Origin of the sequence: Amphibacillus sp. MSJ-3, assembly GCF_018919165.1 — a bacterium.
Classification (GTDB): domain Bacteria; phylum Bacillota; class Bacilli; order Bacillales; family Amphibacillaceae; genus Amphibacillus.
In genome coordinates, this window is sequence record NZ_JAHLQM010000007.1 from 1 (window position 1) to 57,671 (window position 57,671).

The window sequence follows — 57,671 nt, forward strand, 5'->3', positions numbered from 1 at the left end:
TTAATAACGTCACACTACCTAAACGGCGAGCAAGCGAAGCGCGGTAGCTAATGGTGTACAATATTAGAGTGTCTAACTTACTGTTATGAAAACAACATCGAGAAAATATTGACACATACTTTTATTTTGCTTGACTTGACCTTTTAAGTTGAATAAGCTACGATTAATATAAGCAAATAAGATGTATAGGGTCTTGTTTTAGCCTTAATCGAAGCGGTATAGGAGCAAAGATCCTACCCTTCATTAGGGCTATTTTTAGTTTAGTCACAAAAGCTTTACTTCAATCATTTATTAAATGAGGTTTTACCTTATGTCATCTTACTTGTAATATTTTTTTCACAAAATGATATGAATTTAGGAGGATTTTGTACATGCAAAACGGTATTGTCAAATGGTTTAACGCAGAAAAAGGATACGGGTTCATCCAATTAGAAGAAGGCGATGATGTATTCGTACATTATTCTGCCATTCAAGAAGAAGGGTTTAAAACACTCGAGGAAGGCCAGGAAGTAACTTTTGAAATTGTCGAAGGAGAGCGCGGTCCTCAAGCTGCAAATGTTGAGAAAAAATAATGATCAAAACGGTGGCCCTTGCCACCGTTTTTAAGGTTGTGGTTATGATGTTAGAAATATATGTAGACGGTGCTTCTGCTGGAAATCCCGGACCAAGTGGGATTGGGTTTTTAATTAAAAATAAACAAATCTATCTAGAAAACTATGTTTATATTGGACAAAGCACAAACCATGAAGCCGAGTTTAAAGCCCTAATTTACGCACTTAACTTCTGTTTGGATCATTTTCCTAACGAGATTTTGTCCATTCGATCAGATTCTAAACTTCTTGTTGATGCCATTGAAAAAGGCTATGTAAAAAAGGAACCCTTTCAAACACTGCTTAGAGAAGTTCAAGTTAAAATGGACTTCTTTCCTTATTGTTTTATTAAGTGGATTTCTGATCAACAAAATAAGCAAGCCGATCGTTTAGCACGACAGGCCATTCAAACTAAAGATACTAAACTTAACGAATGCCCTTCTGAATAAATAACTCTTTAGCTTCTTTAATGTTTTCAACTTGATATTCTTTAAGTAACTCAAGTAAGCCAATATAAAAAGATCCATCAAATTGAAATTGTAAACGTAAGGTTGTTTCTAAGGCAATCTGAGCCATTTGATCATTTGCATTGGTATATTTTTTCCCAAAATATATAAAGCGCACCTGCTCATCAGATAGTTTAAAACCTTTCGACCATAAACGTTCAAGATAGTCGGCTAGTGCGAGATCTCCCAACCCAATCCCCTCTTCTCTATACCATTAGGTATTTTCTCTAGTATACATTACTCTCAAAGAAATGGGAAGCCTTTTAACGAATGTCTGTTCCCTTCCTTGAGATTATATTTAAAATTGTATTCCTACTTCTATTTTTAAGGTAACATTTAATTACCATAGATACTGACGTAACAGCACTTTTGTATATTCCTGAACTTTAAAAAATAAGAAAATCCGAGCAAAAGATAAAAGCAACCTGTCGTAATATCATTACAGCAGGCTGCTTTCCCATCCAAATTTCAAATGCTTCAGCTTCATAACTTCCTTGATCAACATCATATATTGTAAGTCCTATTTCCTATGCTTCTGATAAACCATTCCCGCAATATAGTACTAAAGCTGATAAATATCTTGGTATTTTGAAGTTAAATAATTAATGAGGTAGTTTGGATTTAAACCTTCTCCTGTTACCTGCTCAATCATTTCTAATGGTTGTTTCATTTTGCCATGACGATGAATTTGTTCTGTTAACCAAGCTTTAATTGGCTCGAAATCACCAGAGCAAATCATACTATCTAGGTTTATTTGATTCTGGATCCTAGCGTGTAATTGAGCAGCATACATATATCCTAGCGCATAAGTAGGAAAATAACCAAAGTCCCCGGCTGCCCAATGGATATCTTGTAAAACACCTTCACGGTCATTTGTTGGTTTAATGCCTAAATAATCTTCCATCTTTTGATTCCAAGCCTCGGGTAAGTCCTTCACTTGTAAGTCACCATCAATCAAAGCCTTTTCTAACTCATAGCGAATAATGATATGCAATGAATAGGTCAATTCATCGGCCTCGATTCTAATTAAACTTGGCTTTACTTCATTAATCGCACGATAAAACGATTCGAAATCAATATTTTGAAAAGGTGCTGGCGCATATTCTTTAAATAATTCGAAATGACTTTGCCAAAATGAACGACTACGCCCAATAAAGTTTTCCCAGAATAAGGACTGGGATTCATGAATTCCCATTGATGCACCTGTTGCAAGAACAGTTTGATAAAGATCCGGATCAATATTTTGTTCATAAAGAGCATGTCCGCCTTCATGAATTGTACCAAAAATGGCTGTTCTAAAATCTTCTTCATCAAATCGGGTTGTGACCCGTACATCGTTAGGGTTAATCCCGATAGCAAATGGATGAATGGTCTCGTCTAATCTACCTGCGTCAAAATCATAGCCCATTTTATTTAAAATAGCTAAAGAAAACTTTTCCTGAGCTTGTTTAGGAAAGTGGTGTAATAATAAAGTTTGATCAATATTAACTTTAGACCGGTTTACTTTTTCTACCAATTTAATTAGCTCTGATTTTAACTGTCCAAATACTTGATCAAGCAATTCAGTTGTTAAACCTGGCTCATAGTCATTTAATAGGCCTTCATATTTATTTTCTTGATAACCGCGGTAAACGGCAAACTTTTTATTTAATTCAACAAGTTTTTCTAGATAAGGCTGAAGGATTGAAAAATCATTTTTCTCTCGGGCTTCTTGCCAAGCAGTTTCTGATTGGGAACTCAGGCTAATAAACTCCACTAATTCTTCTGTTGGGATATGTCGGTATTTTTGATATTCTCTTTCGCATTCTTCAAGCGCTTTTTCAATAATCGGTGATGTCTTCTCCGTTTTTAATTGGTCGATTAGTTGCTTCATTTGGTCAGAGGTTTTCAACTGATGGACATGTTTAGCTAAGTAGCCAAGTGCTTCAGATCTTTGATTGGCGCCTTTTTTAGGGATCTTAGTTCTAAGATCCCAATTAATTAATGCGATTGTTTCAGAGTAAGCAGTTATTTCTTTCATTAAATCAATAAATTTGTCCTCGCTAGTCATCTTTTCATTCAGTCCTTTTTAATAAATTTACCAAAATATTGATAATAGTCTACTTTTATAAAACCATTAAATAGTTTTCTTTTCTTCGTCGCTTTAGCACCATATATTTTTTCGAAATCTTCATTTGAAGTTAAAATATAACTGCTCCAGCTTGGGTTCTTTTGCATGGCTTGCCCCAAAGCCCGATAAATATGAGCAACCTCTTCCTTATTATTTAACCGTTCACCATATGGTGGATTAGTAATTAGGTAGCCGTTATTCTTTTTCGGATGGAAATCTTGTGCATTCATCTGTTTCCAATTGATTAAATCAGCTAATCCAGCTTCAACAGCATTCTTTTTAGCAATTTCAATCACCTTAGGATCAAGGTCTGAGCCCGTAATATCTAATGTTTGATCATAGTTAGCTAATTGTTCTGCTTCTTCAAAGGCAGCTTCCCATAGTTGATCTTTAATCAATGGCCAATCTTCACTTATAAATTCACGATTAAAGCCCGGCGCGATATTTTGGCCAATTAAAGCAGCTTCAATTAAAATGGTTCCTGACCCACAAAATAAGTCCACTAAAGGATAGTCAGGTTTCCAATTTGTCAATTGAACAAGTGCAGCTGCCAAAGTTTCCTTTAAAGGTGCCTCTCCTTGCCCGACTCGATAGCCTCGTTTATGTAAACCCACTCCCGATGTATCAAGAGTTAATGTCGCAATATCTTTTAAAAGTGCAACCTCAATGCGATAGGTAGGACCTGTTTCTGGCATATGGAGGGCTACTCCGTGCTTCTGCTTTAGCTTTTCTGCAACAGCCTTTTTAACAATCTTTTGACAATTAGGAACACTAAACAATGTCGATTTAACGGATTTTCCAATCACAGGAAATTGGCCATCTTCAGGAATATAAGCTTCCCAATCCAGGGCTTTTGTTCTTTCAAAAAGGTCATCAAATGTTTTTGCCTCAAATTCACCGACAATAATTTTCACACGATCTGCTGTTCTCAACCATAAATTACAGCGTGGAATTGCAGCTAAATCGGCCTCAAATATTACCTTTCCATTTTCAACGCTAACTTCTTCATAGCCTAAGGCTCGTACCTCTTTGGCAACAATAGCTTCCAATCCCATTGCTGCAGTTGCTAATAATTTAACTGTTTTCTTCATCCGATCCCTACTCTCATTTAGACAATTTATCAATATGATTTATTTACCCATTTAATAAAAATAAAAAAACCCCCAGTGACTAGAATTGCCATTGGAAGGTTTACCTAAACATCATCAGACCAATGAATGTTTTATAAGCCATGTTCTGTGCTAACGTACTCATACGGTGGTCAGCCTCGTACAGTTAGTCGTAATCATCTATCTACTATTCCAATTGTGAATAGTCCTTGTTTCGGTTCATTTCCCTATTCCAAGATGCCCCTACCATTATTTGGGTTGCTCACTCGCGGGGTTTACCTCGTTCCACCTAAATTGTTTCCAATTTAGCTACGTCACTGTGGCACTTTTATAGAATGCAGGCATATCTAAGAAATAGACTTAGCCTTTATTCCCGCCGTAAGTTGAAGATCAACTTCCTTGATTTATGAATTCATCAAGCACGAACACTACAAGCATCTCAGCCTGTGTGAGCATGGACTTTCCTCTATAAACATCAAGTGCTTATAGCGATTACTAAAACATTCATTATTAATGATCTTTCTAAAAGCTATAACCATTATAGCACATCATCAATGATTAGACATCAACCAAATAATACTAGTTCCCCTCTACTTTACTGGATCTAGGACGCCACTTCTTGAAGGAGGGAAACATTGAGCAAAACAACTAAGCAATAAGTATTTAAACTAAGTGAAGCTTCACTTTATTCGCTCGTATATTTCTTCCCAAAAACCGCCTTTTCAAGGTTAGATACTCGTTTTAAAATATCATAATTTACTTGATGATTTGATGGTGCCATTCTTGTTCTCGTATGTTCTGTTCTTGATTTTAATGCTTGATTTTCTTTTATTAACTGATCGATTTGTTGATTAAAAAATTCATAATCTTGAATAATTATATCTAGGAATTCATCTACTTCTTCTTGATTGTAACCTCTCATGGCCGTTTTAAAGTTTTTATCTAAAATATCTTTTGCATTTAATTTATTTTCAGCGATCATTATTCTCACCTCATATTTAACAACACTTTCTATATATTTTTTCAAACTTTCATCAAATTGTCAATTAAATTTAGTATGTCAAATCATTTTCCTGACTTTCATTAAGGATCTCATTTAAATCAAGGCTTGTTATATATTCGATCGGATAATCATGAATATCACTATATTTCCGTGCTTCCTCTAAAAAATATTGTACACTTCCTGGATAATCACTTTCAACAAGAACTAAGCAACGATCACTTTTATCGATCAACCATTTATTTCTAGCTTCAAATTGATAAGGACCTATATAATCAGCATTATACAATGGTGCATAATAATCAGCAAGATGAATCAGTCTTTGATATAGTTCTCGATCATGTTCTGACCACTTTTTGTCCTGGTTGTTAAAGGGTGGAATAATCGCATACTTAATATCATATTCTTGTTTAAGCTCGTCCACTATCTCGCATGTCCACAGTTCAACACCTAATTGACCTGAAGTAAGAATCCATTCACCACCATTTTCAATAAAATTTACAATTCTTTGTCGTAATGCATACTTTATATAATCAATTCTTTGGTCATTAGCTGATCTTACATTTAATTCATACGATTTATATCCCGTTACTGCCATGATTTTAGCCATTATTGCAAACCTTTCGTTAATGATAATAGTTGTTATGGGAATATTATAGTATATTATAGTATCATTTGGGCAAAAAAAGAGCTGGTTTAATTACCCAGCTCCTTTTTTTGCTTATCTTGGCCAATTAAAGCCGGCATTTCCGTAATTGGGTGGCCAAGTTTGCCCTCCGAATACATTCGTCTGATTAACCGTTTGTCCCCACGATGTCGACTGTGGGTAAAAATGTGTATTTTGGACAGTATGATGATCCGTTACTGTCGTGTGCGTAGGGTGAACATAATTTACTTGACTATAACTACACGTATTTACGCATTTCTGTTGTGTAGGGCAAACTATCGTTTTAACTGGTTGTTGACAATTTGGTCTCCGCATTATAATCCCCTTTCTATACTTGATTCATAATAGCTTATGAACAAGTGACTGGGAGGTAGCGGGCTTTTAGCCATAAAATCGCTATTTTAATAATTAAAATCCTTTTTAATTAATTCACAAACATAATTTATCGCTTGCTGTAACTCCATATATCGTTTTGGCTTGACATCGATATAATAACTATGAAGTAAAACAAGCTCAAAGTTCTCGCGTGTTGACTTAATTTGCTGTGGGTGTATAAGAAGTTCCCTTTGCTTTATAGCCGCTAGACTTTCTTTTTCCCATCTTTCAATTAAATTAAACAATGGTTCCGTTTCAGTTTTTACAATTTCAAAAAAACTAGGATCTCTTTGGTCAACCGGTTGTTGATTATTTATAAAGTTTTCTTTTAAACGAAGACTGGCTTTTTGTAATTCATTCGTTAGTTCCATTAACATATACCTCTCACCTTTCAGTATTACTTTATCACCATTAGCCAACTTCGTAAACAACTGAGCTCTTCACTATCTTCTTTGAATAATGGATTTAAACGCTTATTAAATAAAGAGTTGCTTTAAAGAAAGCTCACAAATTTTGATTTCTCAATTTTTTTAAACTATAAAAATATTGCAACAAACGGACTTTACATTTTTGAAAAAAGTTCTTTCGTTCTGCTTTATGCTTGAGTACAGATAAATGGTGATCATACTTTAGGCAGGATTGAAGACATTCCTTATGGCTCGAATGGATGAATGACTGGGTTTGTACAGTAAGCATATTCTCTATTTTAACTAATTGTGTATTTAAATTATGCAATTCTTCGATAAATAGGCCAACATTTTTAGAATTAGACATAAAATCAACCCCTCTTCATTTGATACATACTTTATTATGGATGAAGCTCAAATACTCCTGCACCATTGACAAAACTAGTGTTGATCCAACAAAACTAGTTAAGATTCAATTACAGAAAACAAATTATATCTAGCCTATTTTCTTATACAAATGAAAAAAGTTGTTCATAATAGGGTATATACAAAGAGTAGGAATTTGTTTTTAATAGTAGTCTATCATTTTAGTTCTCAAAATAGTCGTTTATCTGATATGATAAGATTAAGCAGGAGGAGAATTAAAATGAATTACCCGAATGGAAAAAAGCATGTACTTAAACAAGTAAAAACAAAAGCTGAACGTCAACAAACTTTTAGTAATCGTGGGATGACATTAGAAGAGGATATTAATCAAACCAATCGTTATTACTTAACGCATCAAATTTGTGTGATTCATAAAAAACCAACACCTGTTCAAATTGTCAAAGTTGATTATCCAAAGCGAAGTGCTGCTGTAATTAAGGAAGCTTATTTTAAACAGGCCTCTACCACGGACTATAATGGTGTTTATTTAGGCCGTTATCTAGACTTTGAAGCGAAGGAAACCAAAAACAAAACGGCTTTTCCCTTAAATAATTTTCACGACCATCAGATTGAACACATGAAAACAGTAGAAAAACATGGTGGCATCGTTTTTGTTATTATCCGCTTTTGGGCCCATGATAAGACTTTTTTAATTCCTGCAGTGAAACTTTTTCCACTTTGGGATCGTCAATATAAAAATGCAGGTAGAAAGTCAATCCCTTATCAATTCTTTCTTGATGAAGGAGCTGAAATACCAACAAACTATCCTGCGATCATTGATTATATTAAAGTCATTGATCAATTGTTTTTTTAGAATGGAGGAAGATGTGTATGGTGGATCAAAGCCAATCACGAGTTGCTAGACGACAAGCAGCTAAAAAAGCCAAAAAAAATAAAACTTCAATATGGAAAAAGATAGGTTTACTTATCTTAGGTTTATTCATTGCAGTTGCTATATTTGGGATTGCTTTATTTAGCTATTACATTTTTACAGCACCTAAACTTGATCACTCGTTACTAACTGAACCTGCCTCAACAAAAGTTTATGATATAAATGAAGATTTGTTCGGTGATCTCGGCCAAGAAAGACGAACTAAAATTAGCTATGAAGACTTACCAGACAGTTTAATCAATGCTGTTTTGGCAACTGAAGATGTAAGGTTTTTCAAGCATTCGGGAATTGATATTAGACGGATTACTAAAGCAGTAATTTCTAATCTAACGAATGGATTTGGTTCTGAAGGTGGTAGTACAATTACGCAACAAGTTGTTAAACGTTCATTATTAACCCCCGAAAAGACGATGAAAAGAAAAGTTCAGGAACAATGGTTGGCTCTACAATTAGAGAGGGCCTATGAAAAAGAAGAAATATTAGAAATGTATTTAAATAATATATATTATGGCGGAAAAGCTTTTAATGGTGCTTATGGTATAGCGACTGCTGCTGAAATGTATTTTGGGATCACGGATCTAGAAGAATTAACTTTATCCCAAACAGCCTTACTTGCTGGTTTACCTCAGCGCCCTTCTGCCTATGATCCAACGGTGAATCCTGATTTAGCACAAGAGAGAATGAATACCGTATTAAGTTTAATGGTTAGACACGGAAATATCACGCAAGAAGAAGCTGACGAAGCTGCTGAGGTTAATGTAGAGGATATGTTAAACATTCCTGAAATAACGCAAACACCTTATCAAGCTTTTATCGACCAAGTAAGAATTGAAGTTGAAGAGAAATTAGGTGCTGATATTTATAATGACGGTTTAGAAATATATACAACACTAGATCCTGATGCTCAGGAGCATGTTGAATATGTTCTATCTGATGAAAGTCCAATCGCCTTTCCAGATGATGAGCTTCAATCCGGACTTGTTGTCCTCGATACAAAAACAGGTGCCATTCAAGCAATTGGTGGAGGAAGAAACCGCGAGACTGGTGGCTTTAATATGGCAATTCAAGCTAAACGCCAACCCGGATCAGCTATTAAGCCGATTCTAAGTTTTGGCCCTGCAATCGAATATTTAAATTGGTCTACCTATCAACAAATTGATAATAGTGGTCCATTCGAAATTGCCGGTAGTAGTGAAGTTAAAAATTGGAATAGTGAATATGGTGGCCATGTGAGTGCTCGATACGCACTACAACAATCTTTAAATGTTCCTACTTTGCATACCTTGGAGGAAGTAGGAATTGCCCAAGCAACAGAATTTGCTGAAGGAATCGGTGTCCCTATCCCTGAAGATGGATTGAATATTCGTGATGGTATTGGTGGTTCAAAACTAAGTATGTCTGCATTAGATATGGCAGGGGCATATTCAGCCTTTGGGAATGATGGGATATATAATGAACCTTATGCAGTCACAAAAGTTGTGTTTGGTGATGGACGAGAAGAAAACTTGAAATCAGATCCAGTTGCCGCCATGTCAGATGCAACTGCCTATATGGTTACTGATATGCTTCGTTCCGTTGTTCAAAATGGAACTGGGGCAGCAGCAAATATCCCTGGTCTTCCAATGGTAGGTAAAACTGGGACAACCGATAATAATGTTGATATTTGGTTTACTGGATATACAACAAATTATACAGTCGCTGTTTGGTCGGGATATGAAGATTCAACCCGATCAGTACCATCAACTCATACAACGGTATCGAGACAACTCTTTAAAAATGTAATGACTGAAATATCCGAAGGTGTTGAAACAGCTGATTTTGAAATGCCTGACTCGGTAGTTCGTGTAGAAATCGAGCGTGGAACTAACCCGCCACAACTACCAAGTGAGTATACACCTGATTCACAAATTTCTGTTGAATTATTTAAACGTGGCTATGAACCGAAAGAACGATCAGAACAGTTTGATAAACTTGATCCTGTAACAGGTCTAGTAGCTGAGTACGATGAAGAAGCTAATCAAATTGAAATCAAGTGGGATCATTCAAATGAGGAAGATGTCAATTTTATTGTTAAATATGGTAAGGAAGGTTCAACAAGCAACGAATCGCAGACGTCAGATCATTCGTTTACGATTAGTCAGGTTGAGCAAGGTGTCACTTATACAATTGAGGTGATCGCCGTTAATTCTAATAGTCCCGATTTAACAAGTGAAGCAAAACGAATTGAAATTAGAATCCCCGAGGTTGTTGAGGAAGAACCAGAGGAAGAAGAGGAAGAAGAGCCGGATGAACCGGATGAATCAGAAGAACCAGATTCTGATGAAGATAATGAGGATGAAACACCAATCGATGATGAGAATAATGATAATAATGAAGAAAATAGCGATGAAGATATAGAAGATGATGCTGTAGAAGACGAAGACACAGGAAATCCAGACACCGAAGATAATGAATAATAATAAATAAAATGACCCCTTCATATGATTGGGGTCATTTTATTTATCGATTGATTGTTTGCGTCGTTCAAGAATAGCTAGTTTAGCAAAGAGTTTCGCTAGTTCATTATATAGAGCATTAAGTTGGATAAATGCATGATATTGGGTCAAATTAGTTTTTACATAATTCATTCGTTCAAAACAATTGATCGGTTTATTTATTAAAAGATCAATCTCTTCAAGTGGAATTTCCTCATCCCATTTTTTACCGTTCAAGTGATATAATCGTTTAAGAAATAAATCACTTTGCTCGATCATAATTGGTTTCGTCTCATTATAAAGCTTTTGTTGAAAAAGTTTAGTTAATCTATCCGCATGTTCTTTCCAATCATCGATCCAATGATCGTCTTCTAAGCTCATTTTATCCCCCGCTCTCTTTGTTTCATGATTTTCTTCCCTTCACGGCAAAGTTCTAATAAATCACAGTGCTCACAATTAGGCGTTCTAGCTTTACAATGATAGCGTCCGAAAAAGATCAATCGGTGATGAGTGACGCTCCATTCTTCAACAGGGACTTTCTTCATAAGTGTTTGTTCGACTTCCAAAGGAGTGTCCTTCCATCTGCAAATCCCCAATCGCTTTGTAACCCGTTCAACATGAGTGTCAACGGCAAGAGCGGGGACACCAAACGCAACAGACAAGACAACATTAGCTGTTTTTCGCCCTACCCCAGCTAATGACTCAAGTTCTTCTCTTGTTTGCGGAACCTCTCCATCAAAACGCTCAACTAAAGTTTTCGATAATTTTTGAATGTTCTTTGCTTTATTCCGAAATAATCCGATTGACTTGATATCATCTTGTAACTCTTCCAAAGGTACAGCTAGATAATCCTCTGGTCTTTTATACTTCTTAAATAATTCCCTCGTAACCTTATTAACATGTTGGTCGGTTGCTTGTGCAGATAATAAAACCGCAATTAAAAGTTCGAATGAATTATCATGAATTAATTCAGCTTTAGCATCTGGAAACATTTCGGCCATCACATCTAAACAATAGCGAATTTGTTTTTTATTTAACATCTCTTCTCTCCTTGCAAACAGCTATATTGCTTATTCATTATCTTCTAGCCAGTTATAGTATACAGACGGATCTTGTTTTACCTTTGATTGGTCTGGGGTGGATTTTTGAACATGAAATGCTTTAGCTTGTTGCCTTGCTTGTTCAACTGAATGGATCCCTTTTCGATTCCACTCACGCAATATTCGATCGATGTAGCGGAAATTTAATTTGCTCATCAGCACAGATTCCCGTAAAGCTGCCTTAATTAAAGCAGGCTCAATATTTTCCTCATCAAGCCACACATTAATCATTTCAATTTCAATCGGGGATAGCGCTCGACCGAATTCCTGTTCAAATAAAATAAAAACATTCATCATATTTTCATCTAAATTATCAGTTGTTCTTTTAATGGGTTTATCTTGATATAATTTAGCCCAGAGTGGTTCAAGAGAATAACGTTCATTAACGATCCCATTTTCTGTTTGTAATTCAACAATCGTTAATAAATCTTTTTGAATTAATTGTCTCAACAGTTGACTACATTTTTGTTCATCAATTGACATTAATTCTGCTATTTTTAAGGGTGTGGGGAAAAAAATCCCTTCTTGAATAAAGCGATGAATATGCAAAATGATGACTAGTTCCTGTTCATCAATAGCCAATTGTCGATAACTATTTAATAATTTCTTAGAGATCATCATTTGATCAGAAACCACAGTTTGATATAATTCCTTCATAATTGTCACCCCTACTCTCTATCATATCATATTTTACTATCAAAAAAAGATTAGCTAGATGCCCAATCACCTTTCTATTAGTAAAATAAGTAAAAAAGGGCTGAGACAAACCAGTCCCTAATAATGAAAAATGATTCTGATTACATGGAAATTGTAATTAGAACCACCTTTCCCTGTTTTATATATTTCAAGACGCAGTTTAGCCTTCAAAAAAAACAAAAGAACAGCTCAACATCAATTTTTTCCTTGACCATAGGTTTCATCGGTCTTTTCTACTGTAAGCCTTCTTCTCACCTATTCTTTTTGTGTTTCTCTTATGAAACACTATCAAGAGCGTCAACCAAGTGATTGGAAGGTCGGATGGCGCCTCCTATGGGAAAAGTGCGAGGTTGTGACGAAGCAGGATATCAAAAAGGAATCCAGTTTTTAATGGATTCCTTTTTAATTTTAGCTGTGTTATGTCCCAGCTTCTTTTCAATAAATAATTTATGGATAGAGTCGATTGAGTAATCGTGGAAATGGGATTGTCTCTCGAACATGATCAACACCACAGAACCATGCGACTGTACGTTCTAAACCTAATCCAAATCCTGAATGCGGTACACTTCCATATTTACGCAATTCTAAATACCAATTGTAAGCATCACCAGTTAATCGATGCTCATCATAGCGTTGTTCCATCAATTCTAAATCATCAATTCTTTGTGAACCACCAATGATTTCACCATAGCCCTCCGGAGCGATTAAATCTGCACATAAGACAACGTCTGGTCGTTCTGGATCTGGCTTCATATAAAAGGCTTTAATACTTGCAGGATAGTGGGTAATAAATACTGGTTTATCAAAATGCTCAGCTATCGCCGTTTCATGGGGAGCACCAAAATCATCGCCCCAGTCAATATCATCAAAACCTTTTTCTTTTAGTAATTGAATTGCTTCATCATAAGTAATTCTAGGAAACGGTGCTTTAATATTATTTAGTTTATCTAAGTCACGGTTCAGTGTATTTAATTCAAGTTGGCAGTTTTTTAATACTGATTCAGCTAGATAAGTTATATAATTCTCTTGGATACTTAAACTTTCCTCGTGATCAACAAAAGCCATTTCTGGTTCCATCATCCAAAACTCAATTAAATGTCGACGTGTTTTGGATTTTTCAGCACGGAACGTTGGTCCAAATGAGAATACTCTACCAAAGGCCATCGCCGCAGCTTCCAAATAAAGTTGACCACTCTGGGATAGATAAGCCTCCTCATCAAAATACTCAGTATGAAATAGCTCTGTTGTTTCTTCTGCTGATGTTGCGGTTAAAATCGGTGGATCAATTTTAACAAAGTTATTATCATTAAAAAATTGATATGTTGCTCGAATAATTTCATTACGAATTCTCATTATCGCATGTTGGCGTTTTGAACGTAACCACAAATGACGATGATCCATTAAAAATTCAGTTCCATGTTCCTTTGGTGTAATTGGATAATCAACAGATTCGTGAATGACTTCTATATGTTTAACTTGCATTTCAAAACCAAATGGAGAACGAGTATCCTCTACAATCGTTCCCGTTACATATACTGACGTTTCCTGAGTTAATCCTTTAGCTAATTTAAAGGTTTCCTCATTGACTTCAGCTTTCACAACAACACCTTGAATGAAGCCTGTTCCATCTCGAAGTTGTAGAAAAGCAATTTTCCCACTGGATCGTTTATTTGCTAGCCATGCGCCGATAGTCACTTCTTGATTTAAATAATTTCTTACTTTATTAATTGTTGTCTTCACTAGTTAGTCCTCCAAAACTTCTCTTATATTTGCTGATGTCTTATAATAAAACGTTCAATACGATGGATGGCTTCTTTTAATTGATCTGATCCGATCGTATAAGCTAGTCTAACGTTTTTTGGAGCGCCAAAACCTGTCCCAGGAATTAAGGCAACCTTTTCTTCTTCTAGAATTGCTGTTACCCAATCTTCAACTGAGTCAAATCCTGTGCGTTCCATAGCTTCTGTAACATTTGGGAATAGGTAAAAAGCACCTTGTGGCTTGACACATGTGACACCAGGTAATTGAATAAGCGCTTGATAAGCTGTATCTAATCTCTCCTTGAATGCAACTTTCATCTTTTCAATTTCATGATCATTAGCTTGGTAAGCTGCTAATGCCGCATACTGAGAAGTAGTCGTTGGATTAGAGGTTGCATGAGAAGCTAAGTTTGTCATTGCCTTTATAATTGTTTTTCTTCCACAAGCATAACCAATTCTCCACCCAGTCATTGCATGAGATTTTGATACACCATTAATAACAACTGTTTGCCTTTTTAATGCTTCTGATAATTGGGCTATGGAGACATGTGCTTGATCTGTATAGGCTAATTTTTCATAAATTTCATCTGAGATAATAATTATATTATGTTTTAAGCAAACTTCTCCTATTGCCTGCAATTCTTCTTCGCTATACATCATCCCCGTTGGATTATTAGGAGAATTTATAATAATTGCTTTTGTTTTATCTGTAATGACCTCTTCAACTTGTTTAGCTGAAATTTTAAAGTTATTTTCTTCTTTACCTTCAATAAAAATGGGTTCACCTTCAGCGAGTTTAATTTGTTCAGGGTAGCTTACCCAATAAGGTGTTGGAACAATCACTTGATCCCCCTTATTTAAAATAACTTGGAATAATGTATATAATGCATGTTTTGCACCAGTTGTCACGATAATTTGATCTGCTTGGTAGGTGAGTTGATGATCACGGTACATCTTGTCCACGATTGCTTCTCTTAACTCAAGTATTCCACCAGAAGGTGTATATCTTGTTAGGCCTGTATTCATTGCTTCTTCCGCTGCTTGAATTATATACTTAGGCGTATTAAAATCAGGCTCTCCTGCTCCTAAACCAATGACGTCATGACCCGAATCTTTCATTGCTTTAGCTTTTGCTGTGATTGCTAGGGTTGAAGACGGTGTTAAATTTTGCACTCGATTTGATAATTGCATACCATCACCTTTTCTTATTTTGATTTATTTGCAAACGAAATTCCACTGTCATATTCTCCATTGTCTAAACGATAATAATCATAACTAAGACGTTTACTTTGATCAAGGTAAACAACTTCCATTAGTGGTATTTCATTACGTATCCCATATTGTATTTGATATATTTCTTGATAAGAAGTTTGTTGAGTCCACTTTTCTATAATCTGATCTTCCGAGACCAAGTCGTCTTTTGAAAAAACAATTAAATCTGCATCTTGATCTGTCTGATTAACAAAGATTACAACATCAGTTCGATCTTTCATTTGCCCTTCCACAACATGAAAATAATTTGTTCCATGATAACGTGAAATTTGATCAATCGTGGATAGCTCTAGCTCTTGATTTACTCGTTCTTCTGTTTTCGTAAAATCAGCTTTTTTACCATTCGAAATATTTATATATAAGTAAACAGAATAAATAACCAAGCTTATGATGATAAGGATGATGAGAGTTAGGGAAATTTTTACTCGATTTAAGCTCACTGACTGTGATGGATTAATTCTCATCATTCTCCACTTAAACCTATACCGTAAAATAGGTAATCTTTTATTATTAAATTATATTGCTTTAAGTGATTGTTCAGATAATTTATGGATAATTCACATTTCCGTCTACTTTGACTTTCCACCTTTTTCTTACTATCCCTAAAATGAATGCTTTTGAAAGTCATAGTTTTACAGGAATGGACTTCTTTGCGCTCTTTATCCTTCTTATTGAACACGCACTTTAAATAACCAGATAAGTTAATTAAACCTCGCTTAGTTCTCATCATACTCCCCAACCTTCTTTATTAATATTGAATGGTATAAAAATCATAATTCTTATCAGCCTGTATCCATTATAGCAGTATTTTGCAAAAAAACAGTATTTGGTTTTTAAAAAAATTAGACATCTAAATCATATTCTGAACCTTTAAAGCGAATGATGACTGGGCCAACATCTGACAATCGATAAACATCAATCCAATTTTCATCTAAATAAGTGATGAACAGAGGGTCTGGACTAACCCCCTCCAATGGAAAGATAATGGCAGCATGTGGGTTAATTTTATGCCAAAATCGATGACTCGGTTGAAACTCTACCCCAAAATGAGCAACTTTGACAATTTCGACTCGGTAATTTTCAATAAACGATAAATGATCATCGGTTAGATTGGTTCGTCCTATAAATAATATCGCATGATCGACATAAGTCAATAAACTAGTTGTAGAGGTTTGGTGATCGTCTATTGCAAGAACATGGAATTTTAATGAATCAGATAAAGAAATCGCCATCCCTTCATATAAAGGGGAAGATACGGCTTTTTTTAACTGATCTGTATGCTTAATATCATAAACTTGTTTAACATTATACATTTCCATTAGCCACGTTTTATTGTCTCTGTATGCAGGATCCTGATCAGTTATAATGAGTATTTCAATTTCTTTGACACCTAATTTAGCTAATTTATTTTCTAAATAATCCCTACTCTTTTCTGAACCGGAATTAATTAATGAATATTGATTGTGTTCATTTCGTACTAATGTAGCCTCACCATCTGGTAATTCTAAAAAATAAACAATTACATCTGCTTTATTTGAAAAAGATATGAGTAACGGGCTAATGATTAATAATAGATAAAAAGGTAAGTTGTTTTTCACATCTTTCACCACCTGGTTTTTATCTATTTATTATGATGCAAAATCAAGCTTTACATACTAAAGCCAGTTGCTCGCAATTTCTAATAATTCGTTTGTTCTACGATGAAAAATAGGGACATTAGGAATCGAATTTATAAATGCTTGTCCATAGTCTTTGGTCATCAGGCGATCATCACAAACAAATATAATCCCTCGATCAGATTGCGAACGAATCAATCGACCGAATCCCTGTTTAAATCGAAGCACTGCATTCGGCAATGACAAGGATAAAAACGGGTTTTGCCCCTCTTGTAGTAGTAATTCATGCTTCTGTTTGATAACAGGATGATTAGGTGAGTCAAATGGTAGGCGTACCATGACAATACAGGATAAATCGCTCCCGGGTATATCTAATCCTTCCCAGAATGCATTTGTCCCTAATAAAATCGACCGATTAAGGCTTTGAAAGTTCTTCTTTAATCGTTCATGACTACCACTTGAAATTCCTTGGGCAATAAGTATATAGTCATCATCAAATAAGTCGCGCAACAAATAATAGGCCTTACGCAATAGTTCGTAGGAGTTAAATAAAATTAACATTCGTCCATTAATTGCATTAGCCAAAGTAAATATAGCTTCACATGTCGCCTCAATAAAAGGATCTAGATCATTGTATTCCGCAATTGGAAAATCATTTGGAATTAACAATTTTACTTTATCCTGATAAAGATAAGGTGATGATACTTTACGTTCAATCATTTCTTTATTTTCCATTCCAATCTGACGCTTGAAAAATTCAAAGTGTCCTGAAACGGATAATGATGCACCCGTCAATACTATACTATTCATCTTATCAAATAAAGACTGTCGTAAAAACTGTGCGGTATCAATGGGGTGTTGATATAAATAAACAGCATTTTGTGATCCAGCTCGTTCGATTTCAATCCAATTAACGCTCTTATTAATTGCATCACGATTAAAATAATCCCGTAAAGTAATTTTTATATTTGTTAGTTCTTGAATAAAATGGACTTTTTTTGTTTGTTGGTAATTTTCTAATGTCACTTGATTAAGTGATTGAATTAAATCATGAATTGTAAATTGTAATCTTTCAGCCATTTCAATTACGACGATCCAATCAGAATGATCTTCATAATCAATCATATATTGATATCTACCCTGATCATTTTTATTGGTCACCTTCTTACGATCCTTATTAACTAGATGATAGAGATATTGATAAAATAATTCATTTTCTTCTATCGACAAAGTCACTAATTGATTTAATTTCGATTTGTAATCATGATTTTCTAATTGTAATTGATCAAGAAATTGTCGGATTGCTTTGAGCTTTTTATGACTCGATAAATAATCTAATTGTAAACCAAACCGATCAGCAACAACATGTTCTAAGTGATGTGCCTCATCGATAATGATTTTAACATTCTTATTAATAAAATCGTCTTCTCTGAACATTGAATCGGTTAATAATGAATGGTTGATAATTAATAACTCAGCCTGTTCAGCTTGCTGTTTAGCTGTTTGATAATAGATATCTGCCTGATCCTCCTGTTTGGATATAGAAGAAAGGGCATTATAAGCTGAAATGCGTTTGAAAAGCCGATAGCCACCTGAAGGCAATTGCACTTCGTCAATATCACCAGTATTTGTTTCAGTTAACCAAACCATAAGGATAGCCTTGGTTAAAACTTCATCATAATTATGACTAGGATCATATAGAGCTTGACTAAACAATGCCAAGTTTAAATAATGCTGTTGCCCCTTTAAAACCGCGACTTGGCAATCAAAGGGTAAAGCATGTTTTAATTGATTCCACTCCTGATTATATAGTTGCTTCTGTAATTGATTTAAATATGTACTAATAATGACTTTTTCATGATGATGAACAGCATGATAGCATGCAGCAATAAGATAAGCTAATGTTTTGCCAGCCCCAGTCCCCGCTTCAATGATTGCATGTTGATCACTTTGAAAGGCATGATAAATATACTCAGCCATTTCTCTTTGACCTGGCCGATCTTCAAATTTAGAAAATATATTTTTGAATGGGGTCTCCTCAGAAAATAATAGGTCTAACAATTCACCAAATGAATCCCTTGTTTCTATATGAGTTAATTGTTCTTGTTCGATAGGTTTATAGGCAAGGTTATATGCGTAATTAAAGGATTTATTCAACTCATATTTCATTTCAGTTTTATCACATTGATTAACTAAAATTGTATTTAAATCACTTTTCAGATTAGGTTCTAGAAAGATTAACTGTCTGATCGTCGTTAATGGTAATTTATTCAGCTTATTGAGCAAATGATCTAATATCTTCGCTGTTACATACGCATCTGATAATGCCCGATGGGGATCATCATGTTTTAGATCGAGCCATTCGGATAACTGTGCGAGTTTAAAACTAGGTGCTTGTGGTAATAAAATTCTACTTAATTCAACCGTATCAATAACAGGTTGTGTGATTGGTGATAATCCTGCCTGTTTTAATTCATAATTAAGAAAGCCTAGATCAAACGGAACATTGTGTGCTACAAAATAAACTTGATCAAAATAAGCATAAACCTCATGGGCAACCTCGGCAAATGTAGGTTGGTCAGCTACCATTTCATTTGTAATACCAGTTAAGTAACTTATAAATCTAGAGATATGTTGTTCTGGATTTATTAATTGATTATACTGTTGGACAATCTGACCGTCTTGATAAATAACAATTGCAATTTCAATAATCCGGTCACCTTTATTTACTAAGTTCCCTGTTGTTTCTAAATCAACGACAGCAAATTTATTCATTCTATATCAGCTCCATCTTTTATCCCACCTTAACAAGCCGTCAGATCTCACTATGATAGGTCATAAATGGCATATCAAGTAGCATAAAAGTATCTTCACCCTTCGATGAAGGACATTTTCATAGCGAATCATATCATCAATAGTCATATTAATTGTTGATTGATAAGCAGGGGCAATCCTTCCTATAGAATCACCAATTAAAAATCATATCGATCTCAGCTTTTTTACTGTTTTTTTCAGATGGACAATCCTAAGCTATGATCATCGTAATTTTTTATCATTTTAGAAAAACAAATCTAGTCTTCAAGCCTTTCGACCTCCGAAAACCAATCGATTTTAGCTGAATAAAGTTTTTGTTTTTCCTGTTTTTGATTCTCAACAATTAATGTGCCATCATAATCAATGCCACGGAAAATACCCTCGTTAACATTGCCATTAACTGTGTAACGAATTGTTTCACCCAAGCGATAAGCATATGCTAACCATTTCCTTCTGATTGGTTCAAAACCATTTGCTAAGTAATCATGGTAACTTGCTTCAAAGTTTGTTAATATCTCTTGAATAATCTCTTGCTTTTGATAAGTTTCCCCTGTTTCGATTTTTAACGACGTGGCAATAGTCTTGATCTCATGGTTAAGATCCTCTACTGATTGATTAACATTTAAACCAATCCCAACTACAACATGATGAATTTCATCATGTTCTGCTTGCATTTCAGTTAAAATACCAGCAATCTTTTTGTCACCAATTAAAAGGTCATTTGGCCATTTAATTGATGGCTTAATTCCTGTTACATTTTCAATTGCTTGCGCAACAGCTGTAGCCGTTAATAGGGTAAGTTGTGGTGCTCTAGTTGGTATAATCTTTGGACGAATAACAAAACTAAACCAAATCCCATCAGTATGATCAGAATGCCATTTATGCCGAGATCTTCCCCTACCTGCCGTTTGTCTTTCGGCCACAATAACAAGACCTTCTTTTGCTCCTAATTGAGCTTTTTCCATAGCAAGACCTTGGGTAGAATCAAGTATAGGATAATGTTCTAATTCCTTCCCAAGCCATTTAGTATTTAAACCCCAATATAATGTATTCTCACTCACTTTATTGGGTTGAGTGAGTAAACGATAGCCCTTATTTGGGACGGCCTCGAATTTATAGCCATCTTCCTCTAATTGTTTGATCTGTTTCCAAACAGCCGTTCTAGATAGTTGTAATTGCTCTGAAAGCCATTGTCCTGATACAAAAGATTCAGTATGACTAGATAGCAATGAAATTAGTTTTTCTCGGGTGGATGACACGATAATAGCCACTCCTTTATCCGATCTTTGTCATTAATTAGTTTATTTTCAATAATGCCGCGTTCAATATCTTGCAAATATTTCTTTAGCCATTCTCCCTTTGGACGATTTGGATATAAAGCAACTAGGTCATAACCATTTAGTTGAATTTCCTGACGATTTTTTATGGGCAATTGATGATCAATTTCGATTATCTGCTTTTTACTAATCGAGTGACCTAAAAAGTGCTCGACAAGTTGAATGAAACTGTTTATTAGCGTTTCTGGTAGTCGATAGACTAACCAAGGCGTTAAACCATCTCGCTCATATTGGTCAACTAGCTCCACTAACAATTCACCTTTTTTTAATTCTTTATTCGCTAAACGGTAAGTTTTACACCATTGTTTAATCGTTATTGTCCGATCAACACTTAGATATAAATAAGAAAAAACATCAACCAATTGATTAAATGGTTTCTCAATGACTAATAATTGATTTGTCAAGTTAATATTGTCTTTGAAAATTGGTAAATATTTAAATAAATCGCTTTGGTATCCATACCAAATTGCCTTTTGTACCGCTTGTCCACTAAATAGTTTATCTAATTCAATTGTCACGCGTTCAATTGACAGTTTTTCAATCAGGGCTATAGTTGCTTTCATATCATGCCAAGTTAGGCGATCAAGTTCAAAATTCAGTTGACTAACAAATCGAATTGCACGAAGGATTCTTAATGGATCTTCATGAAAGCGTTGAACTGGCTTACCAACAGCCCGAATTAATTTGTTGTTTAAATCCTCTTGTCCAGCAAATGGATCGATAAATAAGCCTTCGCTGGTCAAAGCAATTGCGTTCATTGTAAAATCTCGCCTTGATAAGTCAAGATAAATAGACTGCACGAATTCAACTTGATCAGGATGGCGGAAATCAGAATATCCTTTCTCTGATCGAAATGTTGTCACTTCATATGACTGATTTAAATAACGAACAATCACTGTTCCATGTTCAATCCCCACTGGAATAACTTGTTCGAAAATGGTTTGAATCTCTTTCGGTGTCGCCGAAGTTGCAATATCAATATCATTGATCGGCTGATTCAACAAATAATCACGGACAGCACCACCAACAAAGTATGCTTGAAAACCAGCACGCTGAATCTTCTGAATAACTTCCTTTGCTAATTCAAAATCATCTTTGTTCATTTTTTACTCTTGTTCATCTTGAAGCAGTTCGCGCCAATTCAAGAAACCTGCTTCTAGTGCTCGAATCATAACTTCAGCTCCAGCTAAATTCGTTACTAAAGGGATTTGATAAACATCGCATAAGCGCATTAAGGCACTAATATCAGGCTCATGTGGTTGAGCTGTTAAGGGATCTCTAAAAAAGATGACCAAATCCATTTTATTATCTGCAATTCTAGCCCCAATTTGTTGATCGCCACCAAGTGGACCCGATTGAAAGCGATGAACGGATAATCCGGTGGCCTCAACTATTTTTTTCCCTGTTGTTCCAGTTGCAAATAATTCATGTCGACTTAAAATGTGTTGATATGATATAGCAAATTGAATAATCGCTTCCTTCTTCTTATCATGAGCAATGAGCGCAATTCTCATTAATTGTCATCTCCTTTTTCTTTAATTATATTACTTTTAGTCTATCATTAAATGTTCCAATCCATAAACCAATTCTGTCAATTGCATAACATGATCAATGGCAAATTTAATTCCAGACATAAATGATTCGCGATGAAATGAATCATGTTTTATTGTTAAGTTTTCACCAGGACCAGCAAAAATCACTTCCTGATGCGCGACTAATCCAGGTAAGCGTACGCTATGGATTCTCATTCCATCAAAATCAGCACCTCTAGCACCAGTCATTATTTCTTCTTCTTCTGGATGCCCTTGTTTTTTAGAAGAACGATTCTCTTGAATTAATTCCGCCGTTTTTATGGCTGTTCCTGAAGGGGCATCGACCTTTTGATCATGATGTTTTTCGATAATTTCAACATCTGGGAAAAATTTCGCTGCCCATTTTGAGAATTGCATCATCAATACAGCACCCATGGCAAAGTTAGGGGCAATAATCCCACCTATTTGTTTTTCAATTGCTAACTCAGATAGATCTTTAATTTGTTCCGCTGTAAAACCAGTTGTACCGACAACTGGGCGAACACCGTTTAGAAGGGCCGCCTTTGTATGTTTATAACCTGCCTTAGGGCTAGTTAAATCAATTAAAACGTCTGGTGATACTTCTTTAAAGCAAAGATTAATATCATTATAAAAAACGGCATCTGACTTTATTAAGCCTTCAACGTCACTTACCTTTTTGCCTGTATTTCTTTTATCTACACAGCCAACTAATATCAAATCTGGTTGTTTGTCAATCATACGCAATGCTTCACTTCCCATTTTACCACTAGCACCCGCTACGACAACTTTTATTTGATTCACTATCTTTCACGCTCCGTTTCTATTTTTGTCCAACGATTCTTATCCCGTGTTTCAATTTTTGTCATTGATTGGTCAAAGGCTTGTGCTAAATCAATATTAAGCGAATTTGCAAAGGTCAGCATGACAAAAAACAAGTCACCTAATTCATTCTCAATCGTGTTTTCTTCCTCACTGTCCTTTTTTGGTTTTTCACCATAATAATGATTTACCTCTCGGGCGAGTTCACCAACTTCTTCAGAAAATCTCGCAATCATAGATAAAGGGCTAAAATAACCTTCCTCAAATTGTGAAATATATTTATCAACACGTGCTTGCATCATACGAACATCGTTATGTTTTACCTTTGACATCTTCCAACCTCACTTCTCATTTTTATCCCTTCAACCTAACTGATTTTTTAATACATTTCTATTATAGCCATCATTTTTATTATTGTACAAAAAAAGACATGATCTGACAACGGTCAGACCATGTCTTTCTTTTGATAAAAAGCTGCCTATCTCCCTAATCCCTTTAGCTATCCTTCTTTAAAATCATCATTATCATTTATAATTTTGTTTACTTTTGGTGCTGATTGATGAGACCGACTAGATTGATACAATTTAAACATTGCATAACTTAAACAGACAATGATGAAAGCAAAAATAATTAATGCTGCATTTAATAATTCAATTCCTTGAAAGGCATCATCTATTGCGGTTTGTTTACTCGAAACGAAGGCAAGAAAATGATTCACTAATCCAAGCATTTGAATAGCCTCCCATGTTTTTGTTATAGCCTATTCAAATAAACCCGAATCAGTGTTTCATCAATAAATAGTCATCCTCCTTTTCTTAATAGATAAATAATAAGCCAATAAAATGGAAATAATACTTAACCAAAAAGTAAAATAACCTATTTGATTTATATATAAGTCTAACGAATAGTAACGCGGCATCATCATAAAAACATAATCTATAAAATCATTATGTAATGTCCAAATAGCAGTAAGAACCAAATGTTTTAACTTAAATTTATAGATTGGGGCGTACAGTAAGCCTTCTATCGCCATCGCTCCATGTGAAGCAATCAGCATATATCCTTGTAGCGATAAATCTCCTTCTATGATGAGTACAAGTATATTCATGATAACTGCCCAAACTCCATATTTAAATAAGGTAACCATTGCTAGTGCCTCAATATAAGGTACATGTCGACCAAATAGATAAAAACCTAAAAAAAGTGTAAAAAATAAACTTGCTGTTGGACTATCAGGTACGAAAGGAAGAAAGATAGTTGGTGTGGAGGCAAGTTGATCTCCATACCAAATATAGCCATAAATAGTTCCCAATAAATTAATAATGAATAGACAAATTAAAAAATTTCGATCCTTTAAGATTGAATATAGCCAAGACATAATTACAAATCCTTTCAAAGAAAATATTAAAAATAAACTTCTCATAAATGATGTTAATTAATTTTTCATCTTTCTCTGAGTATTAGATGGACAGATTGGGGTTTATTTACTGTTGATCCAGCTTTTTAGTTGATGGTTCCTCTATCGGATTGAAGGAAGGTTATCAGTCAATCAACTTGCTATAAAGCAATGCCTAATCTAAAAATAACCTATGAGAAATGACCATTTAATTTATAACAATTATACCAAGCTTTATATATATGTAAACTCTCCCGGATTCATCTAATGCCTGATCAAATTAACTCTGTCAATACAGTTTTTAATCATTATCTATTCTCATCTTCTCCACAAAAAACTGTCTAGAATTTCCCAACTCTAGACAGTTTCAACTTCCATTTACCGTTCGTGAGAAGCTTTTTGCGATACGATAACATTTGGGGACTGTATCTGAGGCATAATTAATCGGCGCAAAAGCCAAGAAATAACTTACTGGAGCATTTTTGTGGTTATCCGTCTCAACGAAATGTTTGTATCCCTTAAACTCTGTAAATTTAGTTTTAGTGGGTTGATCATTAACCCAGCATAATAATCCACCTATTGATCATCTATAAATAATCGATCCGCATCATAGTCATCATTGAGCTTTTTTAATCTATTTGCATAATGTATAAAACGCTTACGATCTTGATGATCAAGTGCATAGTCAACTTTATCCATCAATTGTTTCTTTTCAGCTTCAAATAAGGTAAAATTTAAAAATTCCTTAGCCAATTGTTTTTCTCTCTTTGTAATAAAAAAATCATCAGGTAAAAAAGGATTATCCTCTAATACGGCACTATACTCTGCGCTTTGATGTGAGTTCTTAAATGACAATTGAATATATATTGGCTCATGGCGATTTAAACGGATATCATGAAATGACTTTTCTGCATCTGTCGTCACAATATGATCTTTATAAAATCGGAAAGCTACTTCAGAAGAACATTGTGTTGAAATAATCATCCCTCGCGGGCAAAAACGCGCCTCCCTAATAAAGTGGACATTATTCAATAAACTGTCATGATTGATTAAATAATTTAATATCCAGACACTTTCTCGTTTTTTCAACTGATAATGTGCTAAAAACCAATTGATAAATACTTTTTTATCTTGAATCGATATTGACGTACTCAACATCTCCCCTCCTATTCATTAGGAAAGTTACCACATCTGTTAATCAAATATATTTCATAATCACCTAACAACATATCAAGTAAACCTTCACTGGCCCGAGATCCATTTGGTGTTAGATGAGTGAATCGGGCTTTTCTGACTGCTAACCCCTGCTTATAATCCTCTACAGCTAGATGAGGAATGCTGTGCTGGTGTTATATTTCAGGAAAGCCATGACATTTTATTTCTAGCTAGCCCCTATCTACCACACTTCAATCACTTGACTAACTAAAGTTAAACCGTGTAACGGATTAATATTATGACTAAACACTCATCCTTTTAATTAGATATAGATATTATGAAATGAATTCAATCATTAAGACGTGCTAAATAATTTTCTATCTCTTCATCACTTGGCTCAATCGCTAAGTATCGATTGAAAATTTGAATCGCTTCTTTTTTTCTACCCTCCTCAACTAAAAAGTAACCATACGATTTAAGAAAATCACTATCAGCTTTAAAATCCAGATATGCTTCTTGGTAAAATTGTAAGGCTAAACTATAGTCTTCTTGTTCCTCATAAGCTTTAGCAAGCTCCCATTTATAATATCCATCTTCTTCGCCTTGTTCTATAATATGAGTGAGAAGTTCAATTATTGCTTCAAAATCACCATCAGAGCGATAATTTTCAATCAAGTATAAAATGCCGTCTTTAAATCCTGGATCTATAACAACTGATTCGCGTGCGTACCGATAGCTTTCCTTTATTTGACCCATTCGTCTTGCCAACGAAGCGGTTGTTAATAATAATTCTTTATTCAATGGATCTAATGTTAAACCTGTTTTTGCCGTTTCATAGCCTTGTTCAATTAAACCTTCTTCTTCATAGGCTTCAGCTAAATAATTATACACAGAAGCAAATTCTCGATCCTGTTTTATTAATTCTTCCCACACTTTGATCGCAATATCTAGTCGATTTGCTCGATAAGCTATAAAGCCATAGCGAAATAAAATATCCGGCTCATCGCTAGCTGTATTTTTATAATATTCAAGTGCGTCTTCAAACTTTCCTATCGCTGCTAAAGATTCAGCTAAACGAAGCGAAAGGTCAACATCCGCCACCTGATCAACTTGATGATACACCTTCTCATAATGAAAAAGAGCATCGTTATAATTTCCAAGTGAAAAGGCTAATTCGCCTTGGGCAAAATCAATCAAATAATCATCTGGGGCTAATTGTTTAGCTTCAATTAACTTTTGTTCCGCAACTTCAAATAACCCTTGAGATTGATACAAATCAGCTGTAATTATTAATGCAGCAAGATAAGCTTCACTTGATGAGTCAATCGATTGTAATTGTACCAACGCGAGCTCATCTTCTTCTAAATCTATATATATTTCGGCTAAGGCCAGTTGAATATCTGCTTCTTCTGGATATTGCTCCAGTAAGGATTCAAGGATCGATCTAGCATCATTCAACAATCCTAATTGGATAAACAGATCAGCAATCATCACTAATTCATCATCATTAGCTTTCCTGATATATTTACGTAATATACTTACTGCTTCTTTTAATTTATCTTGTTCGATTAACTGGACAGCTTGATCAATTGTATTCATACTTATAACAACCTTTCAAAAGAAAACTTAGAATAGCTTAATCATAACGAAATATAGGACTGATTTCAATTTATTGAAAGGAGAAATAAAGTGAACCTTCACTCAGTGAGGGTTCACTTTATTAATAGCTAGCAATTTTATTTCGATTGCAATGCGTTCAAATCGTCAAAAAAAGTAGGGTATGAAATATTAATGACATCTGGATTTGTTAATATCACATCTTCTTGACAGATCAAGGAGGCAATTGCAATCATCATCCCAAGACGATGATCACCATCAGAATCCACTTGTCCACCAATTAAGGTTGTTTCACCTTCAATGATCATACCGTCAGGCGTTGCTTTAACTTTGGCTCCTAGCGTATTTAAGATATTAACAACACTTGAAATTCGATCCGTCTCTTTGTATCGAAGTTCTTCCGCATCACGAATCCTCGTGATTCCTTTTGCTTGTGTTGCTAATAAGGCGAGAATTGGTAATTCATCAATCATACGTGGAATAACGTCACCTGCTACATCAACACCAACTAGTTCAGAATAAGTGATTTTTAAATCACCAATACTCTCTCCACCAACCTGCTTTGTTTCAGTAATGACAATATCTGCATTCATATGCTTTAAAACATCTAAGATACCTATTCGGGTAGGATTTAACCCAACATCTTTGATCGTTAATTCACTTCCAGGAATAAGTAGGGCTGCTACAATAAAGAAAGCAGCTGAAGAAATATCACCAGGCACTTCAATATCTGTTCCAGTTAAAGTTTGTTTACCTTGTACAGTTACTTTATTTCCTTCAATCTTGATCTTCCCACCAAAAGCAGTCAGCATATTTTCAGTATGGTCACGAGTTTTGATCGTTTCAATAACGGTGGTTTCACCATTTGCTAATAAACCAGCTAGTAACACACCTGATTTCACTTGAGCACTTTTTACTGGTGGATAAAATGTAATACCATCTAAAGATTGACCACGAACCGCAATCGGTAAATAACTGCCGTTACTACGCCCATCAATTTGTGCACCCATCTTTAATAAGGGATCCCGAATACGATCCATCGGGCGGGCCGTTAGTGATTGATCTCCAAATAAGGTAGTGTGAAAAGGTAGTCCAGATAAGAGTCCTAGTAATAATCTTGCAGTTGTACCAGAGTTACCTAAGTCAATTGGTATTAGTGGTTCTTTTAAACAATCAAGTCCTTCACTTTCAATTATAACTTCTTCACCTTTTTGCTTAATCTCTACTCCCATTGCCTGAAAAGCCTTTATAGTTACTAAACAATCTTCACCATTTAAAAAGTGAGTAATTGTTGTCTTTCCTTTAGCAAGTGAACCAAAAATAATCGCTCGATGTGAAATTGATTTATCGCCAGGCACCGTTATCGTTCCTGTTAAAGGTGATTTTATAGGACTTAAATGAATCTTTTTCATACAATATCTCTCCCTCTATTAGTCAAGCGAACATTCGTAACCATTTTTTATGAGAATTCTATGACTTGCTAATTGATCGTCCTTGGTCATCAAACTTAATCTTAGGACACCAGTAATTCCATCGCGTATTTCTAGAATTTCTATATTCTTTATACTGATTTCTTGACTAGATAGGAGCTCAACTACATTCAAAATAGCACCTGCTTGATCAAAAATATCAACGAAAATATCATAAAATGCAGGGATAGCCCCTCTATTTGTTCGATCTAATCCATCACGGTACTCGCGCGCTTGTTCTAAATAATGATACATCGTTATTTTATCATTGCTTTCTAATAAGGCTTTTAAATCTTGCATTTCATTAATCCAGTCATGAAGTAATTGAGCTAAAATTGTTTTATTTTGGAAAAATATATCTTGCCACATCGCTGGATCACTAGATGCGATTCGAGTAATATCGCGAAACCCCCCAGCTGCAAGAGTTGGAATTTTATCGTGTTTCAATTGCCAGCTCTTTGCCTGTTGGACTAAGGAGGAAGCAATTAAATGAGGGAAATGTGAGATAACACTTGTCATTTCATCATGTTCAAGTGGATTTAAAGTCATAAATTTAGACTTTGTACTAGACAATATACTTTTTAACTCTGCCACCGACTCATCACTAGTTCTTTTTGTTGGTGTTAAAATATATATTGCATTCTCGAATAAATGACCTTTTGCAGCTTCAATTCCCTGTTTATGCGATCCAGCCATTGGATGTCCACCGATAAAGGTAACATGATCTGACTGAATTGACTCTGCTACCTCCATGATATTAGATTTTACAGATGATACATCAGTTATAATAATTGGCTTGTCAAAGGAAACGGTTTTAATTCGTTCCAATAAAGCGATTGTTTTAGATACTGGAGCGGCTAATATACAAAAATCTACGGTTTTTATAATGGCTTCAAAATTTGTGCTAATTTGATGAACAATTTTTTTCTCGAGGGCATAAGACAATGATTTTTGATCGATATCGTAACCAATGACATGATGATCAGAATGTTCAGTTATATTTAATGCTAGGGACCCACCAATTAACCCTAGTCCCGCAATTAATATTTTCTTACTCACTAATGCCATCCTCCGTATATTTATCTAAAAACAACTTAATTTTATCTTGTAATTCTACCATGTCTTCTGAATTTCCGATCGTTATTCTTACACCATTTGGATGTCCTAAGGCTTCGCCCGATCTAACAATAAAACCATTCTTAATTAAATAATCAAATAGAAGATCCCCGGACACCGGTAATTTGACAAAAACAAAGTTAGCTTCAGAATCATAGTATTCTAACCCTACCTGATCTAAAAAGAGCGTAAAGGTCTGTTTATTCTTAATAGTCTCCTCAACAGTTCGCTTAACAAAGTCACTATCTTTATAAGCGGCTATCGCTGCTTGTTGAGCTAATCTTGTTGTATTAAAAGGTCCCCTAGCTATATTTAATGCTTCAATAATCGACAAACTAGCTATACCAAAGCCTACCCTTAATCCAGCTAAACCGTATACTTTAGAAAAAGTTCTTAAAATAATTAAATTAGGGTATTTATCTAATAGATTAAGTGTATTTGGTTTATCCGAAGCTACTGCATAATCATGATAAGCTTCATCTAAGACAACGAGAACATCTTTTGGACATTGTGTTAAAAAGTTCTGTAAAGATTGATCATTAATCAAACATCCTGTTGGATTATTGGGTGAACAAAGCCAAATTATTTTAGTCGATTGATCAACTTCTGATAACATTTTTTGCAAATCATGATAACCATTGATTAAAGGGACTTCCTTAACGCTCGCACCTTGAATTAAAGCATTGTGTTTGTACTGTGGAAATGTCGGTCTAGCAATAATTGTATTTGTGCCTGGCTCTAAAAAAGTCCGACAAATAATATCAATTAGTTCATCTGCACCACATCCAAAAACAAGTTGATCACGTTCAACCCCTAAATCTTCACTAAGTATATCTCTTAGTTCAGTAGCATAACCATCTGGATAGATCTCAAAATGATTGGCTTCTTGTTCTATAACTTGATCAACCTTATTTGAATAACCAAATGGGTTTTCATTCGATGCTAATTTTACGATTTTCTCAAGCCCGTATTCCCGCTTAACGTCCTCTGTTTGCTTGCCTGGTTTATATGGCGACATCTCTTTAAATATACCTTTCGCTTGCACTGACAACCCCTCCAATTATTCAAATAAATCTGGTCTTAATGTTCTAGCTTCATGATGATAGATATGCTTGATTTGCTCTTGTTTAAGCTCTGTTTCTACAGTCATCATGATCCGTACGCAACGTGGTAAACCGTTAGGAACATCAATTTCTTGCATACACATAACAGGTACATATTTCCATCCTGGTAATTCTCTAATTGGTTTAGCAGGAAAAGTCGCATTTAAATCTGTTGTCACTGTAACGAGTACAGATGTAACATCTGATGCGGAAATTTTATTTTGTTCGATCATTTCTAAAACTAACTGACGTGTATTGTCAATGATTTCTATAGCGTCATTTTGACTTACTGTTGTCGCTCCTCTTATTCCTCTAATCAATGATGATTCAACTCCTGTAAAAAATCTTCTAACCAAACCGTAATTTTATGATCATCAAATTGTTTGATCATTGGTTTGCCTAAATCTTTTAATAAAACCATTGTAATCTTTTGATCCTTCACCTTTTTATCGCGTTTCATACGTTCCACTAATTTTGCCACTGATAATTGTGGAAGTCGAGTTGGATATTGGTTATTTATTAGCCATTGATAAAGCGCGTCATAAGGTAATTGGGACTTATAATACTTTTCACTAACTTGGAGGGCAAATAACATCCCGATTGCGATTGCTTCTCCATGTGTGATTTTCCCATAACCAAGCTCAGCCTCTAAAGCATGACCTAATGTATGGCCAAAATTTAAATACTGACGAATATTTGTTTCACGCTCATCTTGTTCGACAATATTTGCTTTTACTTCAATGCCTCTTAATAAGTCCTGCTTTAAATAATTATCATCCAAAGGTTTATTCAAATCAACTTGTTGTAATTTCTCCCAAAAAGGAGGTTCATTAATCATACTATGTTTAACAATCTCAGCATAACCAGACCTCACTTCAGTAAATGGAATGGTGTGCAGTGTCTCAACATCATAAATTACAGCTACTGGTGGAAAAAAACACCCGATCAAATTTTTCCCTTCTGGATGATTAATAGCTACTTTCCCTCCAACACTGCTATCATGTGCTAATATCGTTGTTGGCATTTGGATAAAATCAATTCCTCGCATAAAAGTTGCTGCAACAAAACCTGCTAAATCACCAATCATTCCACCACCTAAGGCAATAATTAGCCCATCTCGATCTAAACCAGATCGAATTGCCTCTGTCATAATATCAAAGTAGAACCGCATACTTTTTGAACCTTCACCTGCTGGAACAACTGTATAAGTCACATGATAATCCTTTTCAATAGATTGAATAACATCATCCAAGTAGAGGGGTTCTACATTACTATCCGTAATAATAAATATTCGACTATATCTTTTCGTTAAAAAATCCAGAACATGATGTCTTAATCCTTTACCAATTGTGACATCATATTGTTTTGTACTTGTATGAACAGTTATTTTTTTCATTAGAAGCACCTTACTTCCTCACGATATTGATCAATGGCTTCCTTAAGTTTTGGAAATTGGTCATACGGAAATTGTTCTAAGATTGCTTTTGCTATTTCAAAAGCAACAACATGTTCCATTACAACTGCTGCTGCGGGAACAGCACATGAATCTGATCGTTCAATACTCGCATTAAAAGGTTCCTTAGTATCGATATCAATACTTTGTAAAGGCTTATAAAGAGTGGGAATAGGCTTCATAACGCCTTTAACGATAATTGGCATGCCTGAAGTCATACCACCCTCAAAACCACCTAAATTATTCGTTTTTCGTGTATAACCACTTTCTTCAGACCAAGTGATCTCATCATGAACCTGGCTACCATTCCTTCTCGCTGCCTCAAAGCCAATCCCAAATTCAACTCCTTTGAAAGCATTAATACTTTGAACCGCAAAGGCAATCCGTGCATCTAGCTTTCGATCATAGTGAACATATGAACCGATTCCAGCAGGCATCCCCTCGACACATACTTCACAAATACCTCCGATAGAATCTCCTTCCTTCTTTGCTTTATCAATAGCATCCATCATCTTTTGTCCTGCCTCTGAATCAAGACAACGGACAGGGGATTCTTCAGAGATTGCAATTTTTTCTTCAATCGTTAAATCTGTTGAATATTCAGCTTTAATACCAGCTATTTCATTAACATAACCAACGATATTTATTCCTAAATTATTCAATAATACTTTAGCTACAGCACCCGCAGCAACTCGAGCAGCTGTTTCGCGTGCTGACGATCGTTCTAGAATATTTCTCATATCACGGTGCCCATATTTAATCGCACCATTCAAATCTGCATGTCCAGGTCTTGGGCGGGTGACGACACGTCGTAAACTTGCATCTGGCTCAATCGGATCTTCACCCATGATGTCCTGCCAATGTTTAAAATCATCATTTTTAATAACTAGGGCAATTGGTGAACCCAGCGTATAACCGTGACGAACTCCACCAACAATATCAACTAAATCTTTCTCAATTTGCATCCGTTTTCCTCGACCGTGCCCTTTTTGCCTTCTTAAAAGCGATTGATTAATTTGATCACTTGTTAAAGGCAATAATGCTGGTACACCTTCGATAATCGTTGTTAATTGCTTTCCATGTGATTCACCAGCCGTTAAATAGCGCATCAACCTTCCCCCTCAATTATTCTTATATTTTTATTAATATAACACACCTTAGCACTTCTGTGTGCAATAAATTAATAGACAATTCCTTTTATTCAAACATTTTCAGTTTAAAAATAATTTATATGTAATTTACTTCCCTTAGATACAGTGAAACTTTAATCAGTGGGGGTATCCCAATTGATTATTAGCACCACAAGGGTATGACCTAAAGGCCCTTGAACCAATCGGGACCTTACTGTCAGTTGATCTCCCAACTTACAATCTTTACTTCCCTTCAAATGCTTGAAGCGGGAGTCTTACTGAAAATTATAATTATAAAAAAGAAACGTTCATAAATCATTCCGATTATGCTCGTCTCTTATATTTCATGACTTATACTTTTGATAGAAAAAAGTATCTAATAATCTGAGTTGATAAGCTTCGGGTGTGAAAATTTGTTCTGTACTCCCGACAAAAAATACTCCTTCATTAACTAAAGATTGACTAAATTTCTGATATATTTCTGTTTTTGCCTGATCAGTAAAATAGATAAGGACATTTCGACAGACGATTAAATCAAAACCCTTTGGATAGGGATCAGATAATAAATTATGCTTTTTAAATGTAATTACCTGCTTTAGCTTCTCATCTATTGTGTACAATGAATTGTCATAAGAAAAAAAGCGGTCTTTTAATGCCTTTGGTACTTCCTTTAATGCACGTTCTGTATAAATTCCTTGTTTTGCACGTTCTAATATTTTTTCATCAATATCGGTTGCTAAAATGGATACTTTGGACATATCCATCTTCTGACTTAAAATCATTGCGATCGTATATGGTTCATCACCAGTAGAGCATGCTGCACTCCATATTCTGATCTGTGATTTATTTTTGATTAATTCGGGAAGGATCTTTTCCTCCAATACCTGCCACCTCTTAATATTACGGAAAAACTCCGAAACATTGATGGTCATTTTATCAAGGAACTCATCCATCATATCCTGATCTTTATCAAGAGCTTGATAATATGTAGAAAAATCTTTAAAACCTCTTTTATCACGTAAGGATGTCAAGCGACGTTTCATTTGTACTTCTTTATATAAACTTAAGTCAATTTTTGTTTTTCTTTTAATCAATGTTATGAATTCTTGGTAATCTGACATGAATTTTTTCTCCTTCACTAGCTAACTAGTGCCTTAAGATAGAATGATATATATATTACATTTCAGTGAGTAAAACCTACAATTAGCTAACTGGGTATAAAAAATGAATGATCTAGCTTGCCTTAAACTTCCGGTCATTTAAGGCAATTGGAGAAAATCATGAATTAATTGAAGTTTGATGTTATCTAGTAAATATAACCTACTCAATAATTCCTTTTTCCTAAATAGCCAATTATCTGTAATAATATTTGTTTTTCTACTTGACTTGGTAATTGATTAACTTTTTTCAAGGCTTGGTTTAAATACCATTGACTGATTCGATAGGATTCATCAATCGCTTTTGTCTGTTTAATCTCTTCTATCGTGGGTTTTAAATCAACAGGGTAACCCATATAAAGTAGTTGAAAATGTTCTTTAATCTCATCATAAAGCTTTTTATCTTTAATCGCTAGAAGCGATGGTAACGTTAGATAGCCTTCTGCTAAATCCTGACCGTTTAATTTGCCAAGCTTTTGATTGTAATCAGTAAAGTCTAAGATATCGTCAATAATTTGATAAGACATCCCCAAATAATATCCAAACCAATACAAAGATTGTTGAATTGAGGTTGGTGCATTTGTCATTAGTGCACCTAATTGACAAGAAACAGCAATTAATCTAGCAGTTTTATTACGATTAACTTTTAAATATTTAGTCACCGAACAATTAATTTGATAGCGACTTTTCAGCTGGTCTATTTCACCCATGGATAGTTTATTTATTGTATCAGCAAAAATTTGATGCACATAAACGTTCTCAATTTCCGCCATCATCTCAAGTGCTTGAGCGAATAGATAGTCTCCAATAAAAGTAGCATACTGATTATTATAAGCCTCATGAATAGTTGTTATGCCACGCCTTAAAGGCGCATGGTCAATGATATCATCATGAATTAAACTAGACATATGAATTAACTCTATAGCGGCAGCTAATCGATAGGGTTTCGATTGACCTTCTTGACCAAAACAACTTGAGATAAGACATAATAAAGATCTTGTCCTCTTACCACCGGCTTTTGTTAGTTGAGTACTCAAAGTTTTAATTGGTTCTTCAGCTTGTGAAAAGGTCGCTAGTAAAATCTGATTAATTTGTTGCAAGTCCTCTTCTAGATATGCGTATTGTTTAGGTATATACATAGGATCAACCTCATACCGGTAATTACAATTATATAATAAACCCTGACTTTCCTTGTATAATCGAAGCGGAAGTCTTAAAGTCAGTTAGTCTGTGATGAAAGGGATTAATCAACTTTGTAATTTGGCTTTATTTGTGAAATGCTCTTTTAAGCAGATGTCAATAAATGTAGCTAAGTTTTGTAAATATAGTGGAATTTGTTTATTTATTTGAGTAAGTAATAATTGACTTTCCATTTGTAATATATCTAAATTAGAAATTTCGCGATCATTTACCTGCTTTAAATTCATATGTAACGATTTCCGTTCTGCCTCTAATAAATAATAATAGCCAACTTCTTTAATAAAAGCCTCCAACATATGTAGATCAAAGTAGCGGATGAGATGAAAAAGAAGCTTAAGCTCAATCTCAACCTTCTTTTTTAAATAAAGTTTATCATTAGGACGTTGTTGATGTATCACTTGAACTTTCAACTGGTTGATTTCTTTAATTGCTAGGGCTAATGAATGAATTAAACAAGGCTCATCATACTTAGCGACTAGAACATAGTACTGACTACTTAAATAATCGCCATTTAAGATCTGCCAAGCATTGGATATACAATGTTGATTTGCTATTTGCTGATGAATATCAACAGACATTTGTAATAAGGCAATGGCAGTAATTATATCTACTTGTTTATCTACTGGCCAATTTGATTGATTAATTAGTTTAATTACAATATCCACTCTAAAATCACTGGTTAGTTGCTGGTTATTTACTTCGATTCGATTAAGTAGATTTGTTAATTTATTTTGTACTAGTTGTTTAATCTCCATTACACTTTACCCCTTACCATATACCTATGATGCAATTGATATAAATAGATTTTCGTCCTAGTAAGCTATAAAGAGTCTATACTACCATGGCGAGATTGAACAGTTGCTTTTCCCTTTATTTTAATTGCGGAAGTATGATCAGTAAATTGAACGACTAATATTTCACCTTGATCTAATTTTTCAGAATGATGAAACTTAGTTGATTCACCTCTTGTCAAGCCGATAACCTGGACACCATCTTCTTCAGCTTTAATAATCAAAAAGTCCGATTCCATTTTAATCACCTATTTAAATTTATTTTAATCACTATAGATAAAGTGAAACTTCAATCAGTGGGAGACCTACAAGACCTAAGTCATACAGATCCTACCACAGAACCTAGTCAGTTTAAGCTGACTCCCCCCCACCCCAACTGATTTTTAGTACCACAAGGGGATGACCTAAAGTCCCTTGAACCAATCGGGCCGCTACTGTCAGTTGATCTCCACTTACAACTCTTACTTTCCTTCGGATTCTTCAAGTGGGAGACTTACTAACAGTTGCACTTCGATAAAGAAAATCATTGCGAAGTAAATATTTAGACTCATGTAATATAGACGTAAGTATGTACTATAACATCGTCACTCTCATCTACTTTAAACCCCTTAGACAAGCCTTACAACTTATTAAGGTTAAAGAAACACACCAGGCTATCATTGACCAGTGATCCCTAACTTTTCATTCGATGGATCCCCTTGTATGATTGAAGTGCGTGGCTTACAGTTAGTTCATTTGAAATAAAATAAAGAGGGTGCAATTAATGCACCCTCATCACGCCCTATGTAAAATATTATTTTACAATATCTTTAAGGGCTTTACCTGGTTTGAAAGCAGGAACTTTGCTAGCTGGGATTTCGATCTCAGCACCAGTTTGTGGGTTACGGCCTTTACGGGCAGCACGGTCACGCACTTCAAAGTTACCGAATCCAATTAATTGTACTTTTTCACCGTCTTTAAGTGAATCCATGATAGATTCTAAAACTGCATCAACAGCTTTAGTTGCGTCTTTTTTAGAAAGTTCACTTTTTTCAGCAACAGCATTAACTAGATCTGTCTTGTTCATGATATTCACCTCCTCCCGCATTTAAATTCTTGAAGCATAAGAACTTAAATGGTCTTAATCCATTTGTTCACAATATCGCTTGATTCTATACTTCGTATCACCAATTAATTAGGTGACAAAGCCTATAATAAACGAGTTTTTCTACAAATTCAACAAAAAATACAAGATTAATTAATTTTGTTTAAAATATCTAAGGAAAAAATTAATATTTTTCGGATAAATAATATTGGTAAAGACTGATAGATCAAGCTTTAAACAGTTAAATCGTAACATAGCTTCACTCACAATGCAACTTTTGTCACAAAATAAAAAACGACTTGATTTTCAAGTCGTTATAATATGATGGCGATCATTCCACCAGAACCTTCATTTACTATCTTTTCTAATGTTTCTTGTAACTTATGGCGGACATTTTCTGGCATTAATGTGATTTTCCCTTGTATCCCTTCTCGAACAATTGAGCTTAATGAACGACCAAATATATCTGATTGCCAAATAGACAGTGGATCATCTTCAAAATCTTGCATTAAGTATCTAACCAATTCTTCACTTTGCTTTTCAGTTCCGATAATCGGAGAAAACTCAGATTCCACATCAACCTTCACCATATGGATAGATGGAGCAATTGCCTTTAATCTAACACCGTAGCGAGAGCCTTGACGAATAATTTCCGGTTCATCTAAAGTCATGTCATTGACTGTAGGTGCAGCAACTCCATATCCTGTTTGTTTAACCATTGCTAGTGCATCAGAAATTTGATCATACTCTCTTTTTGCTTTTGCAAAGTCTTGCATTAACTCAAGCAAATGGTCTTTCCCTGTGATTTCCTCGCCAACAATTTCTTTTAATACTTGATCATATAAATGATTTGGAGCGTCCAAATCTATTTCAGCAATTCCTTCCCCCATATCAACTCCGTTAATTTTAGCTGAATCAATATAATCGTATTCAGTAAAATAGTTTACAACGCGATCGACATCTCGTAATCGCTTAATATCTTTCACTGTTTCTTGAATAGCCTCTTGATAGCTTGTTCTTAGCCAGTGATCTTCATTTAACACCATAACCCAGCTCGGTAAATTGACGTTAACCTCAAGTACTGGAAATTCATATAAAGCTTCCCTTAAAGCATTATAGGCATCTTCTTGATTCATTCCTTCTGCACTCATTGAAATAACTGGAATATCATACTGCTCATTTAATGATTGTCTCAGTAGCTCTGTTTCCTGGTGATAAGGCTTTGTTGAATTTAATATCATGATAAAAGGTTTTCCAACTTCTTTTAATTCATCAACAATCCGTTCTTCAGCTTCAAGATAGTCTTCACGAGGAATATCCCCTATTGTTCCATCACTAGTTACAACTACACCAATCGTTGAATGTTCTTGGATTACTTTTCTAGTTCCGATTTCAGCTGCTTCATCAAATGGAATAGGCTCTTCATACCATGGGGTATTGATCATTCTAGGTCCATTTTCATCTTCAAATCCCTGTGCACTTTCAATCGTATAACCAACACAATCAACTAATCTGACATTAACAGCTAATCCTTCATCGACTTCTAATTGAACAGCTTGATTCGGAACAAATTTAGGCTCAGTTGTCATAATTGTTCTTCCAGCTGAACTTTGTGGCAATTCATCTTGCGTTCTGCTTCGTTCTTCCTCATCCTCCATATTTGGTATAACCACATTCTCCATAAATTTTTTTATGAAGGTTGACTTTCCTGTGCGAACCGCCCCAACAACTCCAAGATAAATATCGCCATTTGTACGTTTCGAAATATCTTTAAATAGATCTACTTTTTCCACATAATCCCCTCCCGGTCTCCTTCAACATCGCAAAGTGCGATCTACTGACACTATGAGTCTATGATGTTGTCCCAATGGATTATGACAGCAGATTTAATAATATTTCTAAGATTACTTGTTTTAATCGATCAATAGAGATATATGCTTGATTTCTATTTTAATGAAAACATAAATAAAACCGAGATAGAAGGGGCTTTCTAACTCGGTTTGACTAAGATTAACACCCAGGAGCAACTTTAATGTGAGTACTGTGCATAATATTTTATGCAGTGGATGGTTTGATGTATAAACAAACACCCAGTCGATACTATTTTTTAAATTGTTGCCCTAAAGTATTGATATCCTTTGGAATTTTATTTTGGGTAATGGTTTGAACAAGTTTATCCTCTTTTTCTTTTGAAATTGGCTTATTGGCCAATTGACTTAACTGTTTAACAAGATCTCTTACTGTCTTTTCGTCGGTAAAATCAGCATTTTGAACGGAATTAGCCACGCTAAAGATTTCATCAGGCTTTATATTTGTTTTACTTTTAATTTGATTAAAAATATTTTTCTGGTTATCACTCACCTAGTTTCCTCCTTGCTTAACATTTTCATGATACTATATGCAAGGAGCAATTAACCTGTTCATCTTTAATCTCGACTATAATATTGTTTCAGTAGTCCATGTACTTCATCAATTTCATTTCGCTTAGTCCGTGTCATCAATTGTTCAACAATTTCACGAGGATCTGCATCTTCAAATAAGATTTTGTAAATACCAAATGTAATTGGCATTTCAATTCCTTTACTCTTTCCAAGCTGATAGGCTGCTTTTGCAGTCCTAACGCCTTCTACAACCATATTCATATCCTCTAAAATATATTCTAAAGTTTGCCCTTTGGCTAGTCTATAACCAGCATTCCAATTACGGCTGTGACGGCTTGTTGATGTAACGATTAAATCACCAATTCCAGTTAAACCCATGAATGTAAGTGGATCTGCTCCCATAACCGTTCCTAATCTAGCTATCTCAGCTAATCCTCTTGTTACAAGTGCAGCTTTTGCATTATCTCCAAAACCAAGCCCATCAGATATACCTGCCCCCAAGGCAATAATATTTTTTAAGGCGCCACCCAATTCAACACCTATGACATCATTATTTGAATAAACACGAAAACGATCATTCATAAATAAACTTTGGGCATGTAATGCAGATCGATTAGATCTGGATGCAGCCGTTACTGTTGTTGGATGGCCAACACTGACTTCTTCTGCATGACTCGGACCTGATAAAATCACAATTTCATCAAATAGATCTTCCGGAAGTTCTTCCTCCATAATCTCAGATACCCGTTTAAAAGATTCAGGTTCAATTCCTTTCGTACCATGAATAATAGTTACCTTGTGTTTAAGAACAACTTTAACTTGTTGACATACTGAGCGAATAGCTTGGGTCGGTAAAACAAAAACAACAGCCGAAACATCATCTAGTGCCTGTTTAAGGTTACTATAAGCTTTTAATTGTTTTGGAAGCACAACATCTTTAAGATAAGCTTGATTACGATGTGTTTGATTAATTTCCTTTGCTTGTTGTTCTTTATGTGTCCATAATCGGACATCATGACCATTTTCGCTTAAAACAATTGCTAGGGCTGTTCCCCAACTTCCAGCACCTAGTACTGCAATCTTCTCCATCATGTCATCTCCTAACTACGTGTTCTAGCAAATATTTTAATAGGGGTACCTTCAAAGCCAAATGCTTCACGAATCCTATTCTCTAAAAAGCGTTTATATGAGAAATGCATAAGATCTGGGTCATTAACAAATACAACGAATGTTGGTGGTTTAATTGCTACCTGAGTTGTATACAAGATCTTTAATCTTTTTCCGTTGACCGTTGGAGTCGGGTTGAACGCCACCGCATCCATAATTACATCATTAAGAACACTTGTTTCAACTCGTTTCGAATGATTTTCACTTACTAGACGTACTTTCGGCATTAAAGTATGAATTCGTTTGCTTGTTAATGCGGATAGAAAAATAATAGGGGCGTAATCCAAAAATTGAAAATGAGCTCGTACTTGATCTTCAAATTTCTTCATTGCTTGCTGATCTGAATCAACTGTATCCCACTTATTAACAACAATTACGACTGCCTTACCAGATTGATGTGCATAACCCGCAATTTTCTTATCTTGTTCAATAATACCCGTTTCGGCATCTATTAAGGTTAAGACAACATCAGAGCGCTCAATCGCTTTTAGAGCACGTAAAATACTATAACGTTCAGTAGCTTCATAAATTTTCCCTCGTTTTCTCATTCCGGCCGTATCAATAATCACAAACTCTTGACCATCAAAGGTGAAGGGTGAGTCTATTGCATCACGAGTAGTTCCTGCAATATTACTTACGATTACACGATCCTGTTGTAATATCGCATTGACAAGCGAAGATTTTCCAACATTAGGACGACCAATTACACTAAAATATAGTGAATCGTCCGCTTCTTGTTCTACTTCAAGATCGGGAAACAATTGAATAACTCGGTCAAGCATATCACCAAGTCCTAATCCATGGGTTCCTGATATTGGGAAGGGTTCTCCAAATCCAAGACTATAAAATTCATATATTTTTTCTCGCATTTCGGGATTGTCAATTTTATTAACAGCCAATACTATAGGTTTATTTGATTTATAGAGAATTTTAGCAACTTCTTCATCAGCAGCTGTAATTCCATCTCTACCATTTACAATAAAAATAATTACATCAGCTTCGTTTATCGCAATGTCCGCTTGTTCTCTCATCTGAACAAGTAATGGCTCATCACCTAATTCAATTCCACCCGTATCAATCAAATTAAATTCAGTTGTTAACCATTCAACTTTTGAATAGATTCGATCTCTTGTTACTCCCGGTGTATCATCTACAATCGATATTCTTTCTCCAACTAGTCGATTAAAAATAGTTGACTTCCCAACATTTGGCCTTCCAACTATCGCTACTACAGATTTCCGCATGAAAGGGTCATCCTTTCTATAATTTAATAAATATCATTATTTCCTACCATCTTCATTGGAATGTGATCAGATTCTCTTTCTCAATCAAAGACTGCATATAAAAGTAAATCTTCACTTCATTACATATTAACAAGAATTAAGTCTTTATTTGATCATTGATAGAATCAAGACCATTCTGTTACACAAGATAAATACTTCTCACTAACTCATATAGTTTAGCAAAACTATGCATTTTAAACAATCTTTTCTGCTAACTTTAAATCGTCTTATAACTAAATCTTAAATGATGAAAAAAGATCAGTAGCCATACCGCGATATAAAGTGAACTAAATAATGTGTTATCCCCAATAACCAGATGCCAATTAAGAATTCGAACATTATAAGCAAATAGCCATTCTCCTGTTAAACATGAAGTAACAAGTATGACCACTCGTTCTGTGTTTGATTTAACAAATATCAGAAGAAAAAGTACAAAGACAATTAAAATAAGAATAAAATCATTAACAAATAACCAAATTGGGCTTGTGATTAATAAATAGCGAAAACCAGTATACATTAAAATTAAACATAACAATAAATAATAATTAAAATAATGCATTGGTTTTAATAGAGTGATTAGCCAAAAAGCAATTAGACAGTAGAGATAGGGTATGGTAAAAGTGAATTCTGCTAAATTAATCTGGATATTAATCAAAATAATATTAAATAATAATCCAATGACAATTAATCTTTTAGTTCTAGTGGGATATGTGCTAAAAAAAGTGAAGATAACAACACCAAGCCAACTTAACCAATAATAGACCATTCTGAACCCTCCGTTTTCTAATTCAGTATGGCTATTATGCATAATTACTAAACAAAAAACATGTAGTTAAATATTCAACTACATGTTTTGATTTTTTATTCTTTTAATTTATCCAATTGATCACCGATTACATCACCGAAAGAAAAGCCTGACTCATCATCATCTCTTTCATATGTTTTTAATTCTTGTTGGTTTTTTTCGAGTTCTATCTCTTTAATACTTAAAGAAATACGCTTTTCTTTTTCATTAACATCAAGTATTTTTACTTCTACTTTCTGATCAACTTCTAAAACTTCTTGAGGGCTACCAATATGTTCAGTCGAAATTTGTGATATATGGACTAATCCTTCTACTCTTGGGAGTACCTCAACAAAGGCACCAAAATGAACTAATCGTTTCACTACACCTTCAACTACATCACCCGGTGTTAGTTTATCTTCAATATTTTCCCACGGACCAGGTAAAGTAGCTTTAACAGATAATGAAATACGCTCAGACTCGGGATCGACCGAAAGTACTTTAACTTTTATCGGCTCATCTTCCTTAACTACATCACTTGCATGATCAACATGTTCATGTGCCAACTCAGAAATATGAACGAGACCATCAATGCCTCCTAAGTCAACAAAGACTCCAAAATCAGTGATTCGGGCAACTTTCCCTTCAACAACTTGTCCCTCTGTTAAGCTTGATAATAATTGTTCCTTTTGAATGGCTTCTTCTGCTTCAACAACAGCTCGATGTGATAAAATAACACGATTTTTTGTTCGATCAAGTTCAATAACTTTTAACTGTAGACTCTTATTTAAATAGCTAGAAAAATCATCAACAAAGTGAACTTCTACTAATGAAGCTGGAACAAATCCTCTCACACCAACATCAACAACTAATCCACCTTTGACAATTTCTTTAACAGTTGCCTCGAACACTTCACCGGTTTCTAGTTTTTCTTCTAGTTCAATCCATGCCTGTTCAGTGTCAACTGCCTGTTTTGATAAAATCACTTCATCATCAGAAATTTTTTTTATTTTTAAAGTTAATTCATCATCCATACTTACAACTTCATTAGCCGTTTCGATATGAAGATTAGATAATTCATTGATCGGAACAATCCCATCCGTTTTCCAACCAATATCGACTAAGATTTGCTTATCTTCAATTTTAACGACTTTTCCAGTTACAAGTTCCCCTACAGTTAGTTCTTTCAATTCTGATACTTCTTTATTCATTTCATCCATTAAAAAGTGCCTCCTTCAATTTACAACAAGAAATATAACTATCTTTTTCTAACTTCTAACATTTAAGTGAATTTGTCAAGTCATATTGTTTATATTTAAGAATTGTTTTTTAACAAAACTTTTATTTCCCCCATAATTTTATCAGTGGCTTCTTTAGCAGATGCTTTTTCTTCACGCAATGAAGTCATTTCGACTGGAGAACCAAAAACAATTTTTAATTTATGTCCGATTTTATACGGACCAATTATAACACATGGGACAACAATAGCATCCGAGCGAAGGGCGAAAAAGCCAATTCCCGACAAACCTTCCCCCAGTTCACCGGTTTTACTTCTTGTTCCTTCTGGAAATAGGCCCAAAACTTTACCTTCTTTCAGAAGATTCAAAGCATGTCTTAATGCCTGACGATCCTTCATTCCACGCTTGATCGGGAATGCGTTTAAGCTAGTTAACAATTTGCCAAGCCATTTCTTTTCAAACAGTTCTTCTTTGGCTAAAAAATGAATTTCTCTAGTTGCTGAGCAACCAACAATTGGTGGATCAAAATTTGAAATATGATTAGAACAAATAATAACAGGGCCACTATCCGGGATATTTTCTTGACCAATAACCTCCATTCGATAAAAAGGCTTTAATAAATACCAGACAACTTTTCGCGCAAATCGGTAAAAAGACATCTATTTCAACCCTTTCTTCTTGATAATATTAAGTATTCGCTCAACTACTTGATCAATACTTAGGGATGTCGTGTCTAATTCTACTGCATCATCCGCTTTTATCAATGGAGATACTTCCCTTTCAGTGTCTAACTTATCTCTAGTAGCAATCTCCTTTTTCAATTGTTCAAGATTCGTTTGATAACCTTTTCTGATATTCTCCTTATAACGACGTTCCGCTCTTTCATCAACTGATGCAATAAGGAAAATTTTCACTTCAGCATCCGGAATCACATGACTTCCGATGTCCCTTCCGTCCATTACAACATTACCTTCTTTAGCAAACTTCCGCTGACGGTCAACCATCACTTGACGAACTAATTGATGTTTAGCAACAGCAGATACCTGTTTGGTCACAGCTTCATTTCTAATCTCCTCAGTTACATCATGACCGTCGAGGATAACTCTTTGTTGTTGATCAGATTGAATAAGTTTAATCTCAGTCTGAAGTAATAATTGATGTAAAGCTTTTTCATCATCGATATCTAGTTCCTGCTTAATTGCCTTTAATGTTATCGCTCGATACATCGCTCCAGTATCTATGTAAATATATTTTAATTTGTTTGCTATTTTTTTTGCAACAGTACTTTTACCAGCTGCAGCTGGTCCATCGATTGCAATAGCAATCCCCTTGTCTTTCATTATCCTGTCTTCCTCTCATTCTGATTCTGTTTTAAGTCAAGCTTGTTCCTTTAATCATGATTATCATTCTTTAAGTTCTGTTCTAATGAAAAGTATCCCCTTAGAAATCATAAAAAAAGGACATTAATTATATTATGACAAAAAACATAGTGACTTAGCAAGATTATATATCAAAAGAATAAGAAAAAGCATCACATTTATTGTATGGATGCTTTTCCCTTGTTCAAATCTGATTAACTAATCAAGCGATTATTTTAACCCCATTTATTTTCAACATCATGCATTAATTCTACAAAAACCTCACTACCTGTATTTGCATCTATAAAAATACGATAGGTATCTTGGTCAAGCGTACCAAAGAAGGCATAAGCAAGTACCTCGTTACCCGCTTGATCTTCAATGATCGCCAAATGTTGATCTTCAATATTTAATGATGAACTTACATTTTTCTTTGCTTCATCAAGTGATAATTTGGGTTCTTCAATCTCTCGCTTTCGATTGTTTCGATAAAAATCAGTTGCACTAAAGCCAATAACATCACCCGTGTCTAATGCCACTTTGATTAAGATCTGATCAGGATAAATCCAAACATCATCCTGACTTACCGCATATTGAAATAAACCTGTATGATCATATTGACTCGAACGCAATCGTTTAACATCTTTAAATCCTTGTTCTTTTAAAAGTTGATCTGCTTTCTTTTCCGCATCATTTAAACTAATTGTTTCCTCCGATAAATCACGGCTAATCATATAAGATAAAATATGACCACCTTTTTCCGTTATCTCTACATAACCTTGCTGATCTTCATGGGTGAAGGAACCGCTATAGGTCGGCAGTTGCGCCCCTTTCCCGCTTTTTTGTAAATCAATCTCTAGATCATCGGTTAGGTCGAACTGTTCCCGAATCAATCTACCCGCTTTTTCTTCCGAAATCGATTCACCATCTATCGACTGAAATGATTCTTGTTGAGATGGGAAATCCGCTGATAAATTATGAAAATGTGATTCGTCAAATCCTGATGTGTATTCCTCCACTGCTGTGAAACCATCAATAATATGATTAGGTTGTTCCCGGTCGTTATTCGCTAATGCAAGTTCAACATCGACCCACCTGAGTTGGTCAGAAAAAACCTTGTGTTGGACTGTTCTTAATTCTTTTCGAATCTCATTAGCGGATTCATATAATGAGGATAAACGTTCTGACTCGTCATTCGATAATGGTTCATCATCAAGATCACGAATAGCTACGTGATAGGTGAATTCTCCAATATCCGCTAAAAAACTTTCCGTCTTAGTAAATGGGAGTAGTCCCAATGGGAGTTGACTCACATCACTTTGAGCTTGTGAAGTTAATTGCCATATTTCAAGCATTTGTGGCGACAGTGTATCTTTGGTATTTAACGCTAGCGTTGTTCCAATTTTGTCATATAATAGATCGACATGGTAAGTTAAATCATGAAATGCTCGTTGATAATTATTTTCGGTTTGAACAATCAGCGATTCTTTTTCTGTAAATTGGCGGTAGCCCCAAATTGCTGTGACTATTAGGCCAATTGAAAGTATGATCATACCAATCCATCTTTTCATCCGAATCCCTCCATTTTAATTACAAAAGATATGTTTACCAATTCTCTTAATTTGTGGACGTGACCAAATCCAGCTACTTGTTGCTGTATCTGGATTAAAATAATATATCGCTTCTCCAGTTGGGTCCCAGCCGTTAATCGCATCGAGTACTGCTCGTTTTGCTGTTTCGTCAGGAGTTAAGTAAATTTGGCCATCTGCCACTGCTGTAAAAGCTAAAGGTTCATAAATAACACCGGAAACAGTATCTGGAAATATCGGACTCTGAATTCGATTTAATATCACTGAAGCAATCGCAACTTGTCCTTCATAAGGTTCACCACGCGCTTCACCATAAACAGTTTGTGCCATTAATTGAATATCATTTTGCGAAAATCCATTTGGAATATTGACTGCGGTCGGTTCAATCGGTGCCTCAGTACTCAATTCTCCATCTTGCGTTATTTGATTTGATTCTTGCCTATTCTTTTCTGTCTGTTGGTTTTGCGATTCGGGCGCTTTTTGTTCTGTAGTTCCCTTTTGTTGAGATTCTTTTGCTTTTGTTTTTGAAGAATCATATTTAACCTGATCTTCTAAATTCATTCCACCATAATGAGTAAATTGTCTACCCGCTTCAATATTCTGGCGAACAAATTCCTTATGATATTTTGTTACTTCTACTAATTTATTTTTCGCTTGCTCTCCTGCTAAGCCATCAATTTTCATTCCATATTCATACTGAAAGTTTCGTAATGCCCAATATGTCCCCCAGCCAAAGACTCCGTCAATTTGGCTATTAAAAAATCCAAGATATTGTAGTCTTGCTTGAAGTTCAACAACATCTTCTCCAGTTGCACCATGTTGAATAACCTGCGGGCTAAATGCATGTGAGACATGCCAGTGATTGTGACTCATAGCTGAAATAATCATTAATGTCATTAAACACTTTACAATCTTACCTTTCATTTTATCGCCTCCTGAGTTATCCTAATATTCATTAGTTACTCATTAGCTTTTATTAAAGTTAACTTTTTATACACAAAATATGTGGAACTTTTACAGTGATTCTCAAATAAAACAGAAGTTTAGCTAAGTTGTATAAGTTTCAATTTTGTCCGTTGTATCATATAATAATAAAAAGGTGTCTTTCGATAATAATCGGGCATCATAACATAAATGGGGGTGATTGACATGCGTTTAGAAAGAATTTCAGATAATAAATTTAAAATCTTTTTAACTTTTGATGATTTGATTGAACGAGGACTAGCAGACGACTTAATGTTAGAGAACTTACCAGGGATGCAAATTCTATTTCATGATATGATGATTGAAGCTAGTGATGAATTAGATATGGACTTGTCTGGGATATTAACGGTTCAAATATACATGATACAAGCACAAGGCATGTTAATTATCGTAACTCAAGAAGACTTGGACGAAGAAGATGACTATATTGAAATGCAAGTAACCCTTTCAGAAAGAAAGTCACTTCTATATTTATTTGCAGACTTTGAAGATATTATTCAATTTGCTAAAGCTGTAGAATCATTAAAGATTGACTCTGGATCCATTTACTTTTACCAAGATCATTATTATTTGTATTTCTCTGAAAATCTACCCGAAGAGCATATCAAAGAAGATTTAATTGCCTTATTATCTGAGTATGCCAGTGCAACTGTAGTTACTCCAGATCAAATTTTCGAATATGGTAAACCGATTATGGAGAACAAGGCAATGTTGCAAATAAGAAATTTTTTCAGTTAAAACTTGCCAAAATCTATCGCATAGGAGCCAGCACAATAGCCAAATGAAACTAATCCCGAGAGATTAAATTCATTTGGCTTTAATATTTTTACTGATGAATTGGAGTTTTATCATTTTCCACCAGAAGTCTCCCAGCCCAGTTGTGTGATAGGCGAAGCCTAAAGATTTTTTGTTACCTATTTCATAGCCGAATTATATAGTCAGTCTTATATGTAGCCTGGTCAATAAGAGAAACCACTGTTGGCAGAGAAACCTGTCAACAAGTATGTTTGACGAATAGGGTAATTTTACTTGTATAGTGATCCCATCAGATAAAAAATCCGTTAATAAAATAATACAAACTGGTTTGCTTATTTAATTGGCCTGTAAGAAAGGGACGCGGCCTTCCTAAAAAAAGTAATTACCCCAGTAGTTATAAGTCAATACTAGAATGACAGTAATAAAAAATAAAATCGCAATGAATCTTATAAAAGCGATACTAATTTTCCATTTTAATTTTGTACGCTTTTCATCATGTACAACACTTCTTGGTGGTAAATTTAGTACATCGATATCATCAGGGACACCATCGAAGAATGACTCTGATTCATCTTCCATAACTTCATTTTGATTCATTTCATCTATTTGTTGTTTTAACAATTGAGCTTGATTATCTCTTGCTTCATCCATTATCTATCCCCCCTACCTTAAAAGGTAATAAAACTGATTTTAATTGATCTGACCACGAACTAGCTGTTTGTTTTCGAACAACCGATTCCGGTGACCATTGTTCTACCTCAAAACCACATCGATCACAGCAATGATATTTTGCAGACCTGACACTTGTTTGAAAATCTTTAAATAATTGTTCACGTCGGCAATCCTTCGTGTCAATCCATTCAAACAGTTCATTAAGCTTTCGGAGTTTATATCGATTACGTTCTTCGACTTTTCGAATAAAATCACGTCTCAACATCGGAGTTATCTTTTTAATATTTATTTTATCTTCATCTATAAGGATACCAGTTTCTTCGAAAAAATTCTTTATAAAACGCCATTGTGTTTCGTTTAATCCCCAAATATCAGTAATCATGGAAGGGACTATTTGTATCCATTCTTGGTTGGTTTGGTTCATATGGGTGGTGATCAATTCCAATATATCAACTGGTGGTAATTCATTCAAGATTAACTTTAATGGGAGTTGTTTGTCACCTGGTGCAATAAGGGCTATACTAACACTTTCTAATTGATCGCGTCCCGCTCGTCCAACCTCCTGAATAAAAGATTCAATTTGGGTCGGAAGATGATAATGTATGACCAAACGTACATTTTGTTTGTCTACACCCATTCCAAAAGCACTTGTTGAACAAATAATATTGATTTGATCCTCAATAAATTGTTCTTGGATCAGCAATCGTTCATTTGTATCCAGATCACCATGATAAAAGGCTATGCTCAATTGATTGAACTTTTCACTTAATAATAGAGCAACACGTTCAGACTCCTTTTTGCTAGAAAAATAAATAATAGTCGGAACGGTAAGTTTAGTGAACAAATCTATTAAAAACTTATCTTTATCAACTCGGTTGTTAACATTTTGAACCATAAATGCAATATTGTCTCGGTCAACCGGATAAATATGTTTGTTAAACTGAATTGTATCAAAATGATTCACAATATCTTGTTGGACATCAGATGTTGCCGTAGCCGTTAATGCAAGTACAGTGGGTTGTCCCAGCTGATCGATTATCTCATTTAGTTTTAAATAATCGGGACGAAATTCATGGCCCCATTGGGAAATACAGTGCGCTTCATCGATAACAAACAAGGCGATGGTCAATTGACTTAATTTTTGTTTAATTATTTTTTTCTGTAGCATTTCTGGTGATAAATATATCAGCTTATATGTAGATAAATCATTAAAGATTAGTGCCCGTTCACTTGCTGTCTTAAAACTATTTATCGCAACAACTTGTTTAAAGCCTCTTTTTTTCAGCTGTCTGATTTGATCTTCCATTAATGAAAGTAATGGTGTCACAACAAGGACCACCCCATCTAGCATGTAAGCAGGTAATTGATAGCATAATGATTTACCTGAACCTGTAGGTAACGTTGCAAAAACATGTTTTTTTGCTAAAATATCCTCTATTATTTCCCTCTGGCCAAGTCGAAAAGAATCATAATCAAAATATTTTTGTAAGGCAGTTTCCAACTTATCCATCATAACGCTCCTCACTATTTTTCAAACGCGCTTTCGCTAGTGCTAATCGAATCTGGAAGTAACTATAATGATCACCCAATTGTCTTCTTATTGCTGATAATTGTCGATCCTCTATTTGGCTAATTTTATCTACAAGCTCGTTAAATATGTCTTGCTTTATAAATGGGGATAGTTTAAACGTTGGAATAGCATAAGCTAATTCGATGATGTGATCTTCTATTGTACTTCTTTTCAATCGACGTCTTTCCATTATCTGCTCAATTGTGTATCCTTTCAAAATGAGCTGATATGTTTTTGCCGCTGACTTCGTAATTATCATCTTCTTTTGCTGTAGATTATGGTTTGGAATCATTTCCAATAAGGGATTCATTTGATTTACTTCGATAAATGATAGAAGTTGATGGTAACTCAATGTTAATAATAGATAAACATCGTGTTTCGATAAATTATATTTTACAGATAACTGTTGGATCGTAAGACCAAATCTTTGATATCCTGTCAATCGATCAACAAACATTCGGGCTTGTTGATCATCGATCGTCAATAGAAACCCTTCCAATTGATGATAAACATCCGTCAGCCACTCTTTAACATCTTGATTTTTTTGATAGTATTGTTTGACCCATACTTGAGTTGGGGTCGTATCAATAATGGGCTGAAATCGATTGACATTCATCGATAAATAACTATATGTTTGAATAGTTAAAGACAAGCGCGCAATAAACTCATTTGTCTGATTAGCATAGGCCATACCTTTTAACAAATGATAGGGATAGTTATTTTTATGTTCCCTTAAGTATTGCAACCCTTTTTCTCTAATAATAGCGCGATCTTGATGAGTTTTTTCTAGATACCCCTGTTCACTTAACTGGACAAGAACTGATTCAAAGTCCTCTCTGCTAATTTGATTATAAATTCCATATAGATTCGTTAATTGATAGAGATGGGCATCTTGTATTGTCTGGGCAGACTTTCTACCTTTAAAAATATAATAAATAGAAGCTGTAGTACGCTGTCCCTTTATTTGATCTACTGCTAATAGAATAAGATAATTAAACATAATCAATCGCTCATTTCACTAATCTATTAATTTAGCACATAAACTAATCATAAAAATGCTATTTTTTTAAAAAAGTTGGAGTTCTAAATGGCATAACGAAAACAAGGTGATACGCACAAAAACAAACTATCACGGATCGGTACTTTTCGACTAAGGGCATCAAAATCTTATTTTGATCTATACCCCCTAGTTCAAAATCATAAGTTCCATATTCACTTTATATCATAGCAAGAGTAAATAAATAATTCCATTCTTGCTTATTTAAATGAACAGTTTTACAATTAATAAGAGAGAGTTTTTTGAAAGTGAGGCATCAAGAAATGGCATATTACACACGGGTAGATAAACAAACTTGCATTGCATGTGGATTATGTGGTGCACTAGCTCCTGATATATACGATTACGATGACGAAGGATTAGCTTATGCCTTGTTAGACGATAATACAGGTGAAGTAGAAATTCCAGATATCCTCGTGGATGATATGGAGGATGCGCATCAAAGCTGTCCGACGGAGTCAATTAAAGTACAAACAACCCCTTTTTATTAGATAATAATAAACGAACATCAGGCGATATCTCCTTCATTATTTTAAATATGCTCTACTACTAAAAATCAATCGTAACGGATCAGCAGAGGTTGATTTAGACACTTATCGTATTATATGATTTTTAGGATTAGTGTCTTGTTACTTTTCTAATAAAGCAGGAAATATAATAAATGAGGTGGATAGAAATTAAATTCAGCCACCTCATCATATTTATTCATCCTTTAAGTCATATATCGCTAGCAATGCCCATATAAAAGCACCAACACCATGTAGATCATTTATTGAGGTTGGACGCTCTATATAGTAATCATACACCCCTGCTGATGTCCCTATGCAAATAGAGTTTAATGAGAACTTATTATCCTCAATCGTTACCATTTCTTTTATAATTCCTTTAAACGCATCTTCTACTACTTCTTTGTAACTTTCATCTAATAAACCTAAAGAAACACTACGAGCAATAATATAAACAAATAATGCACTTCCTGAAGATTCAAGCCAGTTATCTTCTCGTTCTGGTTTATCTACTATTTGATACCAACAATGGCTTTCCTTATCTTGATAGCCTAAAAGCACTTTACTATAATTTTTTAATTTGTCTTTTATATCCTCTCTTGCTGGAGAGTACTTTGGCAATAATTTCAGGAGTTCAACCAATGCTACCCCATACCAACCTGCAGAACGCCCCCATACTTCTGGTGAACATCCTGTCTCTGGACTTGCCCAAGGCTGGACCTTCTTTTCATCCCAAGCATGATAAAGTAACCCTGTCGATGGATTATACATATGTTTTCGCATTAATTTTTCTTGCATGAGTACTTGAAAAACTAAATCCGGCATTTGAAAATAGTGTGCACATTGGAGTAAGAACGGACCTGACATATATAAGCCATCTAGCCACATTTGATATGGATATTTATCTTTATGCCAAAAGCCACCTTCTGATGTTTTATTAATGCTGTAAATGATATGCATTAAACGCTTAGCAACAATCAAATAACGTTCATCTTTTGTTTTTTCATATAAAGGAAATAACAAGGTTCCTACTTGCAATGAATCTAGCTGATCACGATCAAAGTATAAATTACCATTTTCATCGATTAGAGAATCATAGTACCCTTTGATATATTCGAAATAGGTTTCGTCATCAGTTACCTGATACAGGCGATACATACTATCCAAAAAGACGCTTTGGTGATAATGAAAATGCCCAGCTGGTGGTAATTGATAGGGTGTAAAAGTTGACATTATCGTCTCGCAAGCTATTTTTGCTAAAGATAATAAATCCTCTTTTTTCATATTCGTTCCTCCTAAATAACTACCACTAATCAAAATTGATCAGTGGTATCGTTATCCATTTATTGCATTGCTTCTTTATATTTAGCATTTGAAGCCTCCAAAGCTTCTGCCCATTCATCTAAAAAGACTTCTACTGTTTTTTCCCCACTCATAACAGATTGAATAGCAGGATCAATCTTATTATCTAATATTGAGCGGTAATCTGGTAAATAAAACGGTGGCTGATATAACATTGTATCCGGGTTGTCATAAACTTCAAAAGCAACCTTTATATGTTGTGCTTCATTAATCCATTCTTCTTCTAATACTTCTGAGTTTGTTGGAATCTGGCCAACTATTTGGTTCCAGTGACTTTGACTCGCTGCGTTATTTAAGAATTCCACCAATTTAAATGCTTCTTCCGGATGTTCTGTATTCTTAAATATAGAAATTCCAATCGTATTTCCACCCTCAGCCACATAATTTCCGTTTATCGACTTTGGAAGTGGTGCTGCTTCAAATTGATCCGCCTCTAATGATTTGCTATGTTCACCAAAAGAACCTATATTGTGATGTAAAATAGCAACCTTCCCAGTATCAAAACCAGCTACCATTTCTTTATAATCATTAGTAATATCACTTTTCGGCGTATTTTTTTGATACAAATCAAAGTATTTATTTAAAAATTCCGCATGTTTTGGATCATTCACTGTTGCTTTTCCATTTTCATCAATATATTCAGTAATTCCTGAATAAGCATACATTAACCGTTGTAACTGCAAAGAGCCACCCGCTCCACCGCGGATTGTATATCCGTAAATATCATTTTTAGTCATTTTATCAACTGAATCAAAAAAGGCATCCCATGTTTCTGGAGCTGTCATATTTTCTTTATCAAATAAGTCTTTTCGAATCCATAAAATATCTAAATTTTGAGTATAAGGAACTCCATAGAGTTGGCCATCTTGCACAATATCCTTATTAAATTGAATTGCCCCTTCATTAATGGTATCTATTAATGGTGAATTTTCAAAATAATCATCTAATGGTAATAGCGCTCCACGAATTGAAAACTCGGGTAACCAACTAGATTGCAACGAGGCGACATCTGGTGTATCATTTGCTGCTATCGAAGCGTCTAGCTTTGATTTGGCTTCATCTTTAGATAAACCTACATATTCAACTTTAATATTAGTATGTTCCTTTTGAAATTCATCAATTAATTTTTCCCAAATAGGTGTACGATCTGGTCCAGCATTTTCATCCCAAAATACAAGTTCCACAGGTTCCTCAGTACTTCCATCATTGTCTGACCCTGCGTCAGCATTTCCAGTACTATCTTCTGAACCGCACCCTGTTAATACCATTACGAAAAAAACAACAACTCCTAAAATAGCTAACCAATCTCTTTTTTTAAACATCCTATTTCCTCCTAAATATATATTTTTAGCCCTTCACCGCTCCACCCATTCCATTAACGAGATGTTTTTGAGCTATGATAAATAGAAAGATAGATGGTACTAAAGCGATAATACTTCCAGCTGCTAATGCACCATAATTAATATTGAATTCACCTAGCATAAAACTCAATCCAACAGGCAATGTAAATTTACTTTGGACATTTGTTAACATCAACGCTAACAAGAATTCGTTCCAAGCATAGATGAATACGTTGATCCCTGTTGCTACTATACCTGGGATTAATAATGGAAGAATGACTTGACGAATCGCTTGAAATCGATTCGCACCATCTACTGCCGCTGCTTCTTCTAGTTCACTAGGTATTCCTGCAATAAAACCGCTCATCAAAATTGCCGAGAATGGGACTTGTACCGCCGAATAGACTAGAATCAATGAAAGTGGATGACTAATCAAGCCGATATTACTAAACATAACGAACAAGGGAATAATTAACATTGATCTAGGAATAAATTGTGTCATCAAAAGAATTAACATCGCTGCACGTTTCCCTTTAAAGTCATACCGAGCTAAAGCATAGCCTGCTAATATCGATAAGGTAAGAGTTAAAACTACTGTACCTGCTCCTACATAAAAACTGTTTTTAAAGTACATATCAAAACCAACATCATTCCATGCATTAATGAAATTTTCAAATGTAATATTTTTTGGTAAGTACTGAAGAGGCGATTTAATAATATCTCCTTCAGGTTTAAAGGCCGTAATTAAGGTCCAATAAACAGGAAACAATGTCCACATTAACATGGCTAGCATAGGAAGATAAAAAGTCAATGATTTATCTAACTTACCTTGTTTAATTTGCATAAATTAGGCCTCCTCGAATTTTGAAATTTTCAAATATAAAAATGCGATGATTGAAAGGATAATAAATGCAATCACAGTCAAAGCTGAGCCATATCCAAAATCACTTCCATGAACAGCTGTTTTGGCAATATACATTGCGTAGGTCATTGTTGAATTTGCTGGCCCTCCGTTGGTTAAATTATATAGTAAATCAACGTTGTTAAATTCCCACACTGTCCGTAACAATGTAGTTAAGACAATTGTTCGTTTCAACTGAGGGAGTGTTACATAAATAAATGAAGTCAATCGATTTGCACCATCCATTGCAGCCGCCTCATACAATTCTGCGGAAATATTTTGTAAAGAGGCTAGCAAAGTAATCGCAAAAAAAGGAATACCACGCCATAATTCAGCAATTACTACTGCAACAAATGCACTGGTTGTACTTGAAAGAAAAGCTTTGGGTTCATTGATCAACCCGATCTTCATTAATAGATCATTAAATACACCCATATGTTCGTTGTACATCAAGCTCCAAATTACAGATGTAAGCACACCTGAAATTGCCCATGGAATAAAGACTAAGCCACGAGTTAAACCGCGAAAT

The 57,671-nt window shown here is 34.8% G+C and carries 58 protein-coding genes and 1 other RNA gene (1 of these 59 running past the window's edge); 6 read left to right on the forward strand and 53 right to left on the reverse strand.

Annotated elements, in window-relative coordinates:
• The first annotated feature begins 371 nt into the window (after positions 1-371).
• A complete protein-coding gene (locus tag KQI76_RS03385; protein ID WP_216398902.1) occupies positions 372-572 on the forward strand; it encodes a cold-shock protein in 201 nt (66 codons plus the stop codon).
• A gap of 47 nt (positions 573-619) precedes the next feature.
• On the forward strand, positions 620-1,039 hold the full coding sequence (locus KQI76_RS03390) for a ribonuclease HI family protein (RefSeq protein WP_216398903.1): 420 nt from the start codon (positions 620-622) through the stop codon (positions 1,037-1,039).
• Here KQI76_RS03390 and KQI76_RS03395 read toward each other — a convergent pair.
• From KQI76_RS03395 to KQI76_RS03430, 8 genes are all read right to left on the reverse strand, one after another.
• Positions 1,017-1,286 (reverse strand): DUF6123 family protein, encoded by a 270-nt coding sequence (locus KQI76_RS03395; protein WP_216398904.1) that lies wholly within the window; start codon positions 1,284-1,286, stop codon positions 1,017-1,019. The two genes, KQI76_RS03390 and KQI76_RS03395, sit on opposite strands and share 23 nt — an antisense overlap.
• 372 nt (positions 1,287-1,658) lie before the next feature.
• Positions 1,659-3,146: a carboxypeptidase M32 gene (locus tag KQI76_RS03400; RefSeq protein ID WP_216398905.1), complete on the reverse strand. Its 1,488-nt coding sequence runs from the start codon at positions 3,144-3,146 to the stop codon at positions 1,659-1,661.
• Between the two features lie 8 nt (positions 3,147-3,154).
• A complete protein-coding gene (locus KQI76_RS03405; RefSeq protein ID WP_216398906.1) occupies positions 3,155-4,297 on the reverse strand; it encodes a THUMP domain-containing class I SAM-dependent RNA methyltransferase in 1,143 nt (380 codons plus the stop codon).
• 129 nt (positions 4,298-4,426) lie between these two features.
• Positions 4,427-4,819, reverse strand: an RNA gene (gene rnpB / locus KQI76_RS03410) — RNase P RNA component class B.
• A gap of 181 nt (positions 4,820-5,000) precedes the next feature.
• A complete protein-coding gene (gpsB, locus tag KQI76_RS03415; RefSeq protein ID WP_216398907.1) occupies positions 5,001-5,297 on the reverse strand; it encodes a cell division regulator GpsB in 297 nt (98 codons plus the stop codon).
• 70 nt (positions 5,298-5,367) lie between these two features.
• Complete coding sequence (locus tag KQI76_RS03420) at positions 5,368-5,925, reverse strand: SLOG family protein (protein ID WP_216398908.1); 558 nt, start codon at positions 5,923-5,925, stop codon at positions 5,368-5,370.
• Positions 5,926-6,036: 111 nt separating this feature from the next.
• A complete protein-coding gene (locus KQI76_RS03425; RefSeq protein WP_216398909.1) occupies positions 6,037-6,297 on the reverse strand; it encodes a CotD family spore coat protein in 261 nt (86 codons plus the stop codon).
• A gap of 86 nt (positions 6,298-6,383) precedes the next feature.
• Positions 6,384-6,734 carry a DUF1798 family protein gene (locus tag KQI76_RS03430; protein WP_216398910.1) on the reverse strand — a complete coding sequence of 117 codons (351 nt, stop codon included), beginning with the start codon at positions 6,732-6,734 and terminating at the stop codon, positions 6,384-6,386.
• A 676-nt stretch (positions 6,735-7,410) separates the two neighbouring features.
• On the opposite strand from KQI76_RS03430, the gene recU reads away from it, so the two are divergent.
• Positions 7,411-8,004 (forward strand): Holliday junction resolvase RecU, encoded by a 594-nt coding sequence (gene recU, locus KQI76_RS03435; RefSeq protein WP_216398911.1) that lies wholly within the window; start codon positions 7,411-7,413, stop codon positions 8,002-8,004.
• Between the two features lie 17 nt (positions 8,005-8,021).
• Positions 8,022-10,538, forward strand: a complete 2,517-nt coding sequence (locus KQI76_RS03440) for a PBP1A family penicillin-binding protein (RefSeq protein ID WP_216398912.1) — start codon at positions 8,022-8,024, stop codon at positions 10,536-10,538.
• A 39-nt stretch (positions 10,539-10,577) separates the two neighbouring features.
• Here KQI76_RS03440 and KQI76_RS03445 read toward each other — a convergent pair whose 3' ends face one another.
• The 38 genes from KQI76_RS03445 to sleB form a co-directional block, all read right to left on the reverse strand.
• Entirely contained in the window at positions 10,578-10,937 is a 360-nt protein-coding gene (locus tag KQI76_RS03445) for a YpoC family protein (protein WP_216398913.1), read from the reverse strand.
• Positions 10,934-11,596, reverse strand: coding sequence for an endonuclease III (nth, locus tag KQI76_RS03450; protein ID WP_216398914.1), 663 nt, complete (start codon positions 11,594-11,596; stop codon positions 10,934-10,936). Before nth ends, KQI76_RS03445 begins: the two co-directional genes overlap by 4 nt.
• 30 nt (positions 11,597-11,626) lie before the next feature.
• A complete protein-coding gene (locus KQI76_RS03455; protein WP_216398915.1) occupies positions 11,627-12,313 on the reverse strand; it encodes a DnaD domain-containing protein in 687 nt (228 codons plus the stop codon).
• A 486-nt stretch (positions 12,314-12,799) separates the two neighbouring features.
• The gene (asnS, locus tag KQI76_RS03460; RefSeq protein WP_216398916.1) at positions 12,800-14,092 is read right to left on the reverse strand and encodes an asparagine--tRNA ligase; all 1,293 of its coding nucleotides are present in this window, start codon (positions 14,090-14,092) and stop codon (positions 12,800-12,802) included.
• Between the two features lie 23 nt (positions 14,093-14,115).
• Positions 14,116-15,303 (reverse strand): pyridoxal phosphate-dependent aminotransferase, encoded by a 1,188-nt coding sequence (locus KQI76_RS03465; RefSeq protein ID WP_216398917.1) that lies wholly within the window; start codon positions 15,301-15,303, stop codon positions 14,116-14,118.
• Positions 15,304-15,317: 14 nt separating this feature from the next.
• Positions 15,318-15,848 (reverse strand): cell wall elongation regulator TseB-like domain-containing protein, encoded by a 531-nt coding sequence (locus KQI76_RS03470; RefSeq protein WP_216398918.1) that lies wholly within the window; start codon positions 15,846-15,848, stop codon positions 15,318-15,320.
• 378 nt (positions 15,849-16,226) lie between these two features.
• Positions 16,227-16,982, reverse strand: a complete 756-nt coding sequence (locus tag KQI76_RS03475; RefSeq protein ID WP_216398919.1) for a ComEC/Rec2 family competence protein — start codon at positions 16,980-16,982, stop codon at positions 16,227-16,229.
• 57 nt (positions 16,983-17,039) lie between these two features.
• Complete coding sequence (gene dinG / locus KQI76_RS03480) at positions 17,040-19,775, reverse strand: ATP-dependent DNA helicase DinG (RefSeq protein ID WP_216398920.1); 2,736 nt, start codon at positions 19,773-19,775, stop codon at positions 17,040-17,042.
• A 296-nt stretch (positions 19,776-20,071) separates the two neighbouring features.
• Complete coding sequence (locus KQI76_RS03485; protein WP_216398921.1) at positions 20,072-21,073, reverse strand: biotin--[acetyl-CoA-carboxylase] ligase; 1,002 nt, start codon at positions 21,071-21,073, stop codon at positions 20,072-20,074.
• Complete coding sequence (locus tag KQI76_RS03490) at positions 21,049-22,254, reverse strand: CCA tRNA nucleotidyltransferase (RefSeq protein ID WP_216398922.1); 1,206 nt, start codon at positions 22,252-22,254, stop codon at positions 21,049-21,051. Before KQI76_RS03490 ends, KQI76_RS03485 begins: the two co-directional genes overlap by 25 nt.
• A 3-nt stretch (positions 22,255-22,257) precedes the next feature.
• A complete protein-coding gene (gene mgsA / locus KQI76_RS03495; RefSeq protein WP_216398923.1) occupies positions 22,258-22,665 on the reverse strand; it encodes a methylglyoxal synthase in 408 nt (135 codons plus the stop codon).
• Between the two features lie 36 nt (positions 22,666-22,701).
• Positions 22,702-23,505 carry a 4-hydroxy-tetrahydrodipicolinate reductase gene (gene dapB / locus KQI76_RS03500; protein WP_216398924.1) on the reverse strand — a complete coding sequence of 268 codons (804 nt, stop codon included), beginning with the start codon at positions 23,503-23,505 and terminating at the stop codon, positions 22,702-22,704.
• Entirely contained in the window at positions 23,505-23,855 is a 351-nt protein-coding gene (locus KQI76_RS03505; protein ID WP_216398925.1) for a nucleotide pyrophosphohydrolase, read from the reverse strand. The genes dapB and KQI76_RS03505 overlap by 1 nt, the downstream gene beginning before the upstream one ends.
• 167 nt (positions 23,856-24,022) lie before the next feature.
• A complete protein-coding gene (locus tag KQI76_RS03510; RefSeq protein WP_216398926.1) occupies positions 24,023-24,253 on the reverse strand; it encodes a hypothetical protein in 231 nt (76 codons plus the stop codon).
• A gap of 60 nt (positions 24,254-24,313) precedes the next feature.
• Positions 24,314-24,901 (reverse strand): lipoprotein heptaprenylglyceryl N-acetyltransferase LhaT, encoded by a 588-nt coding sequence (gene lhaT, locus KQI76_RS03515; RefSeq protein ID WP_216398927.1) that lies wholly within the window; start codon positions 24,899-24,901, stop codon positions 24,314-24,316.
• Positions 24,902-25,495: 594 nt separating this feature from the next.
• Positions 25,496-26,074, reverse strand: coding sequence for a ReoY family proteolytic degradation factor (locus tag KQI76_RS03520; protein WP_216398928.1), 579 nt, complete (start codon positions 26,072-26,074; stop codon positions 25,496-25,498).
• Positions 26,075-26,422: 348 nt separating this feature from the next.
• A complete protein-coding gene (locus KQI76_RS03525) occupies positions 26,423-27,673 on the reverse strand; it encodes a tetratricopeptide repeat protein (RefSeq protein WP_216398929.1) in 1,251 nt (416 codons plus the stop codon).
• 137 nt (positions 27,674-27,810) lie between these two features.
• Positions 27,811-29,103 (reverse strand): 3-phosphoshikimate 1-carboxyvinyltransferase, encoded by a 1,293-nt coding sequence (gene aroA, locus KQI76_RS03530; protein WP_216398930.1) that lies wholly within the window; start codon positions 29,101-29,103, stop codon positions 27,811-27,813.
• Between the two features lie 18 nt (positions 29,104-29,121).
• Complete coding sequence (locus KQI76_RS03535; protein ID WP_216398931.1) at positions 29,122-30,219, reverse strand: prephenate dehydrogenase; 1,098 nt, start codon at positions 30,217-30,219, stop codon at positions 29,122-29,124.
• Complete coding sequence (gene hisC, locus KQI76_RS03540) at positions 30,212-31,321, reverse strand: histidinol-phosphate transaminase (RefSeq protein WP_216398932.1); 1,110 nt, start codon at positions 31,319-31,321, stop codon at positions 30,212-30,214. Before hisC ends, KQI76_RS03535 begins: the two co-directional genes overlap by 8 nt.
• A gap of 15 nt (positions 31,322-31,336) precedes the next feature.
• A complete protein-coding gene (gene aroH, locus KQI76_RS03545; RefSeq protein ID WP_216398933.1) occupies positions 31,337-31,699 on the reverse strand; it encodes a chorismate mutase in 363 nt (120 codons plus the stop codon).
• Positions 31,696-32,775 (reverse strand): 3-dehydroquinate synthase, encoded by a 1,080-nt coding sequence (aroB, locus tag KQI76_RS03550; RefSeq protein WP_216398934.1) that lies wholly within the window; start codon positions 32,773-32,775, stop codon positions 31,696-31,698. The genes aroH and aroB overlap by 4 nt, the downstream gene beginning before the upstream one ends.
• Positions 32,775-33,941: a chorismate synthase gene (gene aroC, locus KQI76_RS03555; RefSeq protein ID WP_216398935.1), complete on the reverse strand. Its 1,167-nt coding sequence runs from the start codon at positions 33,939-33,941 to the stop codon at positions 32,775-32,777. Before aroC ends, aroB begins: the two co-directional genes overlap by 1 nt.
• A 365-nt stretch (positions 33,942-34,306) precedes the next feature.
• Positions 34,307-35,083, reverse strand: coding sequence for a CheR family methyltransferase (locus KQI76_RS03560; RefSeq protein ID WP_216398936.1), 777 nt, complete (start codon positions 35,081-35,083; stop codon positions 34,307-34,309).
• Positions 35,084-35,286: 203 nt separating this feature from the next.
• Positions 35,287-36,258, reverse strand: coding sequence for a polyprenyl synthetase family protein (locus KQI76_RS03565; protein ID WP_216398937.1), 972 nt, complete (start codon positions 36,256-36,258; stop codon positions 35,287-35,289).
• A gap of 108 nt (positions 36,259-36,366) precedes the next feature.
• Positions 36,367-37,074 (reverse strand): heptaprenyl diphosphate synthase component 1, encoded by a 708-nt coding sequence (locus tag KQI76_RS03570; RefSeq protein WP_216398938.1) that lies wholly within the window; start codon positions 37,072-37,074, stop codon positions 36,367-36,369.
• A gap of 65 nt (positions 37,075-37,139) precedes the next feature.
• Positions 37,140-37,355, reverse strand: a complete 216-nt coding sequence (mtrB, locus tag KQI76_RS03575) for a trp RNA-binding attenuation protein MtrB (RefSeq protein WP_216398986.1) — start codon at positions 37,353-37,355, stop codon at positions 37,140-37,142.
• Positions 37,356-37,903: 548 nt separating this feature from the next.
• Positions 37,904-38,176, reverse strand: a complete 273-nt coding sequence (locus tag KQI76_RS03580; RefSeq protein ID WP_216398939.1) for an HU family DNA-binding protein — start codon at positions 38,174-38,176, stop codon at positions 37,904-37,906.
• A 332-nt stretch (positions 38,177-38,508) separates the two neighbouring features.
• Positions 38,509-39,987, reverse strand: coding sequence for a stage IV sporulation protein A (spoIVA, locus tag KQI76_RS03585; RefSeq protein ID WP_216398940.1), 1,479 nt, complete (start codon positions 39,985-39,987; stop codon positions 38,509-38,511).
• Positions 39,988-40,294: 307 nt separating this feature from the next.
• Complete coding sequence (locus KQI76_RS03590) at positions 40,295-40,555, reverse strand: stage VI sporulation protein F (protein WP_216398941.1); 261 nt, start codon at positions 40,553-40,555, stop codon at positions 40,295-40,297.
• A gap of 65 nt (positions 40,556-40,620) precedes the next feature.
• A complete protein-coding gene (locus tag KQI76_RS03595) occupies positions 40,621-41,664 on the reverse strand; it encodes an NAD(P)H-dependent glycerol-3-phosphate dehydrogenase (RefSeq protein ID WP_216398942.1) in 1,044 nt (347 codons plus the stop codon).
• Between the two features lie 11 nt (positions 41,665-41,675).
• Positions 41,676-42,986: a ribosome biogenesis GTPase Der gene (gene der / locus KQI76_RS03600; RefSeq protein WP_216398943.1), complete on the reverse strand. Its 1,311-nt coding sequence runs from the start codon at positions 42,984-42,986 to the stop codon at positions 41,676-41,678.
• Between the two features lie 256 nt (positions 42,987-43,242).
• Positions 43,243-43,791, reverse strand: coding sequence for a YphA family membrane protein (locus tag KQI76_RS03605; protein ID WP_216398944.1), 549 nt, complete (start codon positions 43,789-43,791; stop codon positions 43,243-43,245).
• A 95-nt stretch (positions 43,792-43,886) separates the two neighbouring features.
• Complete coding sequence (rpsA, locus tag KQI76_RS03610; protein ID WP_216398945.1) at positions 43,887-45,029, reverse strand: 30S ribosomal protein S1; 1,143 nt, start codon at positions 45,027-45,029, stop codon at positions 43,887-43,889.
• 95 nt (positions 45,030-45,124) lie between these two features.
• Positions 45,125-45,706 (reverse strand): lysophospholipid acyltransferase family protein, encoded by a 582-nt coding sequence (locus tag KQI76_RS03615; protein ID WP_216398946.1) that lies wholly within the window; start codon positions 45,704-45,706, stop codon positions 45,125-45,127.
• Entirely contained in the window at positions 45,707-46,387 is a 681-nt protein-coding gene (gene cmk, locus KQI76_RS03620; protein ID WP_216398947.1) for a (d)CMP kinase, read from the reverse strand. It abuts the gene before it with no gap.
• A 254-nt stretch (positions 46,388-46,641) separates the two neighbouring features.
• Entirely contained in the window at positions 46,642-47,976 is a 1,335-nt protein-coding gene (ypeB, locus tag KQI76_RS03625; RefSeq protein WP_216398948.1) for a germination protein YpeB, read from the reverse strand.
• Between the two features lie 15 nt (positions 47,977-47,991).
• Entirely contained in the window at positions 47,992-48,918 is a 927-nt protein-coding gene (gene sleB / locus KQI76_RS03630) for a spore cortex-lytic enzyme (protein WP_216398949.1), read from the reverse strand.
• A gap of 225 nt (positions 48,919-49,143) precedes the next feature.
• Between sleB and KQI76_RS03635 the strand changes: the two genes are divergently transcribed.
• Complete coding sequence (locus tag KQI76_RS03635; protein ID WP_216398950.1) at positions 49,144-49,716, forward strand: adaptor protein MecA; 573 nt, start codon at positions 49,144-49,146, stop codon at positions 49,714-49,716.
• A gap of 387 nt (positions 49,717-50,103) precedes the next feature.
• Here the strand turns inward: KQI76_RS03635 and KQI76_RS03640 are convergent, their stop codons facing one another.
• The 3 genes from KQI76_RS03640 to KQI76_RS03650 are packed head-to-tail and all read right to left on the reverse strand — an operon-like array spanning position 50,104 to position 52,976.
• The gene (locus KQI76_RS03640; protein WP_216398951.1) at positions 50,104-50,385 is read right to left on the reverse strand and encodes a hypothetical protein; all 282 of its coding nucleotides are present in this window, start codon (positions 50,383-50,385) and stop codon (positions 50,104-50,106) included.
• Positions 50,378-51,916: a RecQ family ATP-dependent DNA helicase gene (locus KQI76_RS03645; RefSeq protein ID WP_216398952.1), complete on the reverse strand. Its 1,539-nt coding sequence runs from the start codon at positions 51,914-51,916 to the stop codon at positions 50,378-50,380. The genes KQI76_RS03640 and KQI76_RS03645 overlap by 8 nt, the downstream gene beginning before the upstream one ends.
• The gene (locus KQI76_RS03650; RefSeq protein WP_216398953.1) at positions 51,909-52,976 is read right to left on the reverse strand and encodes a YpbB family protein; all 1,068 of its coding nucleotides are present in this window, start codon (positions 52,974-52,976) and stop codon (positions 51,909-51,911) included. The genes KQI76_RS03645 and KQI76_RS03650 overlap by 8 nt, the downstream gene beginning before the upstream one ends.
• Positions 52,977-53,296: 320 nt before the next feature.
• Here KQI76_RS03650 and KQI76_RS03655 point away from each other — a divergent pair, with 320 nt between their 5' ends.
• The gene (locus tag KQI76_RS03655) at positions 53,297-53,524 is read left to right on the forward strand and encodes a ferredoxin (RefSeq protein WP_216398954.1); all 228 of its coding nucleotides are present in this window, start codon (positions 53,297-53,299) and stop codon (positions 53,522-53,524) included.
• Positions 53,525-53,734: 210 nt separating this feature from the next.
• Here the strand turns inward: KQI76_RS03655 and KQI76_RS03660 are convergent, their stop codons facing one another.
• The 4 genes in view from KQI76_RS03660 to KQI76_RS03675 are tightly spaced (at most 59 nt apart) and all read right to left on the reverse strand, a layout consistent with a single transcriptional unit that may run on beyond the window.
• Positions 53,735-54,823: a glycoside hydrolase family 88/105 protein gene (locus tag KQI76_RS03660; RefSeq protein WP_216398955.1), complete on the reverse strand. Its 1,089-nt coding sequence runs from the start codon at positions 54,821-54,823 to the stop codon at positions 53,735-53,737.
• A gap of 59 nt (positions 54,824-54,882) precedes the next feature.
• Positions 54,883-56,223, reverse strand: coding sequence for an ABC transporter substrate-binding protein (locus KQI76_RS03665; protein ID WP_216398956.1), 1,341 nt, complete (start codon positions 56,221-56,223; stop codon positions 54,883-54,885).
• Positions 56,224-56,248: 25 nt separating this feature from the next.
• A complete protein-coding gene (locus KQI76_RS03670) occupies positions 56,249-57,085 on the reverse strand; it encodes a carbohydrate ABC transporter permease (protein ID WP_216398957.1) in 837 nt (278 codons plus the stop codon).
• A gap of 3 nt (positions 57,086-57,088) precedes the next feature.
• A protein-coding gene (locus tag KQI76_RS03675) for a carbohydrate ABC transporter permease (RefSeq protein ID WP_253288786.1) crosses the window boundary here: on the reverse strand, positions 57,089-57,671 show its 3' portion. 332 nt of this gene lie beyond the right edge of the window; only the last 583 of its 915 coding nucleotides appear in the window; its start codon lies off the right edge, out of view; it ends in the stop codon at positions 57,089-57,091.

Bases quoted from the DNA above. Each gene is read 5' to 3' on its own strand.
- rpsA (WP_216398945.1), bottom strand. From the start codon at position 45,029: ATGGATGAAATGAATAAAGAAGTATCAGAATTGAAAGAACTAACTGTA.
- KQI76_RS03430 (WP_216398910.1), bottom strand. From the start codon at position 6,734: ATGTTAATGGAACTAACGAATGAATTACAAAAAGCCAGTCTTCGTTTA.
- sleB (WP_216398949.1), bottom strand. From the start codon at position 48,918: ATGAAAGGTAAGATTGTAAAGTGTTTAATGACATTAATGATTATTTCA.
- aroC (WP_216398935.1), bottom strand. From the start codon at position 33,941: ATGCGCTATTTAACGGCTGGTGAATCACATGGAAAGCAATTAACAACG.
- KQI76_RS03420 (WP_216398908.1), bottom strand. From the start codon at position 5,925: ATGGCTAAAATCATGGCAGTAACGGGATATAAATCGTATGAATTAAAT.
- KQI76_RS03390 (WP_216398903.1), top strand. From the start codon at position 620: ATGTTAGAAATATATGTAGACGGTGCTTCTGCTGGAAATCCCGGACCA.
- KQI76_RS03440 (WP_216398912.1), top strand. From the start codon at position 8,022: ATGGTGGATCAAAGCCAATCACGAGTTGCTAGACGACAAGCAGCTAAA.
- KQI76_RS03570 (WP_216398938.1), bottom strand. From the start codon at position 37,074: ATGGAGATTAAACAACTAGTACAAAATAAATTAACAAATCTACTTAAT.
- der (WP_216398943.1), bottom strand. From the start codon at position 42,986: ATGCGGAAATCTGTAGTAGCGATAGTTGGAAGGCCAAATGTTGGGAAG.
- nth (WP_216398914.1), bottom strand. From the start codon at position 11,596: ATGTTAAATAAAAAACAAATTCGCTATTGTTTAGATGTGATGGCCGAA.
- cmk (WP_216398947.1), bottom strand. From the start codon at position 46,387: ATGAAAGACAAGGGGATTGCTATTGCAATCGATGGACCAGCTGCAGCT.
- aroB (WP_216398934.1), bottom strand. From the start codon at position 32,775: ATGAAAAAAATAACTGTTCATACAAGTACAAAACAATATGATGTCACA.
- KQI76_RS03425 (WP_216398909.1), bottom strand. From the start codon at position 6,297: ATGCGGAGACCAAATTGTCAACAACCAGTTAAAACGATAGTTTGCCCT.
- KQI76_RS03580 (WP_216398939.1), bottom strand. From the start codon at position 38,176: ATGAACAAGACAGATCTAGTTAATGCTGTTGCTGAAAAAAGTGAACTT.
- KQI76_RS03670 (WP_216398957.1), bottom strand. From the start codon at position 57,085: ATGCAAATTAAACAAGGTAAGTTAGATAAATCATTGACTTTTTATCTT.
- KQI76_RS03645 (WP_216398952.1), bottom strand. From the start codon at position 51,916: ATGGATAAGTTGGAAACTGCCTTACAAAAATATTTTGATTATGATTCT.
- KQI76_RS03560 (WP_216398936.1), bottom strand. From the start codon at position 35,083: ATGTCAGATTACCAAGAATTCATAACATTGATTAAAAGAAAAACAAAA.
- KQI76_RS03665 (WP_216398956.1), bottom strand. From the start codon at position 56,223: ATGTTTAAAAAAAGAGATTGGTTAGCTATTTTAGGAGTTGTTGTTTTT.
- KQI76_RS03385 (WP_216398902.1), top strand. From the start codon at position 372: ATGCAAAACGGTATTGTCAAATGGTTTAACGCAGAAAAAGGATACGGG.
- KQI76_RS03650 (WP_216398953.1), bottom strand. From the start codon at position 52,976: ATGTTTAATTATCTTATTCTATTAGCAGTAGATCAAATAAAGGGACAG.
- KQI76_RS03490 (WP_216398922.1), bottom strand. From the start codon at position 22,254: ATGAACAAAGATGATTTTGAATTAGCAAAGGAAGTTATTCAGAAGATT.
- KQI76_RS03605 (WP_216398944.1), bottom strand. From the start codon at position 43,791: ATGGTCTATTATTGGTTAAGTTGGCTTGGTGTTGTTATCTTCACTTTT.
- KQI76_RS03470 (WP_216398918.1), bottom strand. From the start codon at position 15,848: ATGAGAATTAATCCATCACAGTCAGTGAGCTTAAATCGAGTAAAAATT.
- aroA (WP_216398930.1), bottom strand. From the start codon at position 29,103: ATGAAAAAGATTCATTTAAGTCCTATAAAATCACCTTTAACAGGAACG.
- KQI76_RS03400 (WP_216398905.1), bottom strand. From the start codon at position 3,146: ATGACTAGCGAGGACAAATTTATTGATTTAATGAAAGAAATAACTGCT.
- KQI76_RS03615 (WP_216398946.1), bottom strand. From the start codon at position 45,706: ATGTCTTTTTACCGATTTGCGCGAAAAGTTGTCTGGTATTTATTAAAG.
- KQI76_RS03525 (WP_216398929.1), bottom strand. From the start codon at position 27,673: ATGAATACAATTGATCAAGCTGTCCAGTTAATCGAACAAGATAAATTA.
- KQI76_RS03465 (WP_216398917.1), bottom strand. From the start codon at position 15,303: ATGCAATTATCAAATCGAGTGCAAAATTTAACACCGTCTTCAACCCTA.
- mgsA (WP_216398923.1), bottom strand. From the start codon at position 22,665: ATGAGAATTGCGCTCATTGCTCATGATAAGAAGAAGGAAGCGATTATT.
- KQI76_RS03660 (WP_216398955.1), bottom strand. From the start codon at position 54,823: ATGAAAAAAGAGGATTTATTATCTTTAGCAAAAATAGCTTGCGAGACG.
- KQI76_RS03445 (WP_216398913.1), bottom strand. From the start codon at position 10,937: ATGAGCTTAGAAGACGATCATTGGATCGATGATTGGAAAGAACATGCG.
- KQI76_RS03405 (WP_216398906.1), bottom strand. From the start codon at position 4,297: ATGAAGAAAACAGTTAAATTATTAGCAACTGCAGCAATGGGATTGGAA.
- KQI76_RS03655 (WP_216398954.1), top strand. From the start codon at position 53,297: ATGGCATATTACACACGGGTAGATAAACAAACTTGCATTGCATGTGGA.
- recU (WP_216398911.1), top strand. From the start codon at position 7,411: ATGAATTACCCGAATGGAAAAAAGCATGTACTTAAACAAGTAAAAACA.
- KQI76_RS03565 (WP_216398937.1), bottom strand. From the start codon at position 36,258: ATGTATATACCTAAACAATACGCATATCTAGAAGAGGACTTGCAACAA.
- lhaT (WP_216398927.1), bottom strand. From the start codon at position 24,901: ATGTCTTGGCTATATTCAATCTTAAAGGATCGAAATTTTTTAATTTGT.
- KQI76_RS03510 (WP_216398926.1), bottom strand. From the start codon at position 24,253: ATGCTTGGATTAGTGAATCATTTTCTTGCCTTCGTTTCGAGTAAACAA.
- KQI76_RS03505 (WP_216398925.1), bottom strand. From the start codon at position 23,855: ATGTCAAAGGTAAAACATAACGATGTTCGTATGATGCAAGCACGTGTT.
- dinG (WP_216398920.1), bottom strand. From the start codon at position 19,775: ATGAATAAATTTGCTGTCGTTGATTTAGAAACAACAGGGAACTTAGTA.
- KQI76_RS03640 (WP_216398951.1), bottom strand. From the start codon at position 50,385: ATGGATGAAGCAAGAGATAATCAAGCTCAATTGTTAAAACAACAAATA.
- gpsB (WP_216398907.1), bottom strand. From the start codon at position 5,297: ATGATCGCTGAAAATAAATTAAATGCAAAAGATATTTTAGATAAAAAC.
- ypeB (WP_216398948.1), bottom strand. From the start codon at position 47,976: ATGAAAAGATGGATTGGTATGATCATACTTTCAATTGGCCTAATAGTC.
- KQI76_RS03595 (WP_216398942.1), bottom strand. From the start codon at position 41,664: ATGGAGAAGATTGCAGTACTAGGTGCTGGAAGTTGGGGAACAGCCCTA.
- KQI76_RS03635 (WP_216398950.1), top strand. From the start codon at position 49,144: ATGCGTTTAGAAAGAATTTCAGATAATAAATTTAAAATCTTTTTAACT.
- KQI76_RS03455 (WP_216398915.1), bottom strand. From the start codon at position 12,313: ATGAAGGAATTATATCAAACTGTGGTTTCTGATCAAATGATGATCTCT.